This is a genomic window from Mycobacterium sp. WUMAC-067 (genome assembly GCF_020217485.1).
Classification (GTDB): Bacteria; Actinomycetota; Actinomycetes; order Mycobacteriales; family Mycobacteriaceae; genus Mycobacterium.
In genome coordinates this window covers 1-57,671 of sequence record NZ_JAEKMI010000013.1, presented here as the reverse complement: position 1 = coordinate 57,671, position 57,671 = coordinate 1, and the positions used below count along the sequence as shown (strand labels likewise).

Sequence of the window (57,671 nt, the reverse complement as noted above, 5' to 3'; positions counted from 1 at the left end):
GTGCGCGAGCATGATCCGTCGCGGTTGGTGCGCGCCTACGCCAACGCCAGCGCGGCGATGAATTTGGTTCGGGCGCTGACGTCCTCGGGATTGGCCTCGCTGCACGGCGTCCACGACTGGAACCGCGAATTCGTCCGAACCTCGCCGGCCGGCGCCCGCTACGAGGCGCTGGCCACCGAGATCGACCGCGGCCTGCGCTTCATGAGCGCCTGCGGGGTGGCCGACCGCAACCTGCAGACCGCCGAAATCTACGCCAGCCACGAGGCTTTGGTGCTCGACTACGAGCGTGCGATGCTGCGCCTGTCCGAAAACGACAGCGGCGAGCCTCAGCTGTATGACCTGTCGGCGCACACCGTGTGGATCGGCGAGCGGACCCGCCAGCTCGACGGCGCGCACGTCGCCTTCGCGGAGGTGATCGCCAACCCGATCGGCGTCAAGATCGGCCCGACGATCACCCCGGAGCTGGCCGTCGAATACGTCGAGCGGCTCGACCCGCACAACAAGCCCGGCCGGCTGACATTGGTGAGCAGGATGGGCAACAACAAGGTGCGCGACCTACTGCCACCGATCGTGGAGAAGGTCCAGGCCGCCGGTCACAAGGTGATCTGGCAGTGCGATCCCATGCACGGCAACACCCACGAGTCGTCCAACGGCTACAAGACCCGCCACTTCGACCGCATCGTCGACGAGGTGCAGGGCTTCTTCGAGGTCCACCGCGCGCTGGGCACCCATCCCGGCGGCATCCACGTCGAGATCACCGGTGAGAACGTCACCGAGTGCCTCGGTGGGGCGCAAGACATTTCGGACACCGACCTGGTCGGCCGCTACGAGACCGCCTGCGATCCGCGGCTGAACACCCAGCAGTCGCTGGAGTTGGCCTTCCTGGTCGCCGAGATGCTGCGCGACTGAGGCCGGCTCGCGCTAGAGCAGCCCGTTGAGGTTGCTTCCGATGGTCCACGCCGCGGTCGCGACGAGCCCGGTGAACGCCAGCACCAACGCCACCCACACCAGCACCATGCGCCGGTTGTGCTGGCGCGCCCACACGAATTCGCTGATCGGGATGCCCGCGAATTCTCCTGCGACGGGCTCATATTCGTAATCGTCGTCGTCATCGTCCGGGTCGTCGTCGCCGGCGGGCGCCGGCTGCTGCGCCCGCGGCCACTCCTCGGGGCCCCGGGTCAGTTGGCGGGTGGGCTGACGCACCGGGGCCGACGGGGGCGGCCCGGGTTGCTGCGCGATGGCCGGGCGCTGGTCCGTCCGGTCGTGGTGGAGCGCGGCCGACCGGTGCTGCGCGGAGTTACGTGGTGCCGGCACGGAGAAGTCCGGCAGCGCAAGCTCATCGGCGATCGCGTCGAGGTCGGCGCCCATCTCGGCCGCGTCGGCGTAGCGGTCGGCCGGGTCGCGGGCCGTCGCCCGTTCCACGAACTGGTCGAACTGCGCGGGCACGCCGTCGATCGACGCGCTGGGCGCCGGCACGTCGGTGTCCAGCCGCCGGTAGGCGATCGACAACGCCGAGTCGCCGGTGAAGGGGGTGCGCCCGGTCAACAGCTCATAGGCGAGGATGCCTGCGGAGTAGACGTCGCTGCGCGGGCTGGCATCGCCGTCGCGCACCTGTTCGGGCGACAGATACGCCGCGGTGCCCAAAATCACACTGGTAGAAGTGATTCCGGCGGCGGCGACGGCACGGACCAACCCGAAGTCGGCGATCTTCACCTCGCCGTCGTCGGAGATCAACACGTTCTCCGGCTTGACGTCGCGATGCACCAGGCCGGCCCGGTGCGCGGCGGCCAACCCGCCGAGCACCGGACGAAGCACCGCCGCCACGGCGTACGGCGGCATGGGCCCGCGCTCGCCCAGCAGCTCGCGCAGGGTGCCACCCTCGATCAGCTCCATCACCAAAAACGGGTGCCGCCCGTCGGAGCCCTGGTCGTAGACCGCGACCAGCCCGGGATCCTTCAGCCGGGCCACGGTGCGGGCCTCGCGCTGGAAGCGGGTGAGAAATTGCTCGTCGCCGGCGTAGCGAGAGTCCATCACCTTCACGGCGACGGGACGGTCGAGCCGGGTGTCGAGACCGCGGTACACGGTCGAGGTGCCGCCGCTGGCGATCTTCGCCTGGATCAGGTAGCGGCCGTCCAGCAACGCGTTGTCCAACGGGTCCGCCGTCCCGGCTTCGGCCCGCGGACGAGGCGGACCGGCCCGGCCGGGCGGATGAGCTTGGGCCACGGGGCCATCGTAGGTGCGCCACGATGATTGGGCGGTAGAACACGGGCTCAACGCGCGTATCAAGGCTTACACTTGCGCGGATGAGCAGTATTCCTGCCGGCGACGATGTGCTAGATCCCGACGAACCGATCTACGACCTGCCGCGGGTCGCCGAATTGCTTAAAATCCCGGTATCCAAGGTGCACCAACAACTCCGGGACGGCCATCTGGTCGCGGTCCGGCGCGGCGAGGGCGTGGTGGTGCCGCAGGTGTTCTTCACCCAATCCGGCGAGGTGGTCAAAAGCCTGCCGGGTTTGTTGACGATCCTGCACGACGGCGGCTACCACGAGACGGAGATCGTGCGCTGGTTGTTCACCCGCGACCCGTCGCTGACGGTGACCCGCGACGGCACCAAGGATGCCATCAGCAATGCCCGCCCCGTCGATGCGCTGCACGCCCATCAGGCCCGCGAAGTGGTGCGCCGGGCGCAGGCGATGGCCTACTGAGCCGGCGTCTACCCGGCGGTGACTTCGGCCTGCTCGGCCGGCCGCTGAGGCGTTCGGTGCAGGCTGTACCACGCGATCAGCGCGACGGCGGTGGCCAGCGAGAAGTGTAGCCACGAGTACATGCCATGCGAGCCATCGGGTTTGAAGATCACCATCACCCAGGTCGACACGCCGCCGATGACCGCCACCGCCCGTCGTGACTGGGCCAGGGGAGCCACGACCGCCAGCGGCCACGAGTAGTACCACGGCAACGCGGCGGGCACGAACAGCACCACGATCAGCATCGAGTACGCGATGCCGGTGAGCGCGCCCCGGTCGTCGCGGCGGAACCGCCACCACAACAGCGGCAGCGAGACCGCGATGATCGCGATGCCCACCAGCCGGGTGACCCGCAGGAGCGGATAGAAGCTCACCGGAAACAGCCCGCTGCCGATCGCGTGGATCAGGTTGGCCGCCGCGGTCGGCACCGTCAGCCAGTTGATGATCTTCACCGAACCGGCCAGCGCGGTCAGCCATCCCAGGCCCACCCCGGCCACCGCGGACAGGATCGTGAAGACCACCGCGAAGACCAGCAGCGTCGCCGCCGCGGCCGCGAGAACCGCTCGCAGCGGCCGGTATCCGCGCCGGTCGCGCAGATCCCGCGCCCACACCCACACCAGGAAGGGCAGCGCGATGCCGGCGGTGGCTTTGACCGCGATGGCGACCGTGATCAGCGCGGTGCCCGCCACGTGGCGGCCGCCGAACGTCAGCGCGATGCCGGCGGCCATCATGCCCACCATCAGCATCTCGTTGTGCACCCCGCCCATCAGGTGGATGAGCACCAGCGGGTTGAGCACGCAGATCCACAGGGCGGTCGAGGGGTCGGAGCCCAGGTGCCGCGCCAACCGGGGGGTCGCCCAGATCAACAGCGCCAGACCGGGCAGCATGCACAGCCGCAGCAGCATGGTGCCGGCCACCACGTTGTTGCCGACGAGGACGGTGATGAGCTTCGCCACCAGAATGAACGCCGGACCGTAGGGGGCGGTCGTGATCGACCAGATGGGACTGACGTTGTCCAACAAGATGTTTGGATTGGCGACCGGGCCCACGGCGTAGGGGTCCAGGCCGTCGCGCAGCAGTGCGCCCTGCGCCAGATACGAATAGGTGTCCCGGCTGAAGACGGGCACCGACACCAGCAGCGGCGCCAGCCAGAAGCCGGTGGTGGCCTTCATGACGAACTCGGTCGCGTCGCCGGCCAGCACCCGACGGCCCAGGCCCAGCCAGGCGATCAGCATGAGGCCGACGCCGGTCCACAACACGATCGACGACAGCACCAGGCCGTGGCCAAAGCGCAGCCAGGACATGTGAATCGACTCGAGCAGCGGGTCGTGCTGCCGCGTGCTGCCCGCGCCCAGCCCGCCCAGGGTGATCAGCACCGACCCCAGCAGGCCGAGTTTGGCCGGTCGTGATTCGTCGGCCGCCACAAACGCCCTTAGCTGCGAAAACCGTTCGCCGCGAGGGGGTTTGGCGGCCGGCGCGTCGTCGGCCGGGGTATCGGTCGGAGTCGTCATCGGTTCAGGCGGACCGGTTCGTGGCGATCTTGGCCAATTCGGACAGCCCCGCTTTGGCCGCGGTATTGATGGGCGCGGCGGCCAGCGTGGCGAGCGCCCGCTGGGTCAGCGTGGCGATCCGTTGTTCGGCCGCGGCCAGGGCGCCCACCGACTCGATGACGTCGCGCAGCTGATCCACCTGCGCGTCGGTCAGCCGGGCGCCGATCGAGGTCCGTAACAGGTTGGCCGCCACCGGGTCTGACTGTTCCGCCAACTCCACCGCCTCGGCCAGCAGCACGGTGCGCTTGCCCGATCGCAGGTCATCCCCGGAAGGCTTGCCGGTCACCGCGGGGTCACCGAAGACACCCAGGACGTCGTCGCGCAGCTGAAACGCCACCCCGAGGTCCGTGCCGAACTGGCTGAAGATGTCGTGGACGTCGGGCCTGTCGGCGGCGGCGGCCACGCCGAGCTGCAGCGGTCGCGACACCGTGTAGCAGGCGGTTTTGAAGGTGTCGACGTTCATCGCCGACGCGATCGAGGCGGCGGCGCTGGCCTCGGCGACGATGTCGAGGTACTGCCCGCCGAGCACCTCGGTGCGGATGTTGGCCCACACCCGGCGGATGCGGCGCTGGGCCTGCGGCGTCAGGTCGACGCCGAAGACGATGTCGTCGGCCCAGGCCAGGGCGAGGTCACCGAGCAGGATGGCGGCCGACGCGCCGAACCGCTCGGGTGAGCCCTGCCAGCCCCGATCGCGATGCAGGGTCGCGAACTCGACGTGGGTGGTCGGCCGTCCGCGCCGGGTGGAGGAGTCGTCGATCACGTCGTCGTGCACCAGCGCGCAGGCGTGCAGGAGTTCGAGCGCGGAAAACAGCAGCAGGACTTGCTCATCGGGTTCGTCGGTGCTTACGGCGCGCCAGCCCCAGTAGGCGAACGCGGGGCGCAGCCGCTTCCCGCCGCCCAGCACGAAATCTTCGAGCGCGGCGATCAGGCCGTTGTAGTCGTCGCCGATGTAGGCGGTCTCGGCGCGCCGCTCGTCCAGATACCGCCGCAACTGTTCGGTGATGGCGCCGGTCAACTCGACGGTTGCCGCCGCTGCTGTGGCTTTGACGCTCAGCGCGGCGCCCCTTTCTGCTCGGCTGGCTGGGTGTTCCAGGCCCGACCAGTGTATTCGTCGCGCGGCCCGGGGTGGGTCCCGCGTGAGGTCGCCCGGTGCACCCAGTTGCTTCGACTGCCTCACTAACCCGCCCCTATGCTGGCGGGTGCGCTGGGGCTCGCGCGGATACTGCGCGGCCAAGAGACGCCCCGGCGGCCCATAGTCGTCGGACGGAGAGAAGCCGCGTGACCCTCAACACCATTGCGCTCGAACTGGTGCCACCCAACGCCGAGGAAGGTCGGGAGCGGGCACTCGAGGAGGCGCACAAAGTGGTGCGGCATTCGGCCGAGGCCGGCCTGGACGGCCGGATCCGGCACGTGATGATCCCCGGGATCATCGCCGAGGACGACGACCGTCCCATTCAGATGAAGCCCAAGCTCGATGTGCTCGACTTCTGGTCGGTCGTCAAGCCGGAACTGACCGGGATCAAGGGCTTGTGCACGCAGGTCACCGCGTTCATGGACGAGCCGTCGCTGCGGGGCCGGCTGACCGAATTGTCCTCGGCCGGAATGGAAGGCGTGGTGTTCGTCGGCGTGCCGCGCACCATGAACGACGGCGAGGGCTCCGGCGTCGCCCCGACCGACGCCCTGTCGATCTATCGCGAGTTGGTGGCCAACCGCGGGGTGATCCTGATCCCCACCCGCGACGGCGAACAGGGCCGGTTCAACTTCAAGTGCGACCAGGGCGCCACCTACGGCATGACCCAGTTGCTGTATTCGGACGCGATCGTGGGATTCCTGAGCGAGTTCGCCAGGCAAACCGATCACCGGCCCGAGATCCTGCTGTCCTTCGGGTTCGTGCCGAAGATGGAAAGCCGCGTCGGACTGATCAACTGGCTCATCCAGGACCCGGGCAACGCCGCGGTCGCCGCCGAGCAGGAGTTCGTCCGCAAGCTCGCCGCCTGCGAGCCCCCGCAGAAGCGTCAGCTGATGGTCGACCTCTACAAGCGCGTCATCGACGGGGTGGCCGACCTGGGTTTCCCGCTGAGCATCCATCTGGAGGCGACCTACGGGATTTCCGGCCCGGCATTCCAGACCTTCGCGGAGATGCTGGCGTACTGGTCACCCGCCCAGCAGGGGTAGCCCGCGCGGCTAGCTGGGTGGCGGCTGGTCGCGCGGCGCGGTGAGCCGCGGTGACCGGTCCCGGCTGACCCACGCCAGCAGCCCCGCCACGCCGGCGGCCGCGAAGGACGCGATGCCCAGCCACACCACCGCGCCGGTGAACGAACGGGTGTTGGGGTCGGTGTAGCGGGCCTGGGCGGTCATGGTGCTCACCACGCCCGGCTTGAGCTTCCAGGACACCACGTCGGGTTCGACCCGGTCGCCGTTGGTGGAGGTCACCACCCCCGGGAAGGCGACCGTCAGCTCGACGTCCGCCTCCGAATCGGTCAGCGAGGTCAGATCCGCCCGGCCCTCCAGGATCACCAGGTTGCCGTTGCGGCGCAGCGTCAAGTTGACGCCGGAGGCGTCGGAGTTCATGTTGGCCAGCTGCGGCAGCTCCGCGAACGTCAGATCGGAGAACACCGCCTGGGAGCCGACGTAGCCGTCGCTGTCGTAGTTCGACACCGCCACCTTCTGGCTGAACGGCAGGTTGTTGCTGTCCAGCTGCGGTCCGGTGTCCTTGGGGGTCTTGGGTTTCGCGGCGGCGACGATCTCGCCGGAGACCAGGTCGTCGGGGGAGATGGTGAGCGAGGCCCGGACCCGCAGGCATCCGGTGGCCAGCGGCACCAGCAGCAGCAACATCGCGACGGCCAGCAGCCGGCGCCGTCGGGCCCGGGGGGCTTTCAAGCGGGGGGAGCTGGCGCGCACCAGGTCATCGTGCCAGACCCGGTGTGCCACTTAAATAAGCGCCACACCGAAGCGGTGCCCGCGATGTGCGCCCGGTCCCGCGGTGTCACAGCGGTAGTTCGCGGCCCAGGATCGCGAACGCCCGCGGGTCGCCGGCGAAGTAGTAGCGGCGGATGACGTCGGTGAAGCCCAGCCGCCGGTACAACCGCCAGGCGCGGTTGGGCTCGCCGTTGGTTTCCGGCGTCGACAGCAGCACGTTCTTTTCGGGGCGCCCAGCGAGCAGCCGCCGGGCCAACGCCTCGCCGAGGCCGCGGCCCTGGGCGCGGGGATGAATGTGCAGCTCGGTCAGCTCGAAATAGCTGTTCATCAGGCGGGCGATCTCCTGCGGCGGCGAGCCGCCGCGCTGCATGCCCAGCACGACCTGCTGCTGCCACCACTGCCCCGGCGCCCCGGGATAGCCGTAGGCCACGCCGAGCAACGGGGCTTTGGCCAGATCTTCCGCCGAGGGCATCGGCGCGCCCTCGCCGTCGGCTACCTCGGCTTCGACGACGCCGGCCCCTTGCCAGCCACGGCGGCGGATGTGCTCCAGCCACATCGCGGCGCGCTGCTGCTCGGTGCCGCGCGGGTAGCGCATCGCGTCGACGTACACCGCCAGGGCGTCCCCGAGGCGACGCTCCATATCGTGAGGGAGCAGATCGATGAGGAATATCGCCAACGCGCGGTGCCCTCCTCATGCGGTGATCAGACTCATTCGCTGCTTCGGCGTTGCGTGGTCGTCGGAGACCAGGCTGCTATCGATCATTATCGGACCCCGACGCGACGGCGTGACGAGCGGTCGTGACACCGAAGCGGCGGGCGGCCCGGTTCGGGAAGCCGGTTGTAGCGCACGGGCGTTCCGGTCTCGCGGAATGCCGCGATCTGGCCGGGATAGAATCGGCGCGGAACCAGTGGTATGGGGCAGGTTGACCTCGTATCATTCAATTAGTTGCCCGCGCAACGGGCATCCGCGTGCTATCGATAGTGACGTGCCAAACTGTCGGCAAGGAGGGACGAATGCCACTCTCCGATCATGAGCAGCGAATGCTCGATCAGATCGAGAGCGCTCTCTACGCCGAAGATCCCAAGTTCGCGTCAAGCGTCCGGGGCGCGGGTTTTCGCGCGCCCACGGCCCGTCGTCGCCTGCAGGGCGTGGCGTTGTTCGTCGTCGGTCTGGCGATGCTGGTTTCGGGTGTGGCGTTCAAGGCCACCTGGATCGGCGGCAGCGTCCCCATTCTCAGCATTTTCGGGTTCATCGTCATGTTCGGCGGAGTGGTGTTCGGCATCACCGGCCCCCGGTTGTCAGGCAGGCCGGACCATTCCGGCTCGGCGCCCAGCTCGCTGCGTCAGCGCCGCAACAAGGGCGGAGGGTCCTTCACCAGCCGCATGGAAGATCGGTTCCGCCGCCGCTTCGACGACTAACGCCGACCTTTCACACGCGGGGTAGCCACCGGCTGCCCCGTTTCCTTTCCCCGGTTTTCACCAAGCCCTGGGCGGTGCGCGCAACCGTCGATGCCGATTTGCGGCTCGATCGAGGCCCGATCGAGGCGCACGGCGGCGGTGAAGCCCCACCGGGCCCCACCCGAGTTCCCCACGACGCCCCACTCGCGGCGTTTTCCCTGATAGATGCGCTGTCCCCGGCGCCCGGAATCGTGGCACGAGAGGTGCCCGACACGCGCCTTGTGGGCCGCTGAGGGCCCCGTGACGACGGATAACCCGGAAAACGCCACGGCGACACTCCATCAATGGGGCGAAGTGGGGGATTGTGGGGTATGGTGGCTGCAGTGTTTGGGTGACCTCGAACGGGAGGTGAGCTGGTGTTTCTTGGCACCTACACGCCCAAACTCGACGACAAGGGGCGGCTGACGTTGCCCGCGAAGTTCCGTGACGCGCTGGCAGGGGGGTTGATGGTCACCAAGAGCCAGGACCACAGCCTCGCCGTCTACCCGCGCGCGGAATTCGAGCAACTGGCCCGCCGGGCGAGCAAGGCCTCGCGAAGCAACCCTGACGCCAGGGCCTTCCTGCGTAACCTCGCCGCCGGCACCGACGAGCAGCACCCCGACGCCCAGGGGCGCATCACCTTGTCGGCCGACCACCGTCGTTACGCGAGCCTGTCCAAGGACTGCGTGGTGATCGGCGCGGTCGACTACCTCGAGATCTGGGATGCGCAGGCCTGGCAGGACTACCAGCAAACCCACGAAGAGAACTTCTCCGCGGCCAGCGATGAAGCACTCGGCGACATCATCTGAGGCGCATGCCCGTGCAACGTGGCCTCTGCCCGAACCGACCCTGGCGTACTTCCCCAACGCCAGGTTCGCGCTTTCGGTCAGGGACCTCGATGCAGGGGCGCCACACCTTTTCCGGCACGCTCGGGCCCTGCCGGCCCGTGCGGGCGACGGGTGGCGGCAGATCCGGGGAGGCGTTGCGGTGGCTGACAATTCAGGGCGCGGTGATCGCAAGCGCGGCCGTGGCGACCGCAAGCGCGGCGCAGCCGGGCGCAGCGGGTCGCCACTAAAGGATGCAGCCGGGCGCAGCGGGTCGCCGCCATCGGGATCAGGCGGGCACGTGCCCGTCCTGCTGGAGCGTTGCGTCGAACTGCTCACGCCCGCATTGACCCGCCACCACCCGGACGGGACGGGGGCGACCCTGGTCGATGCCACCGTCGGCGCGGGAGGGCACGCGGAGCGGTTCCTCACCGACCTGCCGGGGCTGCGGCTGATCGGACTCGACCGCGACCCCAGCGCCTTAGACATCACCCGATCACGGTTGGCGCGATTCTCCGACCGGGTCACGCTGGTGCGCACCCGCTACGACGGCGTCGCCACGGCACTGATCGAATCCGGATATGCCGCAACCGAATCGGTCGACGGCATGCTGTTCGACCTCGGTGTGTCGTCCATGCAGCTCGACCGCGCCGACCGGGGCTTCGCCTACGCCCAGGACGCGCCGCTGGACATGCGGATGGACCCCGACGCGCCGCTGACCGCCGCCGACATCCTCAACACCTACGACGAGGCGGAGCTGGCGAACATCTTGCACCGTTACGGCGAGGAGCGGTTCGCGCGGCGCATCGCCGCGCACGTCGTGCGCCGGCGGGCCCGGGAGCCGTTCACGTCGACCGCGGACTTGGTGGCCCTGCTCTACGACGCGATTCCGGCCGCGGCCCGGCGCACCGGCGGGCACCCGGCCAAGCGCACCTTCCAGGCGCTGCGGGTCGCGGTCAACGACGAATTGGATTCGCTGCGCGGCGCACTTCCGGTCGCCCTGGACGCGCTCGCCGTCGGCGGGCGCATCGTGGTGATGGCCTACCAGTCGCTGGAAGACCGGATCGTCAAGCGGTTGTTCGCCCAGGCGGTCGCTTCCCGCACCCCGGTGGACCTGCCGGTCGAACTTCCGGGTCACCAGCCGCGATTCCGGGCCCTGACGCAGGGTGCCGGGCGTGCCGACGGCACCGAGATCGAACGCAATCCGCGCAGCGCCGCGGTGCGGCTACGGGCTCTGCAGCGCATGGAATCACAGCAGGCGACCGGGAAAGGCGATTGATGAAAGCGGACCGCGAGACGGCGAAACGACGCGGTGGCAGCGACCGCCGGGGCGCCCGCGACGGTGCTGCCCGACCGGGTAGGCGCCCGGCGCCGGAACCCGGCGCGGCGCGGCGCACCCGCGGCGCCAGGACCTCGGCGCCCACCCGCGAAACCCGCGCACCCAAGGCCGGGCCGCAGAGCAGCCCCGTCGCCCGGCCCGTCGAGCGCTCGGCCCGGCCCAAGAACGCCAGCCAGGCCAAGGCGCGGGCCAAGGCCCGGAAAGCAAAGGCGCCCAAGGTTGTTCGTCCGAAGCTCACCGAACGGCTGGCCGTCCGGCTGGCATCGATCGACCTGCGGCCGCGGACACTCGCGAGCAAGGTTCCGTTCGTCGTGTTGGTCATCGGTGCGCTCGGCGTCGGGCTCGGGCTCACGCTGTGGTTGTCCACCGACTCCGCCGAACGCTCCTACAAGTTGAGCCACGCCCGCGAGCGGACCCGGCTGCTGCAGCAGCAGAAGGAAGCGCTGGAGCGCGACGTGCGCGAGGCCGAAGCCGCGCCGGCGCTGGCGGAGGCCGCCCGCAAGCAGGGCATGATCCCCACCAGAGACACCGCGCACCTGGTCCAGGACCCGTCCGGGAACTGGGTGGTGGTAGGCACCCCCAAGCCGGCCGACGGTGTTCCGCCGCCGCCGCTGAACACCAAGCTCCCCGACGACGCGCCGCAACCCCCGAAGCCGGCCGCGCCCGCCGCGGAGGTCCCGATGCGGCTCGAACCGGTCCCCGGTGGCCCCGCCCCGGCTCGGTCGGGGCCCGAAGCGCTGCTGCGCGCACCCGACGGCGCCTCGACGGTGGGCGGCCAGCACTTCCCGCCGGCAGTTCCCCCGGTGCCCGGCGCGCCTGGCGCCCCCGGGGCGCCCGCTGCCGGTACGCTGCCCGGCATGCCAGGTGGGCCCGTTACCGGTGCGCTGCCCGGCATGCCCGGCGGGCCGGTAACCGGTGCGCTGCCGACGCCGGGCCTGCCGATGCCGGCCAGGCCCGCGGCCCCGCCGGTGCCGGCCGAGGTCCCGATTCCGTTGGGCGGCCTGCCCATTCCGGCTCCTGGCCAGCTGCCCGCGCCCCTGCCGCCGGAGGTTCCGGTCCCGGTGCAGCTGGGTCGCCCGGCTAACCCCCAGCCGATCGCCCCCGCCGCTCCGATGCCGCAACCGGGTACCGGCACCCTGCCCGGGCCCGCCGGTGCGCCGCCAGGTGCTCCCAGGTGAGCCGCGGCGACTCCCCACGGGCACGCCGGTCGCAGGCCGCACGCCCGACGCGCGGCCCCCGTAAGGACTTGGCGGGCAACGGCGTCCGGCAGTCCAAGCGCCGGGCGAAACCGCAGCAAGCGGACCAGGGTCGCGACGTCCGGGAACCGAAGCGATTTCGGAAAGCCAAGCAGCCCAAGGATGGCCGCGGAGCGCAGCGGCCCGAGCCGGTGGGGGCCGGTCACTCGGCGCGGGAGCGGCGCACCCGTCAGATCGCGCAAATGGCCAGCCGCGGCGGCTCGTTCGTTTTCCGTCATCGCGCCGGCAATGTGGTCATCCTGGTGCTGATGCTGGTGGCCGCCGCCCAGTTGTTCGTCCTGCAGGTGACCAGCGCCCCGTCGCTGCGGGCCCAGGCCGCCGGACAGCTCAAGGTCACCGACGTGGAAAAGGCGGTGCGCGGCAGCATCATCGACCGCCGCAAGGATCAACTGGCCTTCACCATCGAATCGCGTGCGCTGACGTTCCAGCCGAAACGCATTCACAAGCAGCTGGACGAGGCCAAGGCCAAGAATTCGGCCGCCCCCGACCCGCAGCAGCGGTTGCGCGATATCGCCAAGGACGTCTCGGGTCGCCTGGGCAACAAGCCCGACTCGGCGACCCTGCTGAAAAAGCTGCAAAGCGACGAGAATTTCGTCTACCTGGCGCGAGCCGTGGATCCCGCTGTCGCCAGCGCGATCTCGGACAAATTTCCCGAGGTCGGTTCCGAACGCCAGGATCTGCGCCAGTACCCGGGCGGATCGCTGGCGGCCAACATCGTGGGCGGCATCGACTGGGACGGCCACGGTCTGCTGGGGCTGGAAGAGGCCATGGACTCCGTGCTGTCCGGAACCGACGGTTCGGTCACCTATGACCGCGGGTCCGACGGTGTGGTCATCCCCGGCAGCTACCGCAACCGGCATCGGGCCGTCAACGGCTCGATGGTCCAGCTGACCCTCGACGACGACATCCAGTTCTATGTGCAGCAGCAGGTGCAGCAGGCCAAGAATGTGTCTGGCGCACACAATGTTTCGGCCGTGGTCCTCGACGCGAAGACCGGCGAAGTCCTGGCCATGGCCAACGACAACACGTTCGACCCCTCCCAGGACATCGGGCGGCAGGGCGACAAACAGCTGGGCAACCCGGCGGTGTCCTCGCCGTTCGAGCCCGGCTCGGTGAACAAGGTGATCACCGCGTCCTCGGTCATCGAGTACGGCCTGTCCAATCCGGACGAGGTGCTGCAGGTCCCCGGTTCGATCCAGATGGGCGGGGTCTCCATCCACGACGCCTGGGACCACGGGGTGATGCCCTACACCACCACGGGCGTGTTCGGAAAGTCCTCCAACGTCGGCACTTTGATGCTCGCCCAGCGGGTCGGCCCGGAGCGCTTCTATGACATGGTCCGCAAGTTCGGGCTCGGGCAGCGCACCAACGTGGGCCTGCCCGGCGAAAGCGCCGGGTTGGTGCCGCCGATCGACCAATGGTCGGGCAGCACCTTCTCCAACCTGCCCATCGGCCAAGGTCTTTCGATGACGCTGCTGCAGATGACCGGCATGTACCAGGCGATCGCCAACGACGGGGTGCGCATCCCGCCCCGGATCATCAAGGCCACCATCGCGCCCGACGGCACCCGCACCGAGGAACCGCGTCCGGATGGCGTGCGGGTGGTGTCGGCGCAGACGGCCCAGACCGTGCGCAACATGCTGCGTGCCGTCGTGCAACACGACCCGATGGGATACCAGCAGGGCACCGGTCCCGCCGCCGCGGTGACGGGTTACCAGATGGCCGGCAAGACCGGTACCGCGCAGCAGATCAACCCGGCCTGCGGCTGCTACTTCGACAACGTCTACTGGATCACGTTCGCTGGCATGGCCACCGTCGACAACCCCCGGTATGTCATCGGCATCATGATGGACAACCCGGAGCGCAACGCCGACGGCACACCGGGCCACTCGGCGGCCCCGCTGTTCCACAACATCGCCGGCTGGCTCATGCAGCGCGAGAACGTGCCGCTGTCGCCGGACCCGGGCCCGCCGCTGACCTTGCAGGCCACCTAGACTTCCCGCCCGCGCCCCGATGCGACGGTGAAATCGCGGTTGCGCGCGTCGATTTGGTCTTGGGTGGCTGGAATCAGGAACTCGCCGCCGGGCGCCGCTGTGGCCTGGCAGCGAAGAGCGTGTGGTCGCTGGTCGCGTTCGTATTGCTGCCACGCTTGGCCGAGGTCGCCGGGATGGTCGCGCAGCGCTCGAGCGAGAAACCAGGCGCCGGTCAGGGCCAGGCTGGTGCCGCGGCCCGACAGGCTCGAGGCGCAGTGCGCCGCGTCCCCGACGAGGACGACGCGGCCGCGATGCCAGGTGGGCAGGTGAATCTGGCTGACGGAATCGAAATACAGTTCCGGATCGGCGACCGCGGCGTCGACCAGATCGGGTACCCGCCACTCGCTGTGGCCGGCGAATGCGTCGACGAGGATCTGCTTCTGGGCCGCGAGGTCGTGGTAGTCGTAGTCGATCCAGGGCGATCGAAACATGAAGACCGCCAAGGCTTTGTCGTTATAGGCGGCGATGCCGGCCAGGCGCCCGGGGAAGTTGTACATCGGGTTGTCGCGCCCGGACGGCGTGTAGCCGGGCAATTCGGCCAGTGCGACATAAAAGCCGAGATGGCGCAGAAACTGTTGCTCGGGTCCGAATGTCAGCCGTCGCACCGCCGAATGCATTCCGTCGGCACCGACAATCAGGTCATAGCGCTCGCGGTTGCCCGAATTGAACCGCACATCGACGCGGCGATCATCGTCATCGAGTTCGCTGATGGATTCGTTGAACCGCAGCTCTACCGACGGCCCCAGCCGGTTGTACAGGATGGTTGTGAGGTCTTCGCGCGGGATTTCGATGTCGCCGGCGGAGTCGTTGAACTCGTCGAGTGGCGGTTCGGCCACCACGGTGCCGCTTTCGTCGATGAACTGGACGCGTTCGGTCATGTCGACCCGGTGAGCGCGGCTCTGTGCGAGCACGCCCATCTTGTCGGCGACGTCGATGGAATCCCCGCGAACGTCGATAGGGGAGCCGTTCACCCGCAAGTGGTTGGCGCGTTCGACCAGGGTGACGTCGTGGCCGTCGGCGCCGAGGCTTATCGCCGCGCTCAGGCCGGCGATTCCGGCACCGGAGACGAGAATGCGCATCGATTCCACCCCTGATTCCTATAAGATACGGACTGTATCCAAAGAAACATAAACCCGAACGCTAGGAAACGCAATGTCTCTTAACTCGACCGGCGTGGTTCGGCGGCGCCGGGGCCCCGCATTGGAGGAGGCCTTGCTGGATGCGGCGTGGACGGAGCTGACCGAACGCGGCTACGACGAGCTCACGATCGACGCCGTCGCGGTACGGGCGGGCACCAGCCGCGCAGTGCTCTACCGGCGCTGGCCGAACAAGCAGGAACTCGCGCTCGCCGCGGTGGCGCATGAGGTGGCCAAAGACGTCGTGGTCGCCCCCGACACCGGCAGCCTGCGCGGTGACGTGATCGCATTGCTGCGGCAAGCGAACAAGGTCAGGGTGGCGTTGGTGGTGCCGTTGTTGACCCGGCTCGGCGGCTTCTACCAGCAGACCGGCAGCAGCCTGGCCGATCTCGAAACGCTGGTGCGCGGGCGGCGCGACGGCGCGTTGGAGCAGGCGATCCAACGCGCCATCGATCGCGGTGAAATCCAACCCGACCAGATGACTGAGCGCATCGCGCGCCTGCCCGTGGACCTGTTCCGCTACGAGGTCCTCATGACGCTGCGGCCTCTGCCCGACGAAGCCATCGAAGAGATCGTCGACACCGTCTGGCTTCCCCTGCTCGACCGGCGCAAAAGACCGTAACCCCGCCGCCCGGGCGCGGGAGCGTCTCGTCGGCCCGTGCTCCTAGGTAGGGTGTCATGGCCGATCATGGCTGACGGAGGTGGTGACGGGGTGTCGGTGCCCGGTGCGCTGCGGCCCAGCGCCGCAGCGGGCGTGCGATTGCCGGCGTTGGCGGCTGACATCGCAGCCGCGTCGGCCGGCGATCGGGCCGTCCCGAACCTACTGGTCACCGGCGTGACGCTGCGTGCTCAGGATGTGGTGTCCGGCGATCTGTTCGCCGCGCTGCCCGGTTCGACCACCCACGGTGCCCGCTACGCCGCCCAAGCGATCGACAGCGGCGCCGTCGCGGTGCTCACCGACGCCGCCGGGGTCGCCGAGATGGGCGCTCTGAGGCAATCTGTGCCGACGCTGGTTCACCCCGACCCCCGCGGCGTGCTCGGCGGGTTGGCCGCCACGGTGTACGGCAACCCGTCCGAGCGGGTGACGGCCGTGGGAATCACCGGCACGTCGGGCAAGACCACCACGACCTATCTGGTCGAGTCCGCCCTGCGCGCCGCCGGCCGCAGGGCCGGGTTGATCGGCACCATCGGCATCCGCATCGACGGCGCCGACATTCCCAGCGCGCTGACCACGCCGGAGGCCCCCGCGCTGCAGGCGATGCTGGCGGCGATGGCCGAACAGGGGGTGGACACCGTCGTCATGGAGGTCTCCAGCCACGCGCTCGCACTGGGCCGCGTGGACGGGACCGGATTCGCGGTCGGCGCGTTCACCAACCTGTCGCGCGACCACCTCGACTTCCACCAGACCATGGCCGACTACTTCGAGGCCAAGGCGTTGCTCTTCGACCCGAACTCCCCGCTGCGGGCCCGGCGCGCCGTGGTGTGCGTCGACGACGAGGCCGGGCGCGCGATGGCGGCCCGAGCAGGCGACGCGATCACCGTCAGCGCCGAGGGCCAACCCGCGCACTGGCGTGCCGTCGACGTGGCCCCGATGGGCGCCGGGGGACAACGGTTCACCGTCCTCGATCCGGCCGGGGCGCCGCATGAACTCGGCGTTCGGCTGCCCGGCCACTACAACGTCGCCAATTGCCTTGTCGCACTAGCCATTCTGGACGCGGTGGGGGTATCCCCGGAGGAGGCGTCGGCGGGGCTGCTGCAGGCCCGCGTGCCGGGACGCATGGAGGAGATCGACGCCGGCCAGGACTTCCTGGCGCTGGTCGACTACGCCCACAAACCCGGCGCGTTGCGCGCGGTGCTGACCACCCTGGCGCGTCCGGACCGCCGGGTGGCGGTGGTGTTCGGCGCCGGCGGCGAGCGCGATCCGGGCAAACGTGCACCGATGGGCGCCACCGCGGCCGAGCTGGCCGACCTGGTCGTCGTCACCGACGACAATCCGCGCGGCGAGGATCCGGCCGCGATCCGCCGTGAGATCCTGGCCGGTGCGGCCGAAAGTGGTTGTGCGGCAGACATTGTCGAGATCGCCGACCGGCGCGACGCGATCAGGCACGCGGTCGCCTGGGCGCGCCCGGGCGACGTGGTGCTGATCGCCGGCAAGGGCCATGAAACCGGCCAGCGCACCGGCGGGCACACCCGGCCCTTCGACGACCGGGTCGAGCTGGCGCAGGCGCTGCGGGACCTCGACGGGGCGCAACGATGATCGAATTGACGGTCGCCCAGATCGCCGACATCGTCGGCGGCACCCTGTCCGACGTCTCGCCGCAGGACGCCGCGCAACGCCACGTCACCGGGACGGTGGAATTCGATTCGCGCGCCGTCGTACCTGGCGGGCTGTTTCTGGCGCTCCCGGGCGCCCGGTCGGACGGCCACGACCACGCGGGCGCGGCCGTCGCGGCCGGTGCGGTGGCGGTGCTGGCCGCTCGGCCGGTCGGGGTTCCCGCCATCGTCGTCGCCCCCGAGGGGGCGTCCGGATCGCGGGCCGGGGTGCTCGAGCACGACCCGGACGGCTCCGGCGCGGCGGTGCTGGCGGCGCTGGCCAAGCTGGCCCGGGCGGTGGCCGCCGAACTGGTGGCGGGCGGGCTGACCATCGTCGGGATCACCGGATCGTCGGGAAAGACCTCGACCAAGGACCTGGTGGCCGCCGTGCTGGCGCCGCTGGGTGAGGTGGTGGCCCCGCCGGGGTCGTTCAACAACGAGCTGGGACATCCGTGGACGGTGCTGCGGGCGACGCCCGACACCGACTTCTTGGTCCTCGAGATGTCGGCGCGCCACCCCGGCAATATCGCCGCGCTGGCCGACATCGCCCCGCCGTCGATCGGGGTGGTCCTCAACGTCGGCACCGCACACCTGGGCGAGTTCGGGTCGCGTGAGGCCATCGCACAGACGAAATCCGAACTGCCCCAATCTGTTCCGACATCCGGGGTGGTGATCCTCAACGCCGACGACCCCGCGGTGGCGGCCATGGCCGAGGTGACCGCGGCCCGGGTGGTGCGGGTCAGCCGCGCCGAGAACACCAGCGCGGGCCCCAGCCGGCTGTGGGCCGGGCCGGTCTCGCTCGACGAGTTGGCCAGGCCGTGCTTCACGCTGCATCACCGCGACGACTCCGGGACCCGGCAGGCGCAGGTGCGGCTCGGCGTCTACGGCGATCACCAGGTCACCAACGCGCTGTGCGCCGCCGCGGTCGCGCTGGAATGCGGCGCCGACGTCGACCAGGTGGCGGCCGCGCTCGCCGGGGCCGGCCCGGTGTCGCGGCACCGGATGCACGTCACCACCCGCGGCGACGGCGTCACCGTGATCGACGACGCCTACAACGCCAACCCTGATTCGATGCGCGCCGGGTTGCAGGCACTGGCCTGGATCGCCCACGGCGGCGGCGAAGGTGCGCAGTCAAAGCGCAGGAGCTGGGCGGTGCTCGGCGAGATGGCCGAACTCGGTGAGGACGCGATAGCCGAGCACGATCGCATCGGCCGGCTGGCCGTGCGCTTAGATGTGTCTCGACTCGTTGTCGTGGGAAGTGGGAGGTCGATGAGCGCCATGCACCACGGAGCGGTCATGGAGGGTTCGTGGGGCTCAGCCGATAAGGGGGCCGTCAACGTGGCCGACAGCGACGCCGCCCTGGCGCTGCTGCGGGCCGAGCTGCAACCCGGCGACGTCGTCCTGGTCAAGGCCTCCAACGCGGCCGGCTTGGGCGCGCTCGCCGACGCCCTGACTTCACAAGGCTCAGAAGACGGCGGAGCCCGCCCATGAGACAAATCCTCATCGCCGTCGCCATCGCGCTGGCCGTCTCGATCCTGTTGACACCGGCGCTGATCCGGCTGTTCACCAGGCAGGGGTTCGGCCACCACACCCGCGACGACGGCCCGCCGACCCACCACGCCAAGCGAGGCACGCCGTCGATGGGCGGCGTCGCGATCCTGGCCGGCATCTGGGCCGGTTATCTGGGGACGCACCTGGCCGGGCTGGCGTTTGACGGCGAGGGCAGCTCCGCGTCGGGTCTGCTGGTGCTGAGCCTGGCCACCGTGCTCGGCGGCGTCGGGTTTCTCGACGACGTGATCAAGATCCGCAGGTCGCGCAATCTCGGGCTGAACAAGACTGCCAAGACGATCGGGCAGGTCGCGGCCGCGGTGATCTTCGGCGTGCTGGTGCTGCAGTTCCGCAACGCCAACGGCCTGACGCCGGCCAGCGCGGACCTGTCCTACGTGCGCGAGATCGCCACCGTCGCCCTGGCTCCGGCGCTGTTCGTGTTGTTCTGCGTGGTCGTCGTCAGCGCCTGGTCCAACGCGGTCAACTTCACCGACGGCCTGGACGGGCTCGCCGCGGGCACCATGGCCATGGTCACCGCGGCCTACGTGCTGATCACGTTCTGGCAGTACCGCAACGCGTGCGTCACCGCGCCGGGGCTGGGCTGCTACAACGTGCGCGATCCGCTGGACCTGGCGATCGTCGCCGCCGCCACCGCGGGCGCCTGCATCGGCTTTCTGTGGTGGAACGCCGCGCCCGCCAAGATCTTCATGGGCGACACCGGATCGCTGGCGTTGGGCGGCATCATCGCGGGCATCTCGGTCACCAGCCGCACCGAGATCCTCGCCGTCGTGCTGGGTTCGCTGTTCGTCGCCGAGGTCCTCTCAGTTGTGTTGCAAATCTTGACGTTTCGCACCACCGGGCGCCGGGTGTTCCGGATGGCGCCCTTTCACCACCACTTCGAATTGGCCGGCTGGGCCGAGACCACGGTCATCATCCGTTTTTGGTTGCTCACCGCGATCGCCTGCGGGCTGGGTGTGGCCCTTTTCTACGGTGAGTGGCTGGCCGCGATCGGTGCCTGATGAGCGGTCTTGACCCCTTGGCGCCGGGCGCCTCGGTGCTGGTGGCCGGCGGCGGGGTGACGGGCAAGGCGGTGCTGGCGGCCCTGACCCGATTCGGCGCGGTGCCGACCCTGTGCGACGACGACCTGGCCACCCTGCGCGGGTACGCCGACGCGGGCGTGGCGACCGCTACGACGTCGGCGGCAGCCGAGCGGATTTCCCGCTACGCCCTGGTGGTGACCAGCCCCGGCTTCTCACCGGCCACGCCGCTGCTGGTCGCCGCGTCGGCCGCGGGCGTGCCCGTCTGGGGCGATGTGGAGCTGGCCTGGCGGCTGGACGCCGCGGGTCACTACGGGCCGCCGCGCCGCTGGCTGGTGGTCACCGGGACCAACGGCAAGACGACGACGACGTCGATGCTGCACGCCATGCTGACCGCCGCGGGGCGCGCAAACCTGTTGTGCGGCAACATCGGCAGCCCGGTGCTCGACGTCCTGGACCAGCCCGCCGAGCTGCTGGCCGTCGAGTTGTCCAGCTTCCAGTTGCACTGGGCGCCCTCGCTGCGTCCCGAGGGCGGCGCGGTGCTCAACATCGCCGAAGACCACCTGGACTGGCACGGCACGATGGCCGACTACGCGGCGGCCAAGGCCCGGGTGCTCGACGGGCGGGTGGCGGTGGCCGGGCTGGACGACGCCCGGGCCGCGGCGCTGCTGGGGACCGCGCGGGCGCCGGTGCGCGTCGGGTTTCGGTCGGGCGAGCCGGGCCCGGGGGAACTCGGCGTGCGCGACGGCCACCTGATCGACCGCGCCTTCGCCGACGACCTGACCCTGCTGCCCGTCGACTCGATACCGGTGCCCGGCCCCGTCGGCGTGCTCGACGCCCTGGCCGCGGCCGCGCTGGCCCGCAGTGTCGGGGTGCCCGCAGAGGCGATCGCGTCCGCGCTCGCGACCTTCCGGGTGGGCCGGCACCGGGCGGAGGTCGTGGCCGTCGCCGACGGCATCACCTTCGTCGACGACTCCAAGGCCACCAATCCCCACGCCGCCGAGGCGTCGGTGCTGGCCTACCCCCGAGTCGTCTGGATCGCCGGCGGCTTGCTGAAGGGCGCATCGGTGGACGCCGAGGTCGCCAGGATCGCGTCGCGGCTGGTCGGGGCCGTGCTCATCGGCCGGGATCGGCAAGAGGTTGCAGAGGCGTTATCGCGACACGCGCCGGATGTCCCCGTCCTCCACGTTGTGACAGGCGAGGATGCTGGTATGGATGCGACTGCAGTGGTTTCTGGTGCAGATGTGACAGAAGTGAAACATGTGGGCCGGGATCTCGGCACTGCGGTCATGGCCGCGGCGGTTGCCGCGGCGCGTGGCCTGGCCCAGCCGGGTGACACGGTCCTGCTGGCACCGGCGGGCGCATCGTTCGACCAGTTCGCGGGTTACGCCGACCGGGGCGACGCGTTCGCGGCCGCCGTGCGCGCGGCGATCCGGTAGGGCGGGCGTGGGTAACGCACTGACCCGGTTCCTGGGCCGGGGTAAAGCGACCAGCGGGACCGAGACGGGGCCCGCGGAGGACGGCGACTCGGCGGCGGAAGTCACCGACGCGGCCGAGGTCACCGAGGCGCCCCCGGACGACGGAGAAAAGGCCGACAAGGCCGACAAGGCCGGCAAGCCGCCCAAAGCCCCGAAGGCGCCCAAGGCGAAAAAGGACAAGGCGGCCGGCGCCGACGGCGGTTCGCACAACCGGTTCGGCGCCTGGCTCGGCCGTCCCATGACCTCGTTTCACCTGATCATCGCCATCGCCGGCTTGCTGACGACGCTCGGCCTGATCATGGTGCTCTCGGCATCGGGCGTGCGGTCCTACGACGCCGACGGGTCGGCCTGGATCATCTTCGGCAAGCAGGTGCTGTGGACGGTGATCGGGCTCGTCGCCTGCTACACCTCGTTGCGGATGTCGGTGCGGTTCATCCGTCGCGTCGCCTTCACCGCCTACGTCGTCACGGTCATCCTGCTGGTCTTGGTGCTGGTTCCCGGCATCGGCAACCTGGCCAACGGATCCCGCAAGTGGTTCGTGGTCGCCGGCTTTTCCATGCAGCCCTCCGAGCTGGCCAAAATCGCCTTCGCCATCTGGGGAGCGCACATGCTCGCGGCCCGCCGTCTGGAGCGGGCCAGCCTGCGCGAACTGCTGATCCCGCTGGTGCCGGCGGCGGTGATCGCGCTGGCGCTGATCGTCGCGCAGCCCGACCTCGGGCAGACGGTGTCGCTGGGCATCATCCTGCTCGCCCTGCTCTGGTACGCCGGCCTGCCGCTGCGCGTCTTCGCCACCTCACTGCTCGCGGTCTTCATGGCCGGGGCGGTCCTGGCGATGTCGGCCGGCTACCGCTCCGACCGGGTGCGGTCCTGGATCAACCCCGAGAACGACCCGCAGGACACCGGTTATCAGGCCCGGCAGGCGAAATTCGCGCTGGCCCACGGCGGTATCTTCGGCGACGGCCTGGGCCAGGGCACCGCCAAATGGAATTACCTGCCCAACGCCCACAACGACTTCATCTTCGCGATCATCGGCGAGGAGCTCGGTTTCATCGGCGCGTTCGGGCTGCTGGTCCTGTTCGGGCTGTTCGCCTACACCGGGATGCGGATCGCCCGCCGCTCGGCCGACCCGTTCCTGCGGCTGCTGACCGCCACCACGACGATGTGGGTGTTGGGTCAGGCGTTCATCAACATCGGTTACGTGATCGGGATCCTCCCGGTGACGGGCATTCAGCTGCCGCTCATCTCCGCGGGTGGAACCTCCACCGCGGCAACGCTTTTCATGATCGGGATCATGGCCAATGCGGCCCGTCACGAACCCGAGGCGGTGGCCGCGCTGCGGGCCGGCCGCGACGACAAGGTGAACCGGCTCCTGCGGCTCCCGCCGCCCGAGCCCTATTCGCCGACGCGGCTGGAGGCGTTCCGCGACCGCAAGCGGTCTCGCCCGCAATCGGCCCCGCAAGCGCGCGGCGCGCCGCGCAAGGGCGCCGGGTCACCCGGGCGCAAGACGCCCCGCAACGCCGAGGCGCCGCTGCGGTCGGCGTCCCCGCGAGCGGCCGGCCGCCCGGCCCGCCAGTCTGCGGGCAGCGCCCGCTCCCGGGCGAGGCATCATGGATCTGGCCAGCGCTATGCGAACCTGGGAGCCAATCAGGCCGCCGGCCGGCGCCAGCAACGGCGCACACGCGCATTGGAAGGTCAGCGTTACGGGTGAACGACACGGTCAACGAGCCGACCGGCGGGCGGGGGGCAGACCCTCTGCCCGCCGGTGCCGCGTTGCCGGCTTTTAAGCCGCTGTCGGTCGTGCTGGCCGGCGGCGGAACGGCCGGCCACGTTGAGCCGGCGATGGCCGTCGCCGACGCGCTGAGCGCGCTCGATCCGCAGGTCCGGATCACCGCGCTGGGCACGGCGCGGGGGCTGGAGACCAGGCTGGTGCCCGCGCGCGGCTATGACCTCGAGCTGATCACGCCGGTGCCGCTGCCGCGCAAGCCCAGCGGCGACCTGGCCCGCCTGCCCTCGCGGGTGTGGCGGGCCGTCCGGGAAACCCGCGCCGTGCTGCGGTCGGTCGACGCCGACGTGGTGATCGGCTTCGGCGGATACGTGGCGCTGCCGGCCTATCTCGCCGCGCGGGACCTGCCCTTTGCGGCCGCGCGCCGCCGTCGGGTCCCGGTGGTGATCCACGAAGCCAACGCCAGCGCCGGGCTGGCCAACCGGGTCGGCGCCCGCAGCGCCGAGCGGGTGCTCTCCGCGGTGCCCGACTGCGGCCTGCCGGGCGCCGAAGTGGTCGGGGTGCCGGTGCGCGAGGCCATCACCTCGCTGGACCGCGCGGCGCTGCGCGCCGAGGCGCGCCGGCACTTCGGTTTCGCCGACGACGCGCGGGTGCTGCTGGTGTTCGGCGGCTCGCAGGGGGCGGCCTCGCTGAACCGGGCCGTCTCCGGGGCGGCCGCCGGGCTGGCCTCCGCCGGCGTGGCCGTGCTGCACGCGCACGGCCCCAAGAACACGCTCGACCTGCGCGAACCACTGCCGGGCGATCCGCCGTACGTGGCGGTGCCCTACCTCGACCGGATGGACCTGGCCTACGCCGCCGCCGACCTGGTGATCTGCCGGTCCGGGGCGATGACGGTCGCCGAGGTCTCGGCGGTGGGCCTGCCGGCGATCTACGTGCCCCTGCCGATCGGCAACGGCGAGCAACGGCTCAACGCGCTGCCGGTGGTCAACGCCGGCGGCGGCATGGTGGTCGCCGACGCCGACCTGACGCCCGAGCTGGTCGCCAGGGAGGTGGCGGGCCTGGTGGGCGACCCGCCGCGGCTGGCGGCGATGACGGCGGCGGCCGCGCGGGTGGGACATCCCGACGCGGCGCGCCAGGTGGCCCAGGCGGCGCTGGACATCGCCAGGAAGGCACGGCTCGGCCGCTTGGCGGCCGGAGGAAAGCCATGACCACCGAGCAGCTGCCGCCCGAGCTGCAGCGGGTGCACATGGTCGGCATCGGGGGAGCCGGCATGTCCGGCATCGCCCGCATCCTGCTCGACCGCGGCGGGCTGGTCTCCGGCTCGGATGCCAAGGAGTCGCGCGGCATCCACGCGCTGCGGGCCCGGGGCGCGCAGATCAACATCGGGCACGACGCGTCGTCGCTGGATCTGTTGCCCGGCGGCGCCACCGCGGTCATCACCACCCACGCCGCCATCCCGAAAACCAACCCCGAGCTCGTCGAGGCCCGCCGGCGCGGCATTCCGGTGATCCTGCGGCCGGCCGTGCTGGCCAAGCTGATGGACGGCCGCACCACGCTGATGGTCACCGGCACCCACGGCAAGACGACCACGACGTCGATGCTGATCGTGGCGCTGCAGCACTGCGGGCGCGACCCGTCGTTCGCGGTCGGCGGCGAGATGGGGGAGGCCGGGACCAACGCGCACCACGGCAGCGGCGACTGTTTCGTCGCCGAGGCCGACGAAAGCGACGGGTCGCTGCTGGAGTACACGCCCAATGTCGCGGTGGTCACCAACATCGAGACCGATCACCTGGACTTCTACGGCAGTGCCAGCGCCTACGTCGACGTGTTCGACGCCTTCGTGGACCGGCTCGCCCCCGGCGGGGCGCTGGTGGTCTGCGTCGACGATCCCGGGGCGGCGGAGCTGGCACGGCGCACGGCCGAACTGGGCATTCGGGTCCTGCGCTACGGATCCGGCTCGGGGACTTCGCAATCCGGTGAACCCCTGGCCGCCGAGTTGTTGTCGTGGCAGCAGCAGGGCACCGAGGCGGTCGCGCAGATCCAGCTGGCCCCCGAGCTGGACCCCGAGCAGCACCCGCGGGTGATGCGGCTGTCGGTGCCCGGACGCCACATGGCGCTCAACGCGATGGGCGCGCTGCTGGCGGCGCTCGAGATCGGCGCCCCGGTCGACGCGGTGCTGGACGGGCTGGCCGGCTTCGAGGGGGTGCGCCGCCGGTTCGAGCTGGTCGGCGCCGCGGGCAATGGGCAGCCGGTGCGGGTGTTCGACGACTATGCCCATCACCCCACGGAAATCGTCGCCACGCTGGCGGCGGTCCGAACCCTGCTCGAGCAGAGCGGTGACGGCCGCAGCATCGCGGTGTTCCAGCCCCATTTGTATTCGCGGACAAAGGCTTTCGCGCAGGAGTTCGGTCACGCGCTGGACGCCGCCGACGAGGTTTTCGTCCTCGACGTCTACGGCGCGCGCGAACAACCGCTGGCCGGCGTCAGCGGCGCCAGCGTCGCCGAGCACGTCAGCGTCCCGGTGCGCTACCTTCCGAACTTCTCCGCCGCCGCCGAGCAGGTGGCCGCGGTCGCCGGGCCCGGCGATGTCATCGTCACCATGGGGGCGGGCGACGTGACCCTGTTGGGGCCCGAGATCGTCACGGCGTTGCGAGGGCGGGCCAACCGCGGCGCGCCGGGGGCGCGGCGATGACCCAGCCGACCCCCGAACCGCCCGGGGCCATGCAGGCCGACAACCCGGTCCCGGACGACGCGGTCACCGCGCCGCTCTTCACCGGCACGGGCGCCGACCCGGCGGAACCCGATCCACAGGCCGATCAAACCCCCGATCCGGCGGAGGTCGAGGGGCCGCGCCGGCGGGCCCGCCGCGAACGCGCCGAGCGCCGCGCCGCCCAGGCCCGCGCCATGGCCATCGAAGAGGCGCGCCGTGAAGCCAAGCGCAGGGCCACCGGACGGCCGGTCCACGAACCCAAACCCGTTGCGCGGGGCGTTGTTCGGGGGCTCAAGATGCTGTTGGTCACCATCCTGCTGGTGATCGTCGGCATCGGGTTGGCGTTGGTGCTCTATTTCACGCCGGCGATGTCGGCCCGCAACATCGTCGTCGTCGGGACCGGCGTGGTGACCCGGGACGAGGTCCTGGATGCGGCGCAGGTGCGGCTCGGAACGCCGCTGCTGCAGATCAACACCAACCAGGTCGCCGACCGGGTGGCGGCGATCCGGCGAGTGGCCAGCGCGCGCGTGCAGCGCCAGTACCCGTCCGCGCTGCGGATCACGATCGTCGAGCGAGTCCCGGTGGCGGTCAAAGACTTTCCCGACGGGCCACACCTGTTCGACCGCGACGGCGTGGATTTCGCGACCGGGCCGCCGCCACCGGCGCTGCCCTACCTCGATGTCGCCGATCCGGGGCCGAACGACCCCGCCACCAAGGCCGCCCTGCAGGTGCTCACCGCGCTGCGTCCCGAGGTTCAGGACCAGGTCGGCCGGATCGCGGCGCCCTCGGTGGCCTCGATCACCCTGACACTCGGCGACGGCCGGGTGGTGATCTGGGGGACCACCGACCGCACCGACGAGAAGGCCGAGAAGCTGTCCGCGCTGTTGACCCAGCCCGGCAAGACCTACGACGTGTCCAGCCCGGACCTGCCGACGGTCAAGTAGCGATCTTCGTCACGTCGCGCGCGCCGCGGCGCCGTCGAGCAGCGCTCACGCCCGCTCAGCGGCGGAAAAATGGGCAAAATTTGCGGGACGCGCGTCGGCGCGCCTGCGGGGTTAGCGCGCGCCATGCCCATACCGTTCTGGTTGCGCGGAACTACTTGACATAACTCTAACTCTATGGTTGAGGTTGAGGGTTTGCCAGGAAGGACCGCGAACGTCCGGAGGAGCCCACCACCGGGAGAGCCGAGCCCATCAGGGAGGAAGACGAATGATGACCCCCCCGCACAACTACCTGGCCGTGATCAAGGTCGTGGGTATCGGTGGCGGCGGCGTCAACGCCGTCAACCGAATGATCGAACAGGGCCTCAAAGGCGTCGAGTTCATCGCGATCAACACCGACGCGCAGGCGCTGTTGATGAGTGACGCCGACGTCAAACTCGACGTCGGGCGCGACTCCACCCGCGGGCTGGGCGCCGGCGCCGACCCGGAGGTCGGGCGCAGGGCCGCCGAGGACGCCAAGGACGAAATCGAAGAGCTGCTGCGCGGGGCGGACATGGTGTTCGTCACCGCCGGTGAGGGCGGCGGGACCGGCACCGGCGGGGCCCCCGTCGTCGCCAGCATCGCCCGCAAGCTGGGCGCGCTGACCGTCGGAGTGGTCACCCGGCCGTTCTCGTTCGAGGGCAAGCGGCGCGGCAACCAGGCCGAAAGCGGCATCGCGTCGCTGCGGGAGAGCTGCGACACCCTGATCGTGATCCCCAACGACCGGCTGCTGCAGATGGGTGACGCCGCGGTGTCGCTCATGGACGCCTTCCGCAGCGCCGACGAGGTGCTGCTCAACGGTGTCCAGGGCATCACGGACCTGATCACCACCCCGGGCCTGATCAACGTCGACTTCGCCGACGTCAAGGGCATCATGTCCGGCGCCGGCACCGCGCTGATGGGCATCGGCTCGGCGCGCGGCGAGGGCCGCTCGCTCAAAGCCGCCGAGATCGCCATCAACTCCCCGCTGCTGGAGGCGTCGATGGAAGGCGCGCAGGGCGTGCTGATGTCGATCGCCGGTGGCAGCGACCTGGGGCTGTTCGAGATCAACGAGGCGGCCTCGCTGGTGCAGGACGCCGCGCACCAGGACGCCAACATCATCTTCGGTACCGTCATCGACGACTCGCTGGGCGACGAGGTGCGCGTCACCGTCATCGCGGCGGGATTCGACGCCACCGGCCCCGGCCGCAAACCCGTCATCGGCGGCAACGCCGACAAGGAAGAGAAGGTCGGCGCGCACCGCATCGAGTCGGCGAAGGCCGGCAAGCTCACCTCGACGTTGTTCGAACCGGTCGACGCGGTCAGCGTGCCGGTGCACACGAACGGTTCGACCTTGAATATCGGCGGCGATGACGACGACGTCGATGTGCCGCCGTTCATGCGCCGCTGAGGTCTCGATTTGCTTGCCACTGCGCGACAAACCGGCGTCGAAGCATAGGGGCCCTACGTCGATGCAGCCTGGCGGGCAAGGGCTTCCGGATACTGGTCACGTGAGCGTTCGCATCCGGCGGGTGACCACCACCCGCGCCGGTGGTGTCTCGAAGCCCCCCTTCGACACCTTCAATCTGGGTGACCACGTTGGTGACGACCCGGCGGCGGTCGCCGAAAACCGGGCACGGCTGGCGGGCGCCGTCGGCCTGCGCCCCGGGCGCGTGGTGTGGATGAACCAGGTCCACGGTGATCGGGTCGAGGTGGTCGACGGACCACCGGAGGCCACGCTCGAAGACACCGATGCGCTGGTGACCCGAACCGCGCGACTGGCGCTGGCGGTGGTGACCGCCGACTGCGTTCCGGTATTGATGGCCGACGCGCGCGCCGGTGTGGCCGCGGCGGTGCACGCGGGGCGCGTCGGCGCCCAGCGCGGCGTGGTGGCGCGCACCGTGGCGGCGATGCTCGAACTGGGAGCGCAGCCCGAGGACATCTCGGCCCTGCTCGGTCCGGCCGTCAGCGGCCAGAACTACGAGGTGCCGGCGGCGATGGCCGACGAGGTCGAAGCGGCGCTGCCCGGCAGCCGCACCACCACCGCGGCCGGAACGCCCGGACTCGATCTGCGGGCCGGAATCGCTTGCCAGCTCAAGGGTTTGGGCGTCACCGCAATCGACATCGATCCGCGGTGCACGGTGGCCGACCCGACATTGTTCAGCCACCGCCGGGATGCACCGACGGGCCGGCTGGCCTCGCTGGTCTGGATGGAGTGACCGCGATGGCGGTGGACATGTCCAATGGGGGAGACCGCGAATCGGAATTGACCCACGCATTGGCGGCGGTGCGCTCACGCCTTGCCGCGGCGGCCGAAGCGGCGGGCCGCAATGTCGGGGAGATCGAAGTTTTACCGGTGACCAAGTTTTTTCCAGCAACCGACGTCGTGACTTTGTCCCGATTGGGTTGCCGGGCCGTCGGCGAATCGCGGGACCAGGAAGCGACGGCAAAAGTGGCCGAGGTCACTCGGCTGCTGGCGGCTTCTGAACGGTCGAACGTGGGAAATCCGCGCTGGCACATGGTGGGTCATATCCAGCGGAACAAGGCGCGGTCGGTGGCCCGTTGGGCCCACACCGCCCACTCGGTCGACAGTGCGCACCTGGTGACCGCGCTCGACCGGGGCGTCGCGGCGGCGCTGGCCGAAGGCCGCCGCACCGAACCGATGCGGATCTATGTTCAGGTAAGCCTCGACGGCGACGAGTCCCGCGGCGGCGTCGACATCTCCCGGCCAGGGGCCGTCGACCAGATGTGCGCGCAGGTCGAGGAGGCGACCAATCTGGATCTGGCCGGCCTGATGGCCATCCCGCCGCTGAACTCCGATCCCGACGAGGCCTTTGACCGGCTCCAATCCGAACATCGGCGGGTGCTCGAGACGCACCGGAACGCGGTCGGCCTGTCCGCCGGCATGTCCGACGACTTCGAAATCGCCGTCAAACACGGATCGACATGTGTGCGTGTCGGTACCGCCCTATTGGGCCGTCGGAGGTTACCGTCACCGTAAGTAGTCACTGCAGTAACAGCTTTATCACTAACACCAGGAATCCCAGGGGCTAGAAGGGTCAACGCAATGAGCACACTGCACAAAGTCAAGGCCTATTTCGGTATGGCCCCAATGGACGACTACGAAGACGAGTATTACGACGACCGCGCGCCGTCCCGCGGTTTCCCGCGCCCGCGATTTGACGAGACTTTCCAGGGATACGGCCGCTACGACGGCGACGACTACGACGACCCGCGCCGCGAGCCGGCCGACTACGTGCCGCCCGCGGGCTACCGCGGTGGCTACGGCGAGGAGCCGCGCTACGGCGCCGTGCACCCCCGCGAGTTCGACCGGGCCGAGAGGGGCGGACCCCGCTTCGGCTCGTGGTTGCGCAACTCCACCCGCGGCGCGCTGGCGATGGACCCGCGCCGGATGGCGATGATGTTCGAAGAGGGCCACCCGCTGTCGAAGATCACCACATTGCGGCCGAAGGACTACAGCGAGGCCCGCACCATCGGCGAGCGTTTCCGCGACGGCACCCCGGTCATCATGGACCTGGTGTCGATGGACAACGCCGACGCGAAGCGACTCGTCGACTTCGCGGCCGGCCTGGCCTTCGCGCTGCGCGGTTCCTTCGACAAGGTGGCGACCAAGGTGTTCCTGCTGTCGCCCGCCGACGTGGACGTGTCCCCGGAGGAGCGTCGCCGGATCGCCGAAACCGGTTTCTACGCTTACCAATAGACGCACCCGCCGCGCTCGGCGATGGCTCGTCTCGGGCGGCCGATCGCGCACTCGGATGGTTGAACGACTCCCGAGGCCACGTGAGGTGGGGCCGGTAACCCGGAGTCGGTAGGCTGGCAGGCGCCGCGCACGTCCGCGGCGCTTGGCATCTCATCGATAAGGTCGGGGCACTTCAGTTGGTGTTGTTCTTTCAGATCCTTGGGTTTGCGCTCTTCATTTTCTGGCTGCTGCTCATCGCTCGGGTCGTCGTTGAGTTCATCCGCTCGTTCAGCCGGGACTGGCATCCCACCGGGATCACCGTGGTGGTGCTGGAGATCATCATGTCGATCACCGATCCGCCCGTGAAGCTGCTGCGCCGGTTGATCCCCCAGCTCACCATCGGAGCGGTCCGCTTCGACCTGTCGATCATGGTGCTGTTGCTGGTCGCGTTCATCGGGATGCAGCTGGCGTTCGGCGCCGCGGCGTGACCCGATTCCGGCCCGCGGCCTGAGCCCCCGTTCCGTCCCGGAGACGGTCCGGACACGTTTTAGCGTCGGTTTGGTTCCCGCGATTTAAAATTTCTAAGGTTTCGGATTTTATTGGCCTCATTGTTTGAAATTGGCTCTTATTTATTGGGCTAATCAGCAACCGTCGCGCCTGGTGTGACAGGATGGACGGCAGTTGCACTACGGCTACCACTGCGTTCTACACTTTCCAGAACGTTCGACAGGAACTTGAGGGGACGAAACAATGCCGCTTACACCAGCCGACGTCCACAATGTGGCGTTCAGTAAGCCACCGATCGGCAAGCGGGGCTACAACGAAGACGAGGTGGATGCCTTCCTCGATCTGGTGGAAGCCGAGCTGACGCGACTCATCGAAGAGAACAGCGATCTGCGCCAACGGATCGAAGAGCTCGACCAGGAGCTGGCGTCCGGCGGCGGGGCCGCCGCCCCGGCCGCGGCCGCCGCGCCCACGCAGGCCATCCCTGTCCGCGAGCCCGAGCCGGAGCCCGTCAAGGCCGCCGCCGCGCCCGCCGCACCGGCCGCGGCGGTCAACAACGAGGAACAGGCCATGAAGGCCGCTCGGGTGCTGAGCCTGGCCCAAGACACCGCCGACCGGCTCACCAGCACCGCGCAGGCCGAGTCGGAGAAGATGCTGTCCGACGCCCGCGCCAACGCCGACCAGATTCTCAGCGAGGCCCGCAGCACCGCCGAGACCACGGTGGCCGAGGCGCGGCAGCGCGCCGACGCGATGTTGGCGGACGCGCAGTCCCGCTCGGAGACCCAGTTGCGCCAGGCCCAGGAGAAGGCCGACGCCCTGCAGGCCGACGCCGAACGCAAGCATTCCGAGATCATGGGCACCATCAACCAGCAGCGCACGGTGCTGGAAGGTCGCCTCGAGCAGCTCCGCACCTTCGAGCGTGAATACCGCACCCGGCTCAAGACCTACCTGGAGTCTCAGCTCGAGGAGCTCGGCCAGCGAGGGTCGGCGGCGCCCGTGGACTCCAGCGCGGATGCCGGCGGGTTCGAGCAATTCAACCGGGGCAACAACTAGTCTTTCAGCCGTGCCGGACGCTCGCCGAGCTTCGGGGTTGGCACACTAGGTCTTGAACACCGCAGTCCCGCTCGTCGCCTGGAGGATGCCCGATGCTCGTCATTGCGCTGGTATTGGCCCTGATCGGGCTCGTCGCGTTGGTGTTCGCCGTCGTCACGAGCAACGAGCTGGTCGCCTGGGTGTGCATCGCCGCCAGCGTGGTGGGTGTGGTCCTGTTGATCCTCGACGCCCTGCGGGAGCGCCAGCAGCGCCCGCCCGGCGGTGACGAAGATCAGGATGCGGGCGAGACCCATCCCGACGAGGACGACTACGTCGACTACCCCGAGGAAGTGCCCGCGCAGGGCGAACCGGAGGCCGCCACCGAGCCGACCGAGGAGTCCAGCGTCGCGGCCGACGGCCGCAGCGACGAGCCCGCCAAGTAACGCTCAGGTGGTCGGCGTGGCGAGCAGCTCGCGCACCTCGTCGTCACTGACCTGATGAAAGTCGTCGTAGACCTGCCCGACCGCCTCGAATCCGGGCGGCATCGTCGCGCACACCACGTCGTCGGCCTCCCGCGCGAGGTCGCGGCAGGTCGACTCCGGCCCCACCGGGACCGCAACGGTGATTGATCTCGGGCCCGCGGCGCGCACCGCCCGCACGGCGGCCAGCATGCTGGCTCCGGTGGCGATCCCGTCGTCGGCCAGGATGACGACCCGGTCGCGCAGGTCGGCGATCGGCCGGCCTCCCCGGTAGGCGTGTTCGCGCCGGAGCAGTTCGGACGTCTCGCTGTCGATCACCTCGCGCACCTGCGCGTCGGTGATGCGCAAGCTGGCCACGACCTCGTCGTTCATCACCAGGCCGCCACCGCTGGCCAGGGCGCCCATCGCCAGCTCCGACCAGTTCGGCACTCCCAGCTTGCGCACCAGGAACACATCCAGCGGGGCACCCAGGGCGGCGGCGATCTCCCAGGCCACCGGCACGCCGCCGCGCGCCAGCCCGAACACCAGCACGTCGTCGCGGCCGCGGTAGGCCGTCAGCTCCTCGGCCACCGCGCGACCGGCCTCGCGGCGGTCACGAAAACTGCGTGTCGCCGTTCGCCGGAGAAAGCCGTTCGGTCGGTTCATTGGTCGTCTACCAGCCTACGTGGGAAAGCCCCCGTGTGAGGTGCATGCTCGGTGGATGGCCTGCGGTAGCGCAATACGGTTGCGCGGGAAGGTGTTTGGAGCCTGCGGATTAACTTGGGGTTAAGATCGCCGCGGTTGCATACGCTGGCCGCAGCAAGGGTGGGGGCTTGTGCCCGCCTATGACGCGACTTGCGGGCTTGCGATTAGGGCGGTGAACGCCGGCGGGAGCTATTGGTGTGGTTACCTCGTTGCACCGCGCATCAGCCGAATATTGCGAATGCATGCGCTCGAAGGCGGGCCATCGTGACTGCCCAGACCGATCGGGTTAGCAGGCTGATTATGGCTGGTCACCTATCAATCTCAGGCTCAAGCCGAGCACCAACCCCTGGAAGAAGTACAGAGCAAGCAATAGCAAGACCAACATCATGATTCCGGCGAAGAATGCCAGCACGACCTGTCCGGACATCACGCCTGTGGCAACCAACGGCTGTTTCTGGGCAAATAGCCGAAATTTCGTACGGTCATGGTCGACCATGCGGCCTCGGTTGTATGACTTCACAACCCCTGTCGCGAAGAGGAACAGCCCAATCCCTCCGCCGATAGTGGGCCAGGATAGGTGCCGCAGGGTGTCGTTCCGGAGCGCCGCCGAATACAGGAAAAGGAGGGTACCGGCACCGGTTCCCCCGCCGGAGTAGGCGAACATTTTCTTCCAGAAGATGAGCTGTGGTGTTGCTCTTGCTTTGAGAATCTTTCGGTGTCCCCCGGTAAGCGCATGGAACCATTTGCGCCGCACCACCGCCCGGTAAGTCTGGTACACGGTGAAAAGCTCCTCGACGCTCTGGGCGTCGTCGATGTCGTTTTTCGTCTGTGCGACAAGGAATTCCGCCTGCCGCTGTCCACTAAACGCCTTCCCCTTCAGGCTGTCAGGTGGCGGTTGCGTGATGGGTAGGTTCGCGCAGTAGAGCGCGACTGCAACTAGCCGCCTTTCGGTGTCTTCGGTTATGCGCCACGCTGGGCCGTGTTGGAGCGCGTCGAAGACTTCCCACCGTCGTTCGTTGGTCAGTCGCACCGGTCTGCCTATCAGAATCCGCACCCCGTCGCCAATGCCTCTGATCGGCCCGTCATCAGAGGAAATTCGGGAGAAGAACTTGCGGAAGCGTGGAATCGCTTTGACGTAATCCTCGACCGTCCCGCCGGTGATCTCGGCGAACCTCTCACGAAAAGCGTCGACAGCCAACGTTTGGTACTGAAATATCCCCGCTGAGAAACCCACCGAGACGATGGAGTATGTCAACCCGATGAAAATGGATCCACCCATGAGAAATAAGCCCCACGCTGCAAGTACGTTCACGATGTCAGCCTTTCCGGTTCGAACCGACGAGAGGGCGTGGCGGCGAGCTACGCCTTGGACGCAGTGTTACGCGCACCTCCGACACCCGGGACCGCGCGGCGACTGAGGCTTCAGTGCTAAGGACAAGTGTTGGGCCCGTCCAGGATGGCGATGAGCTGAGAAGACGGGGGACTCCGTCCCCGTGCCGCTACGCCGGTGATCACCAATGAAATTGGTCGCCGCACCGTCAATCCGACCGCAAGAACGATGTGTCCGAGGGGGACTTGTCCACCTGCGACACGGTGGGGTCTTCGAGTTGGTCGTTGACCAGTCAGCTTTCTGGCGGCCGGCGATTGGCTGCGGCTGCGCCGGCAAGGTCGGGCGTCTCGCCCGCGCCGGCCCGCGTCTGTCCCAGGGAAGACGAACCCGCTGAAATTTGGGGTGGGCGGTCTCGCGTACCGGAACTCGATCGCCAGTTCGCGATTCAACGCCTGTCGTGCGAACACCTTCACGATGTACACCAGCGCCCAGAACTCGCTCCCGTTGTGCAGCACGACCGCGTCGCCTGGTGCCGCGTCGATGATCCGGCTACTTGTATCGAACCGAGACATGTCCGTCAGCAATTCGTTCGCGCACTGTTGATGACCGCGACGTTGGCTATGTCGGACGGATCCGTGAGCACGTAGACCGTGCCCAATCCGTATTGCCGACAGCCAGCGTCACCTCGTTGGTTCCGCTCCCGATCTGGTAGTGGCCGCTGTTTTGGGAGTAGGCGAACTCAATATCTCCGCGAAATGCGGGACTGTGCCATCTGCCAGGCGCTCATCTTGCTGCTGTTGGACCCAGGCTCGGTGACCGTTGCCTCTGTGCTTTCCCTGTTTCGCAAAGTACCATGTTTCTCGTGATGCGAAATGCGATGATTGGAGAAACGGCTGTACGTAACGCAGCGGTCGAGACGCTGCGCTCGCGACTGCCGCCGTCCTGGAGGATCGGCATCGAACCGGACCGCGCCGTCGACTTCCGGATGACATTGACCACCGAGGACGGCGCCGCCGTCAGCTTCCTGGCCGAAGTAAAGCTGTCGACGAATCGCCGCTCGGTGCAGGACATCACAAGGCAGTTGCGCACCATGGCCGCCGCCTTCGGCGACGCTCCTCTGCTGTACGTCAGCGAGTACGTCAGCCCGCCGCTCCGGCGCGAACTGGACGAGGCCAACATCAGCTACCTGGATACGACCGGCTGGGTTAGTCTGACGGCCTCCAATCCGCCGGTGCTGATCCGCCTAGAGGGTGCGCCCAAACCGCCGCGGCCCCGAGAGTCGACGGCCACCGTCCGACTCACCGGCCCCGCTACGGCGCGCACCATCCGCACCCTCCTCGACCGACAACCACCGTTGGGGATCCGCGAACTTGCGGATCTATCGTCGAGCAGCGCTGCAGCGGTCTCCAAACTGATGCCAACGCTGGTCGATGCCGGCGCCATCGAGCGATCCGAGGACGGCACCATCACCCGCGTACGGAAACGCACCCTCCTCGATCGCTGGGTGACCGACTATAGCTTCACCAACGGCAATGGTGTCGTCCTGGACTACATCGCGCCACGCGGTGTCGCACGCACCCTCGACCGAATTCGGGGGCGCGACGACATAACCGCCACCGGGTCGGCTGCCGCCCGCGAGTATCTTCCCGCGGACATCACCTCGGTTGTTCCTCTGACCGTGCTCACGCTCTACGCCGATGACATCACCAGTGCCGCCAGCAGTTTCGGGCTGGTCCGCAGTGACCGTGCCACCAGCAACGTCATGATCACGACCCCGCGAGATCGCACATTGCTAACCAGTGTGGACATCACCGCGACGGGATTGCGCGTCGTACCCATCTCCCAGGTGCTCGCGGACCTGCTGACCCTTCCCAAAGGCCGCCTCGCCCAAGAGGCTGAGCAGCTCATCGACATATTGGCAAGGAGCGACGATGCCTGGAGAGAATGAATTCGTTCACGCACCGGAGTATGTCGCGGCGCGAGCTGTACTGCTCGACGCTCTTGACGCGCTCGATGGGCACCTGCCGACGATCATCGTCGTCGGCGCTCAAGCCGTGTATCTACATACTGGTGCTGGCGACTTTGTTGAACCGCCGATGACCACCGACGGCGACCTGGCCCTCAATGCGGAGTCGCTGAAGACTAGCCCTGAGATCACTGCCGCAATGGCAGCTGTGGGCTTCAACCAGGGTGCAAACCCTGGTCGATGGGTGGGCCGCGGCGAAGTGGCAGTCGACATCATGGTTGCGCCGTTTCAGTCCGGCCGCACTGCCAAAGGTGCACGCTCAGCGCGGCTGGTCGGGCACGAGAAGTGGGCTGCCAGACCCACAGCCGGTTTGGAACCCGCCCTCGTCGACCACGGCCCGCGTACCCTGCATGCGCTAGACCCCGACGATCATCGCTGTGTTGAGGTCAATGTGGCAGGACCGGCCGCACTCTTGGTCGCCAAGATCATCAAGTTCGAGGAACGGCTCAACGACATCAAGGCCGAGGGCAAGCGGGTCAAGCAAAAAGACGCGTTGGATATGCTGCGTCTGCTTCAAGCTGTCGACACCGATGATCTGACTGTCGGTTTTCGCCTGCATATCGCCGAATCACACGCGCGAGATGTCAGCATCCGCGCGTTGGGCTTTCTCGAAAAGGAAGGCACGTCAGCTACTTCGGTTCTGCCGCAGGCCGCCGCGGCGGTCGACGGCGGCAACCCCACCACAGCGCCCAGCTTCGCAGCTCTGGCGCAGGATCTCCTCGGTCGTGTTCGCGACGATTTGGGTGTCACGCTATGACCGTGAGTGCTGGGTGCCGCCAGCGGCGGCGGCGGTGCCATATCGTCTGATGCTCAGTCGATCAGTCCGCGCACCTCCAAGTCGCCCCTTCGTGCCTCATGGCTCACCGTCGAGACGCTGGGAGACCATGGATTGCTGAACTGCACAAATGAAACTGTGTAAGACACCGTTCCATCGCGCCGGAGGGCAGAATCAGGACATCAAGCGATGCCCAATCGACATCAGCGTGGGTGTGATCGCGGCTTCGCCGCTCAACACACTCCATCGCCTCAGGAATGAATGCGAGCCTTCATTCCATTCGGCTCAGTCGTGTGTCCGAGGGGGGACTTGAACCCCCACGCCCATTAGTAGGGCACTAGCACCTCAAGCTAGCGCGTCTGCCATTCCGCCACTCGGACAAGGCCAAACCAGCATGGGTTGGCAGCTAAGGCTATCGGATCGCCCGCCGCGAACCCAATCCAGCTCCTCGGGACGGCTCGGTGCTCGGCCCGAGCCGTCCGGCCGTGGCAATGGTAGGAAAGGGGGTTGTGACCATTCACAGCGGGGCGACCGAGCAGCCGACCATCCCGAGCGACGACGTGGTCGAGGTGGTCAGCAAGCTGATCCGGTTCGACACCACCAACACCGGCGAACCGGAGACGACGAAGGGCGAGGCCGAGTGCGCCCACTGGGTCGCCGAGCAGCTCGCCGAGGTCGGCTATACGCCGCAGTACCTCGAATCCGGCGCCCCGAGCCGAGGCAACGTCTTCGCCCGCCTGCCCGGTGCCGACTCGTCGCGGGGCGCGCTGCTGATCCATGGGCATCTCGACGTGGTGCCGGCCGAGCCGACCGAGTGGAGCGTGCACCCGTTCTCCGGCGCGGTCAAAGACGGCTTCGTCTGGGGCCGCGGCGCGATCGACATGAAGGACATGGTCGGCATGATGATCGTGGTGGCCCGGCAGTTAAAGCGGGCCGGCATCGTGCCCCCGCGCGACCTGGTCTTCGCGTTCATCGCCGACGAAGAGCACGGCGGGACCTACGGGGCGCAGTGGCTGGTCGACAACCGGCCGGATCTGTTCGACGGCGTCACCGAGGCGATCGGCGAGGTGGGCGGGTTCTCGCTGACCGTGCCCCGCCGCGACGGGGGCGAACGTCGGCTCTACCTGATCGAGACCGCCGAGAAGGGGCTGTCGTGGATGCGGCTCACCGCCCGCGGCCCGGCCGGCCACGGATCGATGGTGCACGACCAGAACGCCGTCACCGCCGTCGCCGAGGCCGTCGCCCGGCTGGGCCGCCACCAGTTTCCCCTGGTCCTGACCGACACCGTCGCGCAGTTCCTCGCGGCCGTCAGCGAGGAAACCGGTCTGACGTTCGATACCGACTCGGGCGACCTGCGGGGAGCGGTCGAAAAGCTGGGCCCGATGGCCCGCATGCTCAAGGCCGTCCTGCACGACACCGCGAACCCCACGATGCTCAAGGCCGGGTACAAGGCCAACGTCGTCCCGGCGATCGCCGAGGCGGTGGTGGACTGCCGCATCCTTCCCGGCCGCAAGGAGGCCTTCGAGGCCGAGATCGACGAGCTCCTCGGGCCCGACGTGACCCGCGAGTGGATCAAGGACTTCTCGTCCTATGAGACCAGCTTCGACGGTGACCTGGTCGACGCGATGAACGACGCCGTGCTGGCGCTCGACCCGGACGCACGCACCGTGCCGTATATGCTCTCCGGTGGTACCGACGCGAAATCCTTCGCGCGCTTGGGTATTCGCTGTTTCGGCTTCAGCCCGCTGCGGTTGCCGCCGGATCTGGATTTCACCGCGCTGTTCCACGGCGTCGATGAACGGGTACCCATCGACGCGTTGCGGTTCGGCACCGATGTGCTGACCCACTTCCTGACCCACTGCTAGTTGACGAACGCAAGCCGATCATTCGAGAGGACTGCCATGAGCACCGCGCCCGACCCGTACGCATCGCTGCCGAAGCTGCCGACGTTCACGTTGACCTCGCAGTCGGTCACCGACGGCCAGCCGCTGGCCAAGCCCCAGGTCAGCGGGATCATGGGCGCCGGCGGTGAAGACGTCAGCCCCCAGCTGAGCTGGTCGGGATTCCCGGACGAGACCCGCAGCTTCGCCGTCACCGTCTATGACCCCGACGCGCCGACGGCCTCCGGGTTCTGGCACTGGGCGGTGGCCAACCTGCCCGCCGACGTCACCGAGCTGGCCGAGGGCGCCGGCGACGGCAGCAACCTGCCCGGTGACGCGCTGACGCTGGTCAACGACGCCGGGCTGCGCCGCTACCTCGGCGCCGCGCCGCCGGCCGGGCATGGCCCGCACCGCTACTACATCGCCGTGCACGCCGTGGACACCGACAAACTGGATCTGCCCGAGGACGCCAGCCCCGCCTTCCTGGGGTTCAACCTGTTCCAGCACGCCATCGCCCGGGCGGTCATCCACGCCACCTACGAACAGTCCTAACGGCGAGACTGTAACCACCGACGGGTGCACTCGGGAAATGCGTCGGTGGTTACAGTCTCGCGGGGCTCAACCCCGCGCCGCCGAGCCGACCGCGTCAGCAAGCGAGGCGAACCCGCCGTCGTGCAGCCGCCGGGCGATGCCGTCGTGAATCTGCTTGGCCCACAAGCCTCCTCCGTAGATGAAGCCGGTGTAGCCCTGCAGCAGCGAGGCGCCCGCGGTGATCCGCTCCCAGGCGTCGTCGGCGTTCTCGATGCCGCCCACGCCGATCAACACCAGGCGATCGCCGACCCGGCGGTATAGCCGGCGCAGCACCTCGACCGCGCGGCGCGCCACCGGCGGCCCGGAGATGCCGCCGGCGCCCAGCGCCTCGACCCCCGGGGTTTTCAGGCCGTCGCGCGACACCGTGGTGTTGGTGGCGACGATGCCGGCCAGGCCCAGCTCGACCGCCAGGTCCGCGATCTCGTCCACGTCGGAATCGGAGAGGTCCGGCGCGATCTTCACCAGCACCGGTGTGGTCGTCTCCGCGAGGACGGCCGACAGGATGGGTCGCAGCGACTCGACCGCCTGCAGATCACGCAGCCCGGGGGTGTTCGGCGAGCTGACGTTGACCACCAAGTAAGAGGCCAGCGGGCCCACCAGCCGGGCGCTCGCCCGGTAGTCGTCGACGGCCCGATCGGCCGGCGTTGCCTTCGTCTTGCCGATGTTGACCCCGATCGGCACCTCCGGCCGCTGGCGCGCGAGCCGCATCGCCAGCGCGCCGGCACCGAGGTTGTTGAAACCCATCCGGTTGAGCAGCGCCCGGTCGGCGGGCAGCCGGAACATGCGGGGGGCCGGGTTGCCGGGCTGCGGGTGGGCGGTGACGGTGCCGACCTCGGCATGCCCGAAACCCAGCGCGCCCCAGGTGAGCACGCCCAGGCCGTCCTTGTCGAAGCCGGCCGCCAGGCCAAGCGGCCCCGGGAAACGCACCCCGAACACGGTGCTGGCCAGCGCCGGATCGGTCGGGGCCAGCAGCCGGCGCAGGGCCCGGCGCGTCCAGGCGACGGCCGTGACTCCGCGCAGCAGGGCGAAAACCAGCGTGTGGATGCGTTCGGGCGGGATCACGAAAAACAACCCTCGCAGCAGGCCGTACAGTCGGCGGCTGCCCTCGCGTGGCCGGTCGGGTGTCACAGTTCCGGCTGGTCGGGCCGTCGCCCGTCGTAGCCGGCGCCGTCTAGACGAGACTTCTTGCGGCGCAACAGCACTCGTCTGCTGCCGTCGGTGTAGAGCCGTACCCTTGTCAACTCCCAGCCGCGGTATTCGGCCTCGATGGACAATCGGGTCGACGCGCTGACCCGGGTCACGTCCGGGGGCAGCCGCAGCGGCGCCCATTCGTATTCGTCGGACATCTCGGTGTCCCAGCCCGCGGGCAGGCGGCTGTGCCGCGCCGCGGTCAACGCGTACCCGCCGCGTGGTCGATGACCTGAACTCCCGCACCGGATCCCGACACCACGTACAAAGTGTCTGACGCTTCGTCGAAGGCCAGTGAGTTGGGTTGCTGCACGGTCGGGTAACGCACCTTTTCGACGGGAATTCCGGTGGACAGGTCGTAACCAATGACGATATTGGAAAGGGTCGCCGAAACCCAGGCTAACGCGCGGGAACCGGCCAGGCCGTAGGGCGCCTGCGGAACCGGGTAGGTCTGCCGCAGAATCAGCGGGTCCACGCCGTACACCAGCAGCTGGCCGCCGCGGGTGTCGGCGACCAGCACCCGGCCCAGCGCGTCGGCGGCCATCGTGGTGGCACCCCTGCCGGCCCGCAGGGCCTGCTGGACGTGACCGTCGGCGTCGATCGTTGTCACCGACGTCTGCCCGCGGTCCAGCACCACCGTCGTATTGCCTTGTGTGGCAAGCCAATCGACGCGCGCGAAGATCTTATTGCGGTTGGCGACGCTCGCGCTGGTCACCGCGGCCGGCGTGGGGGAGGCCAGGGTGTAGACGGCGCCGTCGGCGCTGCCCAACACCAGCTTGCCGTCGGCGCGCTGGGCCACCGCGGTGAACTCGGTCTGGGCGGCCTCGGTGACGCTCACCTGCGTCGTGCGGCCGGTGGACAGGTCGACCGCGAAGTAGCCGCCACGCGCGGCCAGGTAGACGGTTCCGTGGCCGTCATCGGTCACCGCGGTGGCCGGGCCCGGTAGGTCGACGACGCGCGGTGGCGCCTGCGGGTCGCCGAACACGGTGATGCTGCCCGGCGCTGCCGGGTCGGAGCCCGGCGCCAGGACGGCCAGCTGACGGGTGCCGGTATCGAGCACCGCCGCCGCGGCGTGGCCGGCCAGCGGGCGCACCGCGCCGGCCGGCGGCTGCGACACCGGCGGCGACACGGCCGCCAGCGCGGGTTCGATGGTCCGCGGCGCGCCGGCAAGCGGATTCGACGAACAACCGACCGTCGCACCCAGCAAAACCGCAAGGCTCAACAAACCGCTTTGAGCTGTAAGCTTGCGGCGCTCTGGTCGTGACAGCAATTGCTTCCCTCGTGGTGCGGCGGTGGAACACAAATTCTAAGGAACGCGGTCGCGCCCCGCCGGGCCATGCTGCCCGCCTCCCGCCGTACCGGCGAGGTATCGTCGGCTCATGGCCGTCACCGCTGACCGTCATATGACGCAGAAAGAGTTTGCTGTCGAAGACATGTCGACAGGTATTTTCGCTAGCGGATACGGACAAGTCGGTGATGGGCGAAGTTTCTCGTTCCACATCGAGAATCGATCGCTGGTCGTCGAGGTTTACCGGCCGCGCCTGGCCGGGCCCGTTCCGCAGGCTGACGAGGTGGTCGCCACCGCGGTCCGCGGCCTCGTCGATATCGACCTCACCGACGAACGCAGCCTGAGCGCGGCGGTGCGCGACTCGGTGGCGCACGCGGAGCCGGTTTCGCGCTAGTGGTGATCGCAAGCGCGGCGTAGGAGTCCCACACGGGTAGCGTCGTGGTCGACATGACCGTCATTTTGTTGCGACACGGCCGATCCAGTTCGAACACCGCGGGCATTCTCGCCGGTCGTTCGGAGGGCGTCGACCTCGACGACAAGGGCCGCGAACAAGCCGCCGGGCTGATCGACCGGATCGGTGATCTGCCGATTCGGGAATTGATCACCTCGCCGCTGTTGCGCTGCCGTCGCACCCTCGAGCCGCTGGCCGACGCGCTGTGTCTCACGCCGCTCGTCGAAGACCGGCTCGCCGAAGTCGACTACGGAGAATGGACCGGCCGCAAGATCGGCGAGCTGGTGAGCGAGCCGTTGTGGAAGGTCGTTCAGGCCCATCCCAGCGCGGCGGTCTTTCCCGGCGGCGAGGGCCTGGCGCAGGTGCAGGCGCGCGCGGTGGCCGCCGTCCGCGAGCACGACCGCCGGCTGGCTGCGGCACACGGTGGCGACGCGCTGTGGGTCGCGTGCACTCACGGTGATGTCATCAAAGCGGTCATCGCCGACGCCTACGGCGTACACCTGGACGGGTTCCAGCGCGTCACCGCCGACCCGGCGTCGGTGAGCGTGATCCGCTACACCGAACTGCGCCCGTTTGTGTTGCACGTCAACCACACCGGCGCGCGGCTGTCCGCCGCGCTGCGGGCCGGGCCGCCGCCGAAGGAAGAGGCGAAGCCGGAAACGGACGGGCAGTCCAACGGCGAGCCGCAGGCACCACCGGCCGCCGGGCTGCCGTCCAGCGACGCCGTGGTCGGTGGTTCGACGGATTAATTCGGCCGCCACCACTATCGGATCGCACGGCGACGGCAACAGCCGGTATTTTGGAGGTGCCATGTCCCGCGCAATTCACGTCTTCCGCACCCCCGACCGCTTCGTGGCCGGGACCGTTGGCCAGCCCGGAAACCGCACGTTCTACATCCAGGCGGTGCACGACGCCCGAGTGGTGTCGGTGATTTTGGAGAAGCAGCAGGTGGCGGTGCTCTCCGAGCGCATCGGGGCGCTGCTGCTCGAGGTGAACCGCAGGTTCGGCACGCCCGTCCCGCCGGAGCCCGCCGAGATCGAGGACCTCGATCCGCTGGTCACGCCCGTGGACGCCGAGTTCCGGGTCGGGACCATGGGCCTGGGCTGGGATTCGGAGGCCCAGACCGTGGTGGTCGAGCTGCTCGCCGTCACCGACGCCGAGTTCGACGCGTCGGTGGTGCTCGACGACACCGAGGAGGGTCCCGACGCGGTGCGGGTGTTCTTGACACCGGAGTCGGCGCGGCAGTTCGCCACCCGCTCCAACCGTGTGATCTCGGCGGGGCGTCCGCCGTGCCCGCTGTGTGACGAACCGTTGGACCCGGAGGGGCATATCTGCGCACGCGCCAACGGCTATCGGCGCAATGCGCTGCTCGGGTCTGACGATGACCCCGAGATATGACGACCATGAGGTGTTGCGCAACGGCGAGCTGACGGTCATCGGACGGATCCGCTCGGCCAGCAACGCCACCTTCCTGTGCGAATCGACGCTCGACGAGCGCGCGGTGCATTGCGTCTACAAGCCGGTCGCCGGCGAGGCGCCGCTGTGGGACTTTCCGGACGGGACGTTGGCCGGCCGCGAGCGGAGCGCGTACCTGGTGTCGGCGCAACTGGGCTGGAACATCGTGCCCTACACGATCATTCGCCACGGGCCGGCGGGCCCGGGCATGTTGCAGCAGTGGGTGCAGCAGCCCGGCGACACGGTGGACACCGAGCCGCGGCCGGGCCCGGATCTGGTCGACCTGTTTCCCGCCGGCAAGGCCCAGCCCGGCTACCTGCCGGTGCTGCGCGCCCACGACTACGCCGGCGACGAGGTCGTGTTGATGCACGCCGATGACATTCGCCTGTGGCGCATGGCGGTGTTCGACGTGCTGGTCAACAACGCCGACCGCAAGGGCGGCCACGTCCTGCGCGACCTCGACGGCCACATCTTCGGGGTCGACCACGGCGTGTGCCTGCACGTGGAGGACAAGCTGCGCACCGTGCTGTGGGGGTGGGCCGGCAAGCCGATCGACGGCCAAACGTGCAAGGCCGTCGCCGGGCTGGCCGAGGCCCTCACCGGCTCGTTCGGCGACGAACTGGCCGAGCACATCACTTCCGCGGAGATCGCCGCGCTGCGGATGCGTGCGCACGCGCTGCTGGACAATCCGGTGATGCCGGGACCCAATCGGCATCGCCCGATTCCGTGGCCGGCTTTCTAGCGGTGATCGCCATCGCGTTTAGCGGCGATCGCAAGCGCGGCGCGGCCGGGCGCGGCGGGTCGCCGCCATCGCGTGAAGGCCGCGGCATGGTGTCGGCGATACTGAACCGGTGAGCGATGCCCCCGGCGACCAGTCGGACGAGATGACCGATGCCGCGCTGGCCGCCGATCTCGCCGCCGAAGCGGGGGAGTTGTTGCTCAAGGTCCGCGACGAAGTCGGGTTCGGCTATCCCTGGGCGCTGGGCGACGCGGGTGACAGCCTGGCGAACGAACTGATCCTGCGGCGGCTGCGGGTCGAGCGGCCCGGCGACGCGGTGCTCAGCGAGGAGGCCTACGACGACCTGTCCCGGCTCCAGCACGACCGGGTGTGGATCATCGACCCGCTGGACGGCACCCGCGAGTTCTCCACGCCGGGCCGCGACGACTGGGCGGTCCACATCGCGTTGTGGCAGCGGCCCAGCGACGGCCAGCGCGAGATCACCGACGCTGCGGTGTCGTTGCCCGCCCGCGGCAACATCGTCTACCGCAGCGACACCGTGACGGCCGGCGCCGCGCGCGTCGGCGTCACCGACACCATCCGCATCGCCGTCAGCGCCACGCGGCCCCCGGCGGTCCTGCACCGGATGCGGCAGACGTTGCCCATCCAGCCGGTCGCGATCGGCTCGGCGGGCGCCAAGGCGATGGCCATCATCGACGGCGACGTCGACGCCTACGTGCACGCCGGCGGCCAGTGGGAGTGGGACTCGGCCGCCCCCGCCGGGGTGGTGATGGCCGCCGGGATGCACGCCTCGCGGCTCGACGGATCACCGATGCGCTACAACCAGCTCGACCCCTACCTGCCCGACTTCGTCATGTGCCGCGCCGAGCTGGCGCCGATCCTGCTGGGCGCCATCCGCGACGCGTGGCGCTAGGGAGCCCGACGGCCCAGCCGGCGTCGCCAATCTTTGGCCGACAGCATGCGGACAACGTTTTCCACGACGGCGCCCTTCTTGCGGCTGTAGGGGTACCAGAGCAGTTCCTTCTTCATCGCGACCCGGTCGGCGACGATGGCCTTCTGGCGGCAGTACTTGCGGATGCCGTCGGCGCCGCCGGAGCGCGAGCCGATCCCCGATTCCTTCCATCCGACCATCGGCAGACCGAACTGCAGGAGGCTGGTGACGACGTTGTTGATGTTGACGCTGCCGGTATTCATCTGCCGCGCAACGGCCATCGCCTTGTCTTTGTCGCGCGTCCACACGCTGCCGGACAACCCCAGATTGGAGTCGTTGGCCCTCGCGATGGCCTCCTCGACGTCGCGGACCTTCATGACCGGCAGGGTGGGGCCGAAGGTCTCCTCCCGCATGCAGGCCATGTCGTGGTTCACGTCGACCAGCACGGTCGGCTCGTAGAACAGGCCGCCGCTGCCACCGTCGCTCGCCTTACCGCCCACGAGCACGTTGGCGCCCTTGCTCACGGCGTCGTCGACGTGGCGGGACACGATCTCGAGCTGCTGCTCGGTGGTCATCGATCCCACCTCGCAGGAGTAGTCGTGTCCGGCGTCCATGCCGCTGCGCAGCGCAGATGTCTTGGCTACCAACTTCTTTACGAACTCGTCGTAGACCGGCTCCTCGACGTAGACCCGTTCCACCGAGATGCACACCTGTCCGGTGTAAACGAATCCGCCCCACACCGCGCCGTCGACGGCGCGGTCGATGTCGGCGTCGGCGCACACGATCATCGCGTCCTTGCCCCCGAGTTCCAGGCTGCAGGGGATCAGCCGCTCGGCCGCCGCGACGGCGATGCGCCGACCGGTGTTGACCGAACCGGTGAACATCACGTAGTCGACCGAATTGACCAGTGCGGCACCGGTTTCGGCGTAACCGAACACGACGTCCAGCACATTGGGCGCGCCGATCTGCTTCCAGCCCTCGACCGCGACCCGCCAGGCGAGCGGGGTGAACTCCGAGGGTTTGGACAGCACGGCGCACCCGGCCATCAGCGCGGCCGGAACGTCGAGCAGCGGCACCGACAGCGGCCCGTTCCACGGGGTGATGACGCCGACGAGCTGATAGGGCTCGTAGGCCAGGGTCAGCTTCTTGCCCGCGTTGGCGGCACCGTAGGGGCGCACCGCCTGATCGGCGAGAAATTCGGCGGCGTTGTCGATCCAATAGTTGATGATCTGCACCGCGGAGATCTCCACGCCGGTGTCGCCCCAGGACTTGCCCGTTTCGAGTTGCAGCGGTGTCAGCAGGTCATCGCGGTGATCGAGCATCCAGTCCCGCCACTTGCCCAGCCACCGTGCCCGGCCCCGGACCCCCATTTGCTGCCACATCGGCTGGGCCGTCCGCAACCGGGCGGCCAGGGCCTCGACCTCGCCGGGTGCGGCCACCGGGACGTGACCGACGACCTGTCGCGTCGCCGGGCAGGTGACCACGATTTCTTGGTGTGTGGCCGCGGCCGCGGTGCCGGTGCGGTCAGTTGTATGAGTCGACATCGCAACCACCTCGCTCGTCGACGTTGAGCGAATTTGCTCGATACCGGATTTAGCAAACCACAAAACGCCCGGAGGGGATATAGCTTCGGGGGCCGGAGTGACCGGGCAGTTCGGGGGCTCAACGTCGGCGCGCTTAGGCTGATTGCCATGCAGTCGTGGTCTTCCCCACAGGTTCCCGCGTTGGCGGGACGCGGCCCGGAGCTTCGGCTGTACGACACGTCCGACCGGCAGGTGCGTCCCGTGGCGGCCGGTTCGACCGCCACGATGTATGTCTGCGGCATCACCCCGTACGACGCGACCCATCTGGGCCACGCCGCAACGTATCTGGCGTTCGATCTGATCAACCGGCAATGGCTGGACCTCGGCCACGACGTCCACTACGTGCAAAACGTCACCGACGTCGACGATCCGCTGCTGGAGCGCGCCGAGCGCGACGGCATCGACTGGCGGGACCTGGCCGCGCGGGAGGTGTCGCTGTTCCGTGAGGACATGGCGGCGCTGCGCATGCTGGCGCCCCGCGACTACGTCGGGGCCACCGAGGCGATCGCCGAGGTCGTCGAACTGGTCGAGAAGATGCTGGCGTCCGGGGCGGCGTACGTGGTCGAGGGCGAATACCCGGACATCTACTACCGCGCCGACGCCACGCCCCAGTTCGGCTACGAGTCGGGCTATGACCGGGAAACCATGCTGCGCCTGTTCTCCGAGCGCGGCGGCGACCCGCAGCGGCCCGGCAAGACGGATCAGCTCGACGCCCTGCTGTGGCGGGCCGCGCGGCCCGGCGAGCCCAGCTGGCCCTCACCGTTCGGCGACGGCCGGCCCGGCTGGCATGTCGAGTGCGCGGCGATCGCCCTCAGCCGCATCGGCAGCGGTCTGGACATCCAGGGCGGGGGCAGTGACCTGATCTTCCCGCATCACGAATTCACCGCCGCGCACGCCGAATGTGTCCGCGGCGAAAGGCGATTCGCGCGTCACTACGTGCACGCCGGCATGATCGGCTGGGACGGGCACAAGATGTCCAAGAGCCGCGGCAACCTGGTGCTGGTGTCGCAACTGCGCGCACGAGGCGTCGAACCCGCGGCGATCCGGCTGGGGCTGCTGGCCGGGCACTATCGCGGCGATCGCTATTGGAGCGAGCAGGTGCTCGACGCGGCCATCGCCCGCCTGCAGCGCTGGCGCGCCGCGACCGCGCTTCCGGCCGGCCCGGACGCCGGCGACGTGATCGCGCGGGTGCGCCAATATTTGGCCGACGACCTCGATACCCCCAAAGCGCTTGCCGCGCTTGATGGTTGGACTACCGATGCGCTGGAATACGGTGGCCACGACACCGAGGCGCCACGCTTGGTGGCGACCGCGATCGACGCGCTCCTGGGCGTCGCCCTGTAACCGCAGCGACGGTGGGGACTGGCGCGAGCAGCAGTGCCCACCGTCGTTTCCGTCGGCCTTCCCGGCTAACCCATACCATGAAAGTATTGTTTGCTGAGCGGCCTGCCCGGACCGCGGCCGAGGTTCTATAAAACAGCTGTATAACCAGCACATTAATTTACACCTACGTCGAATTACGTGGGGTCAAAAGCTTTTGCTGGGAGCTGGAATGTCAGGTATATTTTCGAGTAATTGCTGGGCCATAGAAGGAGTGAGGTCCGGTGCGTACCAGAAGCGTGGCGGCGTGGCTGTTGGTGGGCAGACGGCTGCGTCGACCGCGGGGTGGCGATCCCGATCGGCCACAACCGCGTCGTGTGGCTGCTACAGCTCGGGCCGGTCGTCGGCTCGTCTGCGATCCACGACGCAATTCCCGGGGTAGGTGTCAGGCGTTGCGAAATGTCATGGCGCCGACGCCCCCTCAACAAAGCTAGGGGTTTCCGATGCGGGGGGAAACCGATTCGGCGTGGCCGATAGTGGCGCGCGACAAGGAGCTCCGGCGGTCCCTGGCGGCGCTCAGTAACGGGGAATATCAGGGCGTGGCGCTGGTCGGCGATAGCGGCGTGGGCAAGTCGACGCTGGCGCGCATGCTGGCCAAGACGGTCGAGTCGGCGGGCCGCACGGTGCGCTACGCGTTGGGCACTCAAACGGGCTGCGCTGTGCCGCTGGGCGCGTTCTCGCGCGTGGTGAGCCTTGGAGCGGTGAACGAACCGGCCGTCATGCTGGCCGCTGTGCACAACACCCTGGGCCAAGACAAGAACCTGGTGGTGGTGGTCGACGACGCGCAGCTGCTCGACCCGCTGTCGGCGACCCTGATCAACCAGCTCGCGGCCGGCCATAGCGCGAGGTTGATCGTGACGATCCGGTCGGGCGAGCCGGTGCTGGATGCGGTCACTGCGTTGTTGAAAGAGCGCCTGCTGTTGACAGTTCACGTCGACCCGTTCACCCGCGAGCAGACCGAGGTGCTGGCCGGCGCGGTGCTGGGCAGTCCGGTCGCCTCGCGATTGGTTGACGAGTTGTTCGACCGCAGCGCAGGAAACCCGTTGCTACTGCGCGGCTTTCTGACCGCGGGGCGCGAAAGCGGGACCTTGGTTCGCACGGCGGAGGGATGGCAACTTCAGGGTCCGTTGCGCGCAGATCGCGAACTTCGAGACGTTCTGGAGTTCCAGCTGCAATCGCTGACCCCGGAGGAGCTGGAGGTGGTAGAGATCTTGGCCACCAGTGAGCTGCTGGGGTGGGAGATCCTGCGTGACATCTGCGATGCCGAAGCGGTGGCAAATCTCGAGCGCCGTGGTCTGATCCAGTTGGTCGCCGACGGATCACACACTTTGGCGCAGCTGAATAACCCGATGCTTGGCGAAGCGGCGACCCAGCACGCCGGGATGGTGCGCGCCCGGCAACTCAACGGCAAATTGGCGCGAGCTATTCAAAAACATCAGCGGGCAGGGGGCCGGCTGGTGAGGTTGCCCGGCCCGCAGGGCCGAATTCGGCTGGCCCAGTTCATGATGCGAAGCGACTTGCGGCCTGACCTCGATGCGGTCATCAGCGCGGCGGTGGACGCATTGGCGATGTCGAATCTGGTCCTGGGCGAGGAGTTGGCGAGGTTCGCGGTCGATCGTGGCGGTGGCCTGCCGGCCGCCTTGGTGCTTGCCGAGGCGGTGAGTTGGCAGGGGCGCGGCGAGGAGGCCGATGCCGTGCTGGTCGACGCCGAACCCGACGGCGGCGACGAATGGCTGATCGCGCAGTGGGGCTGCCTGCGCGCTGCCAACTTGTACTGGGGCTGCGGAGACGTCGAGGCGGCCACCGAAGCACTCGATGATGTGAAAAAGCGTGTGGCAGCCGAGGCGGGCGTCCGGCTGATCGACGCGCTCGAACTGGCCATGGGCTACTTCCGCGGCGACGTTGAGACGACGCTTGAGTTGGGGCCGAGCCTGTGCGAGTCCGATGAACTGCCGATAGCGTCCGTGTGGGCGGTTTTCCCGACATGCGGTGCTTTGGCAGCGGCCGGGCGGTTTTCCGAGGTTCGCCGCATCGCAGACCTCGGGGTGCGTGCAGCCGAGCTGTGCGGATTGGGCCCGCATCGATTCAACATCGGCCTCACCGAGGTCATGGCCGCGACGGCTGCCGGTGACTATGCGGCGGCCGAGCGGATCTACCAGCGTTATGCCGCAATGGCCGCGGGTCTTCCTGCCGCGGAGGCCATGGTGGACGTGATGCTGGGATGCGTGCAGATTGCCCGCGGTGAGCTGGCGTCGGCGTGCGCTGCGTTCACGAGCGCGATTGCGGTGTTCGCCCAGGGCTTTCCGTCGCCGTGGTTGATTGTGGTGGCCGCCCTGCACGCCCAGGCCGAAGGGGCGCGGGGGGACGGCGCGGCGGCCGCGGCAGCGTTGCGGCGAGCGGAGAAAACCTACGGACCGCATGTCGCGGTGTTCTTGCCCGAACTCGAGCTCGCCCGGGCCTGGGAGCGGGCAGCCTCCGGTGACACGACGGCCGCCCAAGGACACGCGACGCACGCGGCACAGATCGCGCGCGCGGCCGGGATGCATGCGGTCGAGATGCGGGCACGCCATGCCGCCGTGCGCTTCGGCGATCGTTCGCAGGCCACGCGTCTGGAGCAACTTGCTCGTATTCTCCGCACCGCGCTGGCCGAGGCGGTCGCCGTGCATGCCCGCGGTCTGGCGCGACACGACGGCGCTGTGCTCGATGCCGTCGCAGGACAGTTCGCCGATCTGGGCGGATTGGCCTTTGCCGCGGACGCGTGGGCGCAGGCGGCCAGCGAGCACACCCGCCGAGGCGATCGCAGCAAGCAATTTGAGTCGTCGACCCGGGCACACGCGTTAGCCAGCCATTGCGGCTCGCGCACACCGGCGGTCGAGAGCGCGGCGCGCCCACTGCCCTTCAGTGGACGTGAGCGCCAGATCGTCATGCTGGTCGCGGCCGGTTTGTCCAACCGGCAGATCGCGGACCAGTTGGTCATCTCGGTGCGCACGGTGGAGGGACACCTCTATCGGCTTTTCGCCAAACTCGGGATCAACACTCGCGAGCAGCTCATCTGCCTGACCCGCAGGGAGCCTCCCGTCCCGAGCGAGTTATCACGTCGCATCGACGAGTCGCTGGGTTACGAAAGCCACGATCACCCTCGGACCGGCTGAGCTTTCATCGGCGACCTATGGAGTTCACGGGGCCGCCACTCTAACTCCGCGGGCACACCACTCGACTTGCGAGCGGATTCCGACGATGCCTGCTTGAGCGGCCATACGCTCCCGCACATGATTCGCAGTCGCAAGCGCACGGTCGCGATCGTCAACGACGAGGCCGACCCTCCCGGACCTGCAGAGACGATCCCGCCGGGGGAGTCGCTGATCGTCGAGGGCCGACACGCATCGGGCCGCTCGGGCACGACCTCGATCGCGTGTGACCCCTTAAGGCTTTATCTGGCGGCCGCGAATTCGGGGTTCATGTAGCGGCAGCGCGCTCAGGGCGTCTCGTCCGGCGCGTCACTGGCTCGCGGCCGCCGGTACGCGACCCAGCAACATTCTGGTCGCCGTGTCGGCGGCTTGGTGGGAGTGGGGAGACAGATCATTTGACACAGAGGGTCAATGGGTCGACATGGCCCATTGTGGGGCGCGATGTGGAGTTGCGGCGATCGCTGGCGGCGCTGAACAACGGCGAGTTCCACGGGGTGGCGCTGGTCGGCGACAGCGGTATGGGTAAGTCGACACTGGCGCGCATGCTCGCGAAGGCGGTGGAATCGGCGGGGCGAACGGTGCGATTTGCGCTGGGCACCCAAACGGGTTCGGCCGTGCCCCTGGGCGCCTTTTCTCGCGCGGTGAGCCTAGGGGTGGGCCACGAGCCGGCGATCATGCTGGCCGCCGCGCATCAGACCCTGAGTCAGGACAAGAACCTGGTGGTGGTAGTCGACGAGGCCCAGTTGCTGGATCCGTTGTCGGCCACCTTGGTCAATCAGCTTGCGGCCGGAAGCAGTACGCGGTTGATCGTGACGATCCGGTCCGGTGAGCCGGTGCTGGACGCGCTGACCGTGTTGTTGAAGGAGCGCCTGTTGTTGACCGTTCACGTCGACCCGTTCACCCACGAGCAGACCGAGCTGTTGGCGGGCACAGTCCTGGGGGGTCCGGTCAATCCGCGATTGGTTGACGAGTTGTACGAGTGCAGCGCGGGAAATCCGTTGCTACTGCGGGGCTTTCTGACCGCGGCCCGCGAAAGTGGGACCTTGGTTCAAACCGAGCAGGGCTGGCAACTTCAGGGTCCGCTGCGCGCGGATCGCGAACTTCACGACGCTTTGGAGTTCCGGTTGCAATCGCTGACTCCAGAGGAGTTGGAGGTGGTGGAGATCTTGGCCACCGCCGAGGTGCTGGAGTGCGAGATCCTGCGTGACGTCTGCGATGCCGACGCGATGGCACACCTCGAGCGTCGTGGCCTGATCCAGTTGGTCGTCGACGGATCCCACACCCTGGCGCAACTCAATCACCCCATGCTCGGTGAAGCGGCGACCCGCCATGCAGGGATAGTGCGTTCGCGGCAACTCAATGGAATCTTGGCGAAAACTCTTCGAAGGCACCTACGGGCAAGCGGGCGGCGCTCACATTTCTCCGATCCGCGCGGCCGAATCCGGTTGGCCCAGTTCATGATGCGAAGCGACCTGGAGCCCGACCTCGACGTGGCAATCAACGCGGCGGCCAGTGCCCTGGCGATGTCGAATGTGGTGCTGGGTGAGGAACTGGCCAAGTTCGCGGTCGATCGCGGTGGTGGTCTGCCGGCCGCTCTGGTGCTTGCCGAGGCGGTGAGTTGGCAGGGGCGCGGGGAGGAGGCCGAGTCAATCCTTCTGGGCGTCGACCTCAGTGACGCCGACGACTGGCTGATCGCGCGATGGGGCTGTCTGCGCGCCGCCAACTTGGCGTGGGGTTGCGGTGACGCCGAAATCGCGACACGCGTACTAGCCGAGGTGAAACCGCGTCTCGTGACCGAGGGCGCCCTCCAGCTGATCACCGCGCTGGAGATGTCGATCGGGTTCTTCCGCGGCGACGTCGAGACGACGCTCGAGCTCGGGCCCCGTCTGTGCGAGGCCGACGTAGCGCCGATCGCGACCGTGTGGGCGGCCGTCGCGACATGCGGCGCCCTGCTGGCGGCCGGGCGCTTTTCCGAAGTCAGCCGCATTGCCGCCGCCGGCGTCCGCGCGACGGCACTCTGCCGGGCGGGTGCACAGCGGTTCGCCATCGGATTGGCTGAGGTCATGGTGGCGACCGCCGCCGGTGACTATCCGGCGGCCGACCGAATCCAGAGGCGTTACGCCGCGCTGGCAACCGGTCTTCCCGCGGCGGAGGCCATGGTTGACGCGATGCTCGGGCTCCTGCAGGTAACCCGCGGCGAGCTGCCGTCGGCGTGCACCACACTTGCCCGGTCTATTTCCCTGCTGTCCCAGGGCTTTCCGTCGCCGTGGTTGCTCGTGGTGGCTGCCCTGCTGACGCAGGCCGAGGGGGCGCGGGGCGACGGCGCGGCGGCCGCCGCGGCGTTGCGGCGCGCGGAGGAAACGTATGGACCCCACGTTGCAGTCTTCTTGCCCGAACTCGAGCTGGCCCGGGCCTGGGAGCGGGCAGCTGCCGGTGACACGGCGGCCGCCCGTGCGCATGCGATGCAGGCGGCGGAAGTCGCGGGGGCGGCCAAGATGTACGTGGCGGAGATGCGGGCGCGCCATGCCGCCGTGCGCTTCGGGGACGGTTCGCAGGCCAAGCGAGTGGAGGAGCTCGCCCGAATGTTGAACTCGCCATCGGCTCAGGCGGTCGCCGACCATGCCCGCGGTCTGGCGGACCACGACGGCGATGTGCTGGATGTCGCCGCACACAAATTCGCCGATCTCGGCGCATTGGCTTTTGCCGCCGATGCGTCGGCCCAAGCGGCCACCGAGCACGCCCGCCGAGGGGAGCGGCGCAAGGAGGTCGAATCGTCGAGCTGGGCGCACGTTTTGGCCGGCCAGTGCGGAGTGCGTACTCCGGCGCTCGAGGCCGCGGCGCGCCCCCTTCCGTTCAGTGGCCGTGAACGTCAGATCGTGCTGCTGGTCGCTGCCGGACTGTCTAACCGTCAGATCGCCGACCGGCTGGTCATTTCGGTGCGCACGGTGGAGGGGCACCTCTACCGTCTGTTCACCAAACTCGGCGTCAACCACCGCGACGAACTCATCCGTCTGATCAGCCGAGATGCGTCGTGAAGCAACAGGTTGTCGGTGAGGCTGCCAGCAGGCAGCCTCACCACCGTGGTTCGTCCACCACCCGGTAGCCGCGACCAATTGAACAACGAAAACTCCTCCTGCGCAGGCGAATAGCGAGGTGTGGCTGTGTCATGCGCGCGTGTCACCAGCTCGTCCCGATGCCCATCTGGCACAGACCGGGACATAAGACGAGGTCAGCGCGCCGCGCGAGTGTTCGGCACGAACCCGCACCGTCGTCTCGGGAGGTACCAGGGTTGCCTAGTCGGAGCCAAAGCCGACGGCGTCACGAAAATCGCTGTCACAGAATGTAATCCGTGCGAATGCGCCAATTTTCGGTTGCGTAATTTTCTGTATACGACACAGCCACCACTCTGTCGGCTTGCGCCTACCACTCGATGTGCGGGCTCCGACTACGCTACCGACTTGATAAGCCTGACAACAGGATTGAAACCCACGACGCTCTGGATCATGCACTCCGTCGAGACCGGTTCCGTGGCAAGCCCCTGAGCGCCCGGTCGGAAACAGTTAGTGCACCGAACTGTTCGGCTCATGCCACAACGAAATTTGGAGGACCGGTGAGTATCAATCCGTTCGACGACGACACTGGCAGCTTTTTCGTCTTGATCAACGACGAAGAACAGCACAGCCTATGGCCGGCATTCGCCGAGGTACCAGCCGGCTGGGAGATGGTTTACGGCGAAGCGGATCGCGCCGCGTGCCTCGAGTACATCGAACAGAACTGGCCCGATATCCGGCCGAAGACTCTACGCAGCAGGCTGGCGGCACAGCGCCAGGCTTCCGGCACGTAAACCGCAAAGGCAATCCGATGACGATCGATGACCGGGCGCTGCCGCTTGGGCGCGAACAACTGACGGAACCTGATGGTGGGCCATTCCCGCTGACGCGCGGGCAACTGGATATATGGCTTGCGCAGGAAACGGATCGCCGCGGTGCGAGGTGGCAGCTGGGCTACCTTCTGCGAATCGCGGGCACCATAGACCCTTGGTTGCTCGAGCACACGATCCGTCAAGTGGTGCGCGAGGCCGAACCGCTTAGAGCCGCCTTTTTCCAGGTGGATGCCCAGGTTTTTCAAACGACGGTTGATTACCCAGATGTTGAGCTTGCTCGCTATGAGCTCATGGGCTCGCAGGATCCTGTCCAGGAAGCCTATCGGCTGGCATCCTCGATTCAGGGCGCGGTAATGCCGTTCAGTGGGCCCCTGTTCAAATTTGCGTTGATGCAGACGCGGCCAGATGAATTTTATCTCTACGTATGCTGCCACCATATAGTGGCCGACGGAATCGGCCTCGCTCTTGTCTGCCATCGGATCGGAGATGTCTACAATGCCATGGCTTCGGGCGCGCCGATTCCCCCCGCTTTTTTTGGGTCGCTAAGTGATCTCATTGCGTGCGAAGCAGAATACGAAGCGTCCACCGATTATCTCGATGATCAGGCCTACTGGACCAAGAACCTGCCGGCCGAAAGCGAACCGAGCTATCAGTTGGCGTCCGCCGCGGACGGACGTGATCCCTATGAACCATCTGCACCGGTGGAATTGGATCCTGTTGCCGTCGCCGGGATCCGAGAGTTGTCGCAGGCGTTGGGGGTGCGTCGCTCGTCGGTGATCGCTGCGGCATGCGCGCTGCTGGTGGGCGGGTGCGGCGTCGAGAGTTCGGACGTGGTGTTCGATTTTCCGGTAAGCAGGCGGGTGCGTCCGGAGACACAGACGGTGCCCGGAATGATTACCGGGTTCGTCCCACTGGCGCTGAAAGCCTCGCCGGGGTCCACGGTTGCCAGTTTTTGTGAACATGTCGACACGCGACTGCGAGAAGCGCTGGACCATCAGCGGTTCCCGGTCCACCTTATTGACTACAAGCGGCCCCGCGGCTCCGCCCAGGGCTCGAATCGCGTAATTCTCAATTTCATTCCGACCACAAATCTGGCGAATATTGCCGGTGCTACGATTTCGGGCACCCTGACCCATACGAATCTCGTCGATCAATGTGGGCTGGACTTTTTCAGCGACCATGATCGGCTGTTTCTCGGCCTGCAGCCGGGCGCGAAGACGAGTGGGTTCGGGGGCGCCGGGCAATGGCTTTCTCATTGTGACGTCCGCGATTTGACCGGCCGGTTGGAGCGGGTGTTGGTGGCGATGGCGGCCGATCCCGCCGGGCGGTTGTCGTCGCTGGATGTGCTCGGTGAGGGTGAGTGTGTCCGGTTGGGTGAGATCGGTAACCGGGCGGTGCTGACCGAGTCGGCGATCGCGCCGGTGTCGATTCCCGAGTTGTTCGCCGTCCACGTGACGCGCGCGCCGGATGCTGTGGCGTTGGTGGGCGAGGGTCTGTCGGTGACTTATCGGGAGTTGGATGAGGTATCGAATCGGTTGGCGCATGTGTTGGTGGGCCGGGGAGCGTGCCCGGGAC

Annotated in this window: 50 protein-coding genes, 1 tRNA gene and 2 pseudogenes (1 of these 53 running past the window's edge); 39 read left to right on the top strand and 14 right to left on the bottom strand. The window is 68.5% G+C overall.

The window, feature by feature from the left end; translation table 11 throughout:
* Positions 1–909 carry the 3' portion of a class II 3-deoxy-7-phosphoheptulonate synthase gene (locus tag JF781_RS11650; RefSeq protein ID WP_225329781.1) on the top strand. It extends 480 nt beyond the left edge of the window, so only the last 909 of its 1,389 coding nucleotides appear in the window; its start codon lies off the left edge, out of view; the stop codon is at positions 907–909.
* Between the two features lie 12 nt (positions 910–921).
* Here JF781_RS11650 and JF781_RS11645 read toward each other — a convergent pair whose 3' ends face one another.
* Complete coding sequence (locus JF781_RS11645; protein WP_225329782.1) at positions 922–2,223, bottom strand: protein kinase; 1,302 nt, start codon at positions 2,221–2,223, stop codon at positions 922–924.
* A gap of 80 nt (positions 2,224–2,303) precedes the next feature.
* Between JF781_RS11645 and JF781_RS11640 the strand changes: the two genes are divergently transcribed.
* Positions 2,304–2,708: an Rv2175c family DNA-binding protein gene (locus JF781_RS11640; RefSeq protein WP_225329783.1), complete on the top strand. Its 405-nt coding sequence runs from the start codon at positions 2,304–2,306 to the stop codon at positions 2,706–2,708.
* Positions 2,709–2,716: 8 nt separating this feature from the next.
* Here JF781_RS11640 and JF781_RS11635 read toward each other — a convergent pair whose 3' ends face one another.
* Both JF781_RS11635 and idsA2 read right to left on the bottom strand, forming a co-directional pair.
* Positions 2,717–4,258: an alpha-(1->6)-mannopyranosyltransferase A gene (locus JF781_RS11635; protein WP_225329784.1), complete on the bottom strand. Its 1,542-nt coding sequence runs from the start codon at positions 4,256–4,258 to the stop codon at positions 2,717–2,719.
* Positions 4,259–4,262: 4 nt separating this feature from the next.
* Positions 4,263–5,312 carry a bifunctional (2E,6E)-farnesyl/geranyl diphosphate synthase gene (gene idsA2 / locus JF781_RS11630; RefSeq protein WP_225329801.1) on the bottom strand — a complete coding sequence of 350 codons (1,050 nt, stop codon included), beginning with the start codon at positions 5,310–5,312 and terminating at the stop codon, positions 4,263–4,265.
* A 263-nt stretch (positions 5,313–5,575) separates the two neighbouring features.
* Here idsA2 and JF781_RS11625 point away from each other — a divergent pair, with 263 nt between their 5' ends.
* Positions 5,576–6,472, top strand: a complete 897-nt coding sequence (locus tag JF781_RS11625; protein WP_225329785.1) for a mycobacterial-type methylenetetrahydrofolate reductase — start codon at positions 5,576–5,578, stop codon at positions 6,470–6,472.
* A gap of 9 nt (positions 6,473–6,481) precedes the next feature.
* Here JF781_RS11625 and JF781_RS11620 read toward each other — a convergent pair whose 3' ends face one another.
* Together JF781_RS11620 and JF781_RS11615 are read right to left on the bottom strand one after the other, a co-directional pair.
* Positions 6,482–7,132, bottom strand: a complete 651-nt coding sequence (locus tag JF781_RS11620; protein ID WP_225329802.1) for a DUF3153 domain-containing protein — start codon at positions 7,130–7,132, stop codon at positions 6,482–6,484.
* Positions 7,133–7,283: 151 nt separating this feature from the next.
* Complete coding sequence (locus JF781_RS11615) at positions 7,284–7,892, bottom strand: N-acetyltransferase (RefSeq protein WP_225329786.1); 609 nt, start codon at positions 7,890–7,892, stop codon at positions 7,284–7,286.
* A gap of 338 nt (positions 7,893–8,230) precedes the next feature.
* On the opposite strand from JF781_RS11615, the gene JF781_RS11610 reads away from it, so the two are divergent.
* Both JF781_RS11610 and mraZ read left to right on the top strand, forming a co-directional pair.
* Entirely contained in the window at positions 8,231–8,635 is a 405-nt protein-coding gene (locus tag JF781_RS11610; RefSeq protein ID WP_225329787.1) for a DUF3040 domain-containing protein, read from the top strand.
* Positions 8,636–9,030: 395 nt separating this feature from the next.
* The gene (mraZ, locus tag JF781_RS11605) at positions 9,031–9,462 is read left to right on the top strand and encodes a division/cell wall cluster transcriptional repressor MraZ (protein ID WP_067100969.1); all 432 of its coding nucleotides are present in this window, start codon (positions 9,031–9,033) and stop codon (positions 9,460–9,462) included.
* A gap of 174 nt (positions 9,463–9,636) precedes the next feature.
* Here mraZ and JF781_RS28730 read toward each other — a convergent pair.
* Positions 9,637–9,816: pseudogene (locus JF781_RS28730) on the bottom strand (hypothetical protein); the annotation flags it as partial.
* Here JF781_RS28730 and rsmH point away from each other — a divergent pair.
* The 3 genes from rsmH to JF781_RS11585 all read left to right on the top strand — a co-directional run bounded on the left by rsmH (position 9,779) and on the right by JF781_RS11585 (position 14,066).
* Complete coding sequence (rsmH, locus tag JF781_RS11595; RefSeq protein ID WP_225329788.1) at positions 9,779–10,756, top strand: 16S rRNA (cytosine(1402)-N(4))-methyltransferase RsmH; 978 nt, start codon at positions 9,779–9,781, stop codon at positions 10,754–10,756. The pseudogene JF781_RS28730 and the gene rsmH sit on opposite strands and share 38 nt — an antisense overlap.
* Entirely contained in the window at positions 10,756–11,994 is a 1,239-nt protein-coding gene (locus JF781_RS11590; RefSeq protein WP_225329789.1) for a hypothetical protein, read from the top strand. The genes rsmH and JF781_RS11590 overlap by 1 nt, the downstream gene beginning before the upstream one ends.
* A 68-nt stretch (positions 11,995–12,062) precedes the next feature.
* On the top strand, positions 12,063–14,066 hold the full coding sequence (locus tag JF781_RS11585) for a penicillin-binding protein 2 (RefSeq protein WP_255641727.1): 2,004 nt from the start codon (positions 12,063–12,065) through the stop codon (positions 14,064–14,066).
* On the opposite strand, the gene JF781_RS11580 is transcribed toward JF781_RS11585, so the two are convergent.
* Positions 14,063–15,193, bottom strand: a complete 1,131-nt coding sequence (locus JF781_RS11580; protein WP_308011594.1) for an FAD-dependent monooxygenase — start codon at positions 15,191–15,193, stop codon at positions 14,063–14,065. The two genes, JF781_RS11585 and JF781_RS11580, sit on opposite strands and share 4 nt — an antisense overlap.
* A 64-nt stretch (positions 15,194–15,257) precedes the next feature.
* On the opposite strand from JF781_RS11580, the gene JF781_RS11575 reads away from it, so the two are divergent.
* The 16 genes from JF781_RS11575 to JF781_RS11500 all read left to right on the top strand — a co-directional run bounded on the left by JF781_RS11575 (position 15,258) and on the right by JF781_RS11500 (position 32,688).
* Positions 15,258–15,863, top strand: coding sequence for a TetR/AcrR family transcriptional regulator (locus JF781_RS11575; protein ID WP_225329792.1), 606 nt, complete (start codon positions 15,258–15,260; stop codon positions 15,861–15,863).
* 66 nt (positions 15,864–15,929) lie between these two features.
* Positions 15,930–17,498 (top strand): UDP-N-acetylmuramoyl-L-alanyl-D-glutamate--2,6-diaminopimelate ligase, encoded by a 1,569-nt coding sequence (locus JF781_RS11570; RefSeq protein WP_225329793.1) that lies wholly within the window; start codon positions 15,930–15,932, stop codon positions 17,496–17,498.
* Positions 17,495–19,045 (top strand): UDP-N-acetylmuramoyl-tripeptide--D-alanyl-D-alanine ligase, encoded by a 1,551-nt coding sequence (gene murF / locus JF781_RS11565; RefSeq protein WP_225329794.1) that lies wholly within the window; start codon positions 17,495–17,497, stop codon positions 19,043–19,045. Before JF781_RS11570 ends, murF begins: the two co-directional genes overlap by 4 nt.
* Positions 19,042–20,121, top strand: a complete 1,080-nt coding sequence (mraY, locus tag JF781_RS11560; RefSeq protein WP_225329795.1) for a phospho-N-acetylmuramoyl-pentapeptide-transferase — start codon at positions 19,042–19,044, stop codon at positions 20,119–20,121. Before murF ends, mraY begins: the two co-directional genes overlap by 4 nt.
* Positions 20,121–21,578: a UDP-N-acetylmuramoyl-L-alanine--D-glutamate ligase gene (gene murD / locus JF781_RS11555; RefSeq protein ID WP_225329796.1), complete on the top strand. Its 1,458-nt coding sequence runs from the start codon at positions 20,121–20,123 to the stop codon at positions 21,576–21,578. Before mraY ends, murD begins: the two co-directional genes overlap by 1 nt.
* Before the next feature lie 7 nt (positions 21,579–21,585).
* Positions 21,586–23,325 (top strand): putative lipid II flippase FtsW, encoded by a 1,740-nt coding sequence (ftsW, locus tag JF781_RS11550; protein ID WP_225341168.1) that lies wholly within the window; start codon positions 21,586–21,588, stop codon positions 23,323–23,325.
* Complete coding sequence (gene murG, locus JF781_RS11545) at positions 23,322–24,548, top strand: undecaprenyldiphospho-muramoylpentapeptide beta-N-acetylglucosaminyltransferase (RefSeq protein ID WP_225330247.1); 1,227 nt, start codon at positions 23,322–23,324, stop codon at positions 24,546–24,548. Before ftsW ends, murG begins: the two co-directional genes overlap by 4 nt.
* Positions 24,545–26,032, top strand: a complete 1,488-nt coding sequence (gene murC / locus JF781_RS11540; RefSeq protein WP_225330246.1) for a UDP-N-acetylmuramate--L-alanine ligase — start codon at positions 24,545–24,547, stop codon at positions 26,030–26,032. Before murG ends, murC begins: the two co-directional genes overlap by 4 nt.
* Positions 26,029–26,994 (top strand): cell division protein FtsQ/DivIB, encoded by a 966-nt coding sequence (locus JF781_RS11535; protein ID WP_225330245.1) that lies wholly within the window; start codon positions 26,029–26,031, stop codon positions 26,992–26,994. Before murC ends, JF781_RS11535 begins: the two co-directional genes overlap by 4 nt.
* Positions 26,995–27,262: 268 nt before the next feature.
* Positions 27,263–28,420, top strand: a complete 1,158-nt coding sequence (gene ftsZ, locus JF781_RS11530) for a cell division protein FtsZ (RefSeq protein WP_225330251.1) — start codon at positions 27,263–27,265, stop codon at positions 28,418–28,420.
* A 100-nt stretch (positions 28,421–28,520) separates the two neighbouring features.
* Positions 28,521–29,228, top strand: a complete 708-nt coding sequence (pgeF, locus tag JF781_RS11525; RefSeq protein WP_225330244.1) for a peptidoglycan editing factor PgeF — start codon at positions 28,521–28,523, stop codon at positions 29,226–29,228.
* A gap of 5 nt (positions 29,229–29,233) precedes the next feature.
* Positions 29,234–30,010, top strand: coding sequence for a YggS family pyridoxal phosphate-dependent enzyme (locus JF781_RS11520; protein ID WP_225330243.1), 777 nt, complete (start codon positions 29,234–29,236; stop codon positions 30,008–30,010).
* Positions 30,011–30,076: 66 nt separating this feature from the next.
* A complete protein-coding gene (locus JF781_RS11515) occupies positions 30,077–30,730 on the top strand; it encodes a cell division protein SepF (RefSeq protein WP_225330242.1) in 654 nt (217 codons plus the stop codon).
* Positions 30,731–30,906: 176 nt separating this feature from the next.
* Positions 30,907–31,197, top strand: a complete 291-nt coding sequence (locus tag JF781_RS11510; RefSeq protein WP_003878110.1) for a YggT family protein — start codon at positions 30,907–30,909, stop codon at positions 31,195–31,197.
* Positions 31,198–31,459: 262 nt separating this feature from the next.
* A complete protein-coding gene (locus JF781_RS11505) occupies positions 31,460–32,266 on the top strand; it encodes a DivIVA domain-containing protein (protein WP_225330241.1) in 807 nt (268 codons plus the stop codon).
* Between the two features lie 92 nt (positions 32,267–32,358).
* Positions 32,359–32,688, top strand: a complete 330-nt coding sequence (locus JF781_RS11500; protein ID WP_225330240.1) for a phage holin family protein — start codon at positions 32,359–32,361, stop codon at positions 32,686–32,688.
* Between the two features lie 3 nt (positions 32,689–32,691).
* Here the strand turns inward: JF781_RS11500 and JF781_RS11495 are convergent.
* Positions 32,692–33,375: pseudogene (locus JF781_RS11495) on the bottom strand (phosphoribosyltransferase); the annotation flags it as partial.
* 331 nt (positions 33,376–33,706) lie between these two features.
* Positions 33,707–34,720, bottom strand: coding sequence for a hypothetical protein (locus tag JF781_RS11490; protein WP_225330239.1), 1,014 nt, complete (start codon positions 34,718–34,720; stop codon positions 33,707–33,709).
* An 883-nt stretch (positions 34,721–35,603) separates the two neighbouring features.
* Between JF781_RS11490 and JF781_RS11485 the strand changes: the two genes are divergently transcribed.
* Positions 35,604–36,686 carry a hypothetical protein gene (locus tag JF781_RS11485; protein ID WP_225330250.1) on the top strand — a complete coding sequence of 361 codons (1,083 nt, stop codon included), beginning with the start codon at positions 35,604–35,606 and terminating at the stop codon, positions 36,684–36,686.
* On the top strand, positions 36,670–37,521 hold the full coding sequence (locus tag JF781_RS11480; RefSeq protein WP_225330238.1) for a hypothetical protein: 852 nt from the start codon (positions 36,670–36,672) through the stop codon (positions 37,519–37,521). Before JF781_RS11485 ends, JF781_RS11480 begins: the two co-directional genes overlap by 17 nt.
* A 312-nt stretch (positions 37,522–37,833) precedes the next feature.
* Here the strand turns inward: JF781_RS11480 and JF781_RS11475 are convergent.
* A tRNA-Leu gene (locus tag JF781_RS11475) sits at positions 37,834–37,919 on the bottom strand.
* A gap of 111 nt (positions 37,920–38,030) precedes the next feature.
* On the opposite strand from JF781_RS11475, the gene JF781_RS11470 reads away from it, so the two are divergent.
* Both JF781_RS11470 and JF781_RS11465 read left to right on the top strand, forming a co-directional pair.
* Positions 38,031–39,404 carry a M20/M25/M40 family metallo-hydrolase gene (locus tag JF781_RS11470; RefSeq protein ID WP_225330249.1) on the top strand — a complete coding sequence of 458 codons (1,374 nt, stop codon included), beginning with the start codon at positions 38,031–38,033 and terminating at the stop codon, positions 39,402–39,404.
* Positions 39,405–39,440: 36 nt separating this feature from the next.
* Complete coding sequence (locus tag JF781_RS11465; RefSeq protein ID WP_225330237.1) at positions 39,441–39,971, top strand: YbhB/YbcL family Raf kinase inhibitor-like protein; 531 nt, start codon at positions 39,441–39,443, stop codon at positions 39,969–39,971.
* A gap of 66 nt (positions 39,972–40,037) precedes the next feature.
* Here the strand turns inward: JF781_RS11465 and JF781_RS11460 are convergent, their stop codons facing one another.
* Genes JF781_RS11460 through JF781_RS11450 form a run of 3 tightly spaced genes read right to left on the bottom strand, consistent with a single transcriptional unit; the run spans position 40,038 to position 42,468 of the window.
* Positions 40,038–41,102 carry a quinone-dependent dihydroorotate dehydrogenase gene (locus JF781_RS11460; protein ID WP_225330248.1) on the bottom strand — a complete coding sequence of 355 codons (1,065 nt, stop codon included), beginning with the start codon at positions 41,100–41,102 and terminating at the stop codon, positions 40,038–40,040.
* A 32-nt stretch (positions 41,103–41,134) separates the two neighbouring features.
* A complete protein-coding gene (locus JF781_RS11455; RefSeq protein WP_225330236.1) occupies positions 41,135–41,404 on the bottom strand; it encodes a DUF5703 family protein in 270 nt (89 codons plus the stop codon).
* Complete coding sequence (locus JF781_RS11450; RefSeq protein WP_225341167.1) at positions 41,401–42,468, bottom strand: YncE family protein; 1,068 nt, start codon at positions 42,466–42,468, stop codon at positions 41,401–41,403. Before JF781_RS11450 ends, JF781_RS11455 begins: the two co-directional genes overlap by 4 nt.
* A gap of 109 nt (positions 42,469–42,577) precedes the next feature.
* Between JF781_RS11450 and JF781_RS11445 the strand changes: the two genes are divergently transcribed.
* From JF781_RS11445 to JF781_RS11425, 5 genes are all read left to right on the top strand, one after another.
* Positions 42,578–42,880 carry a hypothetical protein gene (locus JF781_RS11445; RefSeq protein ID WP_225330354.1) on the top strand — a complete coding sequence of 101 codons (303 nt, stop codon included), beginning with the start codon at positions 42,578–42,580 and terminating at the stop codon, positions 42,878–42,880.
* A gap of 53 nt (positions 42,881–42,933) precedes the next feature.
* Positions 42,934–43,686 carry a histidine phosphatase family protein gene (locus JF781_RS11440; RefSeq protein WP_225330355.1) on the top strand — a complete coding sequence of 251 codons (753 nt, stop codon included), beginning with the start codon at positions 42,934–42,936 and terminating at the stop codon, positions 43,684–43,686.
* A 61-nt stretch (positions 43,687–43,747) separates the two neighbouring features.
* Positions 43,748–44,335, top strand: coding sequence for a DUF3090 domain-containing protein (locus tag JF781_RS11435; protein WP_225330356.1), 588 nt, complete (start codon positions 43,748–43,750; stop codon positions 44,333–44,335).
* Positions 44,319–45,134, top strand: coding sequence for an SCO1664 family protein (locus JF781_RS11430; RefSeq protein WP_255641715.1), 816 nt, complete (start codon positions 44,319–44,321; stop codon positions 45,132–45,134). Before JF781_RS11435 ends, JF781_RS11430 begins: the two co-directional genes overlap by 17 nt.
* 142 nt (positions 45,135–45,276) lie before the next feature.
* The gene (locus tag JF781_RS11425) at positions 45,277–46,044 is read left to right on the top strand and encodes a 3'(2'),5'-bisphosphate nucleotidase CysQ (RefSeq protein ID WP_225330364.1); all 768 of its coding nucleotides are present in this window, start codon (positions 45,277–45,279) and stop codon (positions 46,042–46,044) included.
* On the opposite strand, the gene JF781_RS11420 is transcribed toward JF781_RS11425, so the two are convergent.
* Entirely contained in the window at positions 46,041–47,606 is a 1,566-nt protein-coding gene (locus JF781_RS11420; RefSeq protein WP_225330357.1) for an aldehyde dehydrogenase family protein, read from the bottom strand. The two genes, JF781_RS11425 and JF781_RS11420, sit on opposite strands and share 4 nt — an antisense overlap.
* Before the next feature lie 147 nt (positions 47,607–47,753).
* Between JF781_RS11420 and mshC the strand changes: the two genes are divergently transcribed.
* From mshC to JF781_RS11390, 6 genes are all read left to right on the top strand, one after another.
* A complete protein-coding gene (mshC, locus tag JF781_RS11415) occupies positions 47,754–48,989 on the top strand; it encodes a cysteine--1-D-myo-inosityl 2-amino-2-deoxy-alpha-D-glucopyranoside ligase (RefSeq protein WP_225330358.1) in 1,236 nt (411 codons plus the stop codon).
* A 479-nt stretch (positions 48,990–49,468) separates the two neighbouring features.
* Entirely contained in the window at positions 49,469–52,177 is a 2,709-nt protein-coding gene (locus tag JF781_RS11410; protein WP_225330359.1) for a LuxR family transcriptional regulator, read from the top strand.
* A gap of 117 nt (positions 52,178–52,294) precedes the next feature.
* Positions 52,295–52,489 (top strand): hypothetical protein, encoded by a 195-nt coding sequence (locus tag JF781_RS11405; RefSeq protein ID WP_225330360.1) that lies wholly within the window; start codon positions 52,295–52,297, stop codon positions 52,487–52,489.
* 155 nt (positions 52,490–52,644) lie between these two features.
* Positions 52,645–55,248 (top strand): LuxR C-terminal-related transcriptional regulator, encoded by a 2,604-nt coding sequence (locus JF781_RS11400; RefSeq protein WP_374109694.1) that lies wholly within the window; start codon positions 52,645–52,647, stop codon positions 55,246–55,248.
* Between the two features lie 575 nt (positions 55,249–55,823).
* Positions 55,824–56,057, top strand: coding sequence for an MbtH family protein (locus JF781_RS11395; protein WP_225330361.1), 234 nt, complete (start codon positions 55,824–55,826; stop codon positions 56,055–56,057).
* A 17-nt stretch (positions 56,058–56,074) separates the two neighbouring features.
* Positions 56,075–57,671: condensation domain-containing protein (locus JF781_RS11390; protein WP_225330362.1), on the top strand; the 1,597-nt coding region annotated here is incomplete at its 3' end.

Coding starts and splice junctions, on each gene's coding strand:
- JF781_RS11500 (WP_225330240.1), top strand. CDS start 32,359: ATGCTCGTCATTGCGCTGGTATTGGCCCTGATCGGGCTCGTCGCGTTG.
- JF781_RS11470 (WP_225330249.1), top strand. CDS start 38,031: ATGGTAGGAAAGGGGGTTGTGACCATTCACAGCGGGGCGACCGAGCAG.
- ftsZ (WP_225330251.1), top strand. CDS start 27,263: ATGACCCCCCCGCACAACTACCTGGCCGTGATCAAGGTCGTGGGTATC.
- JF781_RS11435 (WP_225330356.1), top strand. CDS start 43,748: ATGTCCCGCGCAATTCACGTCTTCCGCACCCCCGACCGCTTCGTGGCC.
- murF (WP_225329794.1), top strand. CDS start 17,495: ATGATCGAATTGACGGTCGCCCAGATCGCCGACATCGTCGGCGGCACC.
- JF781_RS11505 (WP_225330241.1), top strand. CDS start 31,460: ATGCCGCTTACACCAGCCGACGTCCACAATGTGGCGTTCAGTAAGCCA.
- mraY (WP_225329795.1), top strand. CDS start 19,042: ATGAGACAAATCCTCATCGCCGTCGCCATCGCGCTGGCCGTCTCGATC.
- JF781_RS11480 (WP_225330238.1), top strand. CDS start 36,670: ATGCCTGGAGAGAATGAATTCGTTCACGCACCGGAGTATGTCGCGGCG.
- JF781_RS11640 (WP_225329783.1), top strand. CDS start 2,304: ATGAGCAGTATTCCTGCCGGCGACGATGTGCTAGATCCCGACGAACCG.
- JF781_RS11405 (WP_225330360.1), top strand. CDS start 52,295: ATGATTCGCAGTCGCAAGCGCACGGTCGCGATCGTCAACGACGAGGCC.
- murC (WP_225330246.1), top strand. CDS start 24,545: ATGACCACCGAGCAGCTGCCGCCCGAGCTGCAGCGGGTGCACATGGTC.
- JF781_RS11430 (WP_255641715.1), top strand. CDS start 44,319: ATGACCCCGAGATATGACGACCATGAGGTGTTGCGCAACGGCGAGCTG.
- JF781_RS11440 (WP_225330355.1), top strand. CDS start 42,934: ATGACCGTCATTTTGTTGCGACACGGCCGATCCAGTTCGAACACCGCG.
- JF781_RS11610 (WP_225329787.1), top strand. CDS start 8,231: ATGCCACTCTCCGATCATGAGCAGCGAATGCTCGATCAGATCGAGAGC.
- mshC (WP_225330358.1), top strand. CDS start 47,754: ATGCAGTCGTGGTCTTCCCCACAGGTTCCCGCGTTGGCGGGACGCGGC.
- JF781_RS11445 (WP_225330354.1), top strand. CDS start 42,578: ATGGCCGTCACCGCTGACCGTCATATGACGCAGAAAGAGTTTGCTGTC.
- JF781_RS11425 (WP_225330364.1), top strand. CDS start 45,277: ATGACCGATGCCGCGCTGGCCGCCGATCTCGCCGCCGAAGCGGGGGAG.
- JF781_RS11520 (WP_225330243.1), top strand. CDS start 29,234: ATGGCGGTGGACATGTCCAATGGGGGAGACCGCGAATCGGAATTGACC.
- JF781_RS11420 (WP_225330357.1), bottom strand. CDS start 47,606: ATGTCGACTCATACAACTGACCGCACCGGCACCGCGGCCGCGGCCACA.
- murD (WP_225329796.1), top strand. CDS start 20,121: ATGAGCGGTCTTGACCCCTTGGCGCCGGGCGCCTCGGTGCTGGTGGCC.
- JF781_RS11635 (WP_225329784.1), bottom strand. CDS start 4,258: ATGACGACTCCGACCGATACCCCGGCCGACGACGCGCCGGCCGCCAAA.
- JF781_RS11620 (WP_225329802.1), bottom strand. CDS start 7,132: ATGTTGCTGCTGCTGGTGCCGCTGGCCACCGGATGCCTGCGGGTCCGG.
- JF781_RS11410 (WP_225330359.1), top strand. CDS start 49,469: ATGCGGGGGGAAACCGATTCGGCGTGGCCGATAGTGGCGCGCGACAAG.
- JF781_RS11485 (WP_225330250.1), top strand. CDS start 35,604: ATGCGAAATGCGATGATTGGAGAAACGGCTGTACGTAACGCAGCGGTC.
- JF781_RS11465 (WP_225330237.1), top strand. CDS start 39,441: ATGAGCACCGCGCCCGACCCGTACGCATCGCTGCCGAAGCTGCCGACG.
- JF781_RS11535 (WP_225330245.1), top strand. CDS start 26,029: ATGACCCAGCCGACCCCCGAACCGCCCGGGGCCATGCAGGCCGACAAC.
- JF781_RS11570 (WP_225329793.1), top strand. CDS start 15,930: ATGGCTGACGGAGGTGGTGACGGGGTGTCGGTGCCCGGTGCGCTGCGG.
- JF781_RS11590 (WP_225329789.1), top strand. CDS start 10,756: ATGAAAGCGGACCGCGAGACGGCGAAACGACGCGGTGGCAGCGACCGC.
- JF781_RS11575 (WP_225329792.1), top strand. CDS start 15,258: ATGTCTCTTAACTCGACCGGCGTGGTTCGGCGGCGCCGGGGCCCCGCA.
- JF781_RS11515 (WP_225330242.1), top strand. CDS start 30,077: ATGAGCACACTGCACAAAGTCAAGGCCTATTTCGGTATGGCCCCAATG.